Here is a 55,485-nt window from a genome sequence, read left to right on the forward strand (position 1 = left end):
ACCATCGTCAAATCGGTGAAGAAAACCGGTCGTTGCGTGGTGGTTCACGAGGCCACCCGCACCTGCGGTTTCGGTGCCGAACTGGTGTCGCTGGTGCAAGAGCATTGCTTCCATCACCTGGAAGCGCCAATCGAACGCGTCACCGGTTGGGACACCCCCTACCCGCACGCGCAAGAGTGGGCGTATTTCCCAGGGCCGTCCCGAGTGGGCGCGGCGTTGAAACGGGTTATGGAGGTCTGAATGGGCACGCACGTTATCAAGATGCCGGACATCGGCGAAGGCATCGCAGAAGTAGAATTGTCGCAGTGGCACGTCAAGGTCGGCGATCTGGTGGTTGAAGATCAGGTGCTGGCGGACGTGATGACCGACAAGGCGATGGTCGATATTCCATCGCCGGTACACGGCAAGGTCATTGCGTTAGGTGGTCAGCCGGGTGAAGTGATGGCGGTCGGCAGTGTGCTGATCAGCATTGAAGTCGAGGGGGCTGGCAACCTTAAAGAGTCCGCCGCTCCCGCTCCTGTAAAAGAAGCACCGGCGGCGCCGAAAGTTGAAACCGTAGTGGAAAGCCAACCTGCTCCAGCCGCCCCGCGTCCGGCTGCGGTTTGCCAAGGCCCGATGGTTGCTCGTGAAGCGGATGAACGCCCGCTCGCCTCCCCGGCCGTGCGCAAGCATGCGCTGGATCTGGGCATTCAATTGCGTCTGGTGCGCGGTTCCGGCCCGGCCGGTCGTGTGCTGCACGAAGACCTTGAAGCCTATCTGGTGCAAGGTCAGTCAAACGCTTCGGCGCCGGTTGCTGCCGCTTATGCCCAGCGTAACGACGAAGAACAGATTCAAGTCATTGGCATGCGCCGCAAGATCGCCCAGCGCATGCAGGACGCCACTCAGCGAGCCGCACACTTCAGTTATGTCGAAGAAATCGACGTCACCGCGATTGAAGAACTGCGCGCACATCTGAATGAAAAACACGGTGCCAGCCGTGGCAAGTTGACCTTGCTGCCGTTCCTCGTCCGCGCCCTGGTCGTCGCCCTGCGCGACTTCCCGCAGATGAACGCCCGCTACGACGACGAAGCCCAGGTCATTACCCGCCTCGGCGCGGTGCATGTCGGCGTCGCCACGCAAAGCGATGTCGGTCTGATGGTGCCGGTGGTGCGTCATGCCGAAGCTCGGAGCCTGTGGGACAGCGCGGCGGAGATCTCGCGTTTGGCCAACGCCGCACGTAATGGCAAGGCCAGCCGTGATGAGTTGTCCGGCTCGACCATCACCCTGACCAGCCTCGGTGCGCTGGGCGGCATCGTCAGCACGCCAGTGTTGAATCTGCCGGAAGTGGCAATCGTCGGCGTCAACAAAATCGTTGAACGACCGATGGTTGTGAAAGGCCAGGTGGTGATTCGCAAGATGATGAACCTCTCCAGCTCTTTCGATCACCGCGTGGTCGACGGCATGGACGCGGCGCTCTTCATCCAGGCCATTCGCGGCTTGATCGAACAACCCGCAACGCTGTTTGTGGAGTGATGCAATGCAGACTTTGAACACCACGCTGCTGATTATTGGCGGCGGCCCTGGCGGTTATGTCACTGCGATTCGCGCCGGGCAACTGGGCATTTCGACGATTCTGGTCGAAGGCCAATCGCTGGGCGGCACTTGCCTGAACATCGGCTGCATCCCTTCGAAAGCACTGATTCATGTGGCTGAGCAGTTTCACCAGACCCAGCATCACCATCAGCATTCGGCGCTGGGCATCAGCGTTTCGGCGCCGACGCTCGACATCACTAAAAGCGTCGAGTGGAAGGACGGCATCGTTGATCGCCTGACCACTGGCGTTGCGGCACTGCTGAAGAAAAACAAGGTTCAGGTCATCAATGGCTGGGCCAAAGTCATCGACGGCAAAACCGTAGACGTCGGCGACACCCGCATCCAGTGCGAGCATCTGGTGCTGGCCACCGGTTCGACCAGCGTCAATCTGCCGATCCTGCCGATTGGCGGGCCGATCATCTCCTCCACCGAAGCACTGACGCCAAAGTCAGTGCCGAAACGTTTGGTCGTGGTTGGCGGTGGTTATATAGGTCTGGAATTGGGCATCGCTTATCGCAAGCTCGGCGCCGAGGTCAGCGTGGTCGAGGCGCAGGATCGCATCCTGCCGGCCTACGACGCCGAACTGACGCAGCCGGTGCATGACGCGCTGAAGCAACTGGGCGTGAAGCTCTATTTGAAACACAGCGTGCTGGGTTTCGACGGCACGTTGCAGGTGCGCGACCCTGAAGGCGAAACGCTGAACCTGGAAACCGATCAGGTGCTGGTGGCCGTCGGTCGCAAACCGAATACCAAAGGCTGGAACCTTGAAGCGCTGAATCTGGACATGAACGGTTCAGCGATCAAGATCGACAGCCGCTGCCAGACCAGCATGCGCAACGTCTACGCCATTGGCGATTTGAGCGGCGAGCCGATGTTGGCCCACCGCGCCATGGCGCAGGGCGAAATGGTTGCCGAATTGATCAGTGGCAAGACCCGCGAATTCCACCCGACTGCCATCGCCGCGGTGTGCTTTACCGACCCGGAACTGGTGGTGGTTGGCAAAACGCCGGACGAGGCCAAGGCTGCGGGCCTGGACTGCATCGTGTCGAGCTTCCCGTTCGCCGCCAATGGCCGGGCGATGACGCTGGAGTCGAAAAGCGGCTTCGTACGCGTAGTCGCTCGTCGGGATAATCATGTGATTGTCGGCTGGCAGGCTGTGGGTGTCGGGGTGTCGGAGTTGTCGACAGCCTTTGCGCAAAGCCTGGAAATGGGCGCGCGGCTGGAAGACATCGGCGGCACCATTCACGCGCATCCAACCCTGGGTGAGGCGGTGCAGGAAGCGGCGCTGCGTGCTTTGGGGCATGCGTTGCACCTGTAGGCCCCTTCGCGGGCAGGCTCGCTCCCACATTTGGAATGCATTTCCCTGTGGAAGCGAGCCTGCTCGCGAATTGCTGAGGTCAACACGAACTATCTGTCTGTCATCCGATAGTCCGGGCTGCGAAACCGCTCAAGAATGAAGTATTGTTGTGCCCATCCAAAAAACGTCAGAAGCCTTGAACCGTTTCGACAGTTGTTCAGTGATAGAGGGTGTCATGGGTAACGAAAGCATCAATTGGGACAAGCTGGGTTTTGACTACATCAAGACCGACAAACGCTATCTGTCGTACTTTCGCGATGGCGAGTGGGACAAAGGCACCCTGACCGAAGACAACGTGCTGCACATCAGCGAAGGCTCGACTGCCCTTCACTATGGCCAGCAGTGCTTCGAAGGCATGAAGGCCTATCGTTGCAAGGACGGCTCGATCAACCTGTTCCGTCCGGATCAGAACGCCCTGCGTATGCAACGCAGCTGCGCGCGTCTGCTGATGCCAACGGTCGACACCGAGCAGTTCATCGAAGCCTGTAAAGAAGTGGTTCGTGCCAACGAGCGCTTCATTCCTCCGTACGGCACCGGCGGCGCGCTGTACCTGCGTCCGTTCGTGATCGGCGTAGGTGACAACATCGGCGTGCGCACCGCACCCGAGTTCATCTTCTCGATCTTCTGCATCCCGGTCGGCGCCTACTTCAAGGGCGGCCTGACCCCGCACAACTTCCAGATCTCCAGCTACGACCGCGCTGCCCCACAAGGCACCGGCGCAGCCAAGGTCGGTGGCAACTACGCAGCCAGCCTGATGCCGGGCTCGAAAGCCAAGAAAGCCAACTTCGCCGACGCGATCTACCTGGATCCGATGACCCACACCAAAATCGAAGAAGTCGGTTCGGCCAACTTCTTCGGGATCACCCACGACAACAAGTTCATCACCCCGAATTCGCCTTCCGTTCTGCCAGGCATCACCCGCCTGTCATTGATCGAACTGGCGAAATCGCGTCTGGGCCTGGAAGTGGTCGAAGGCGACGTGCTGATCGACAAACTGTCGGACTTCAAAGAAGCCGGCGCTTGCGGTACCGCTGCGGTGATCACCCCGATCGGCGGGATCAGCTACAACGATCACCTGCATGTGTTCCACAGTGAGACTGAAGTGGGTCCAGTGACTCAGAAGCTTTATAAAGAGCTGACGGGCGTACAGACCGGCGACATCGAAGCGCCAGCGGGCTGGATCGTCAAGGTTTGATTTGACGGCTGCTGATGCACGAAAGCCCCCCACCGAGTGATCGGTGGGGGGCTTTTTTGTTGTGAAGATGAAGATCAAAAGATCGCAGCCTTCGGCAGCTCCTACAGGAGATCGATGTAGGAGCTGCCGAAGGCTGCGATCTTTTGATCTTTTATTTCAACGCAATACGTTTACCCGAACGACTGGCAATCCCGCTCGCCTGGCCATCCTGCTGTTTGCCCATTCGTGCCTGGGTGATCAATCCGGGAATCAACTCACCCTCCGGCAGATTTTTCCAGAACCGCACCGGTAGATGCCCCTGCATGACCTTCTCGTTCAACCGCGCCGGGTTGAAGATGTGGCTGTAATAGGTCAGCCACAATTCGCCATGCGGATCGTCGACGTTCTGCGCCAGTTGTTGCCATTCCCGCGGACATTGACGCTGATGGATCAGTTGCTCGCCATCGTAATAAACCCCGTCACGCGGCGTGGCGATCAGCCAGCGGTGCTGGCCCATGCGCCCGACAAAATGCTCGCTGGCGCTGTGCAGAATGTCGTGGGCCGGTTCGTGCCACGCCACATATTGCGGGCCGACACTGGATTTGGGACGCTCGATGAATCGGACAAAGGCATGCAGGTGATGAGCTTCTCGGCGCACTTGCTTGATTCGCCGCTGCAACTCGCTACCGAGTTTGTCACCGGCCATCATTGCCGTGCGATCACCGTGGCTGACGCGCCACAGCACTTCGTACAACAGACTCCAGCGTTGATCACCCCGATATTGCGCGGCTTGTTCCAGGGTATCGAGCAGCACGCGCGGGATCTTCGCCATAAACGGCCCCTGCCCTTCAGGTACCGGATCATCATTATTGGCAAACAGATCTCCCACGCCTTCCGACGCCCAACTCACCAGACTCGGGTCGACTTCATGGCTGAGCAGCCAACGCGCCTGCTGTCGCCAGGTGTCGAACAAATCGTCGCAATCGAGATTGATCATCCCCACAACCCCATCTGTTGCGGCATCGGCCGGTCGCGCAGTTGCTGATAAAGCATATGGCTGGTGACCTCAGCCTGCTGCGGGTGGTAGTCGCTGGTGATGATGAAGGGTTTGGCCTTGGCCAATACGCAGCGCATGCGCGCGACATCTTCGTAGCGGATCCGTCGTTGCCGACGCAGCTCGACCAGACGTTCAGTGGTACGTAGCCCGATGCCGGGGATGCGCGCGATCAACGAGGCTTCGGCGCGGTTGAGATCCAGCGGAAACACTTCGCGATTCTGCAGCGCCCACGCCAGCTTCGGGTCGATATCCAACGCCAGATTGCCCGGCCCCTTGAGCAACTCGTCGGCGCTGTAACCGTAACTGCGCAAGAGGAAATCGGCTTGGTACAAACGGTGCTCGCGCATCAGCGGCGGCGCGGCCAGAGGCACGCTTTTCGGGCTGTCGGGGATCGGGCTGAACGCCGAATAGTAAACGCGCCGCAAGCGATAGTTGCCGTACAGCGACTGGGCACTGTGCAAAATCGTGCTGTCGTCGGTGTCATCGGCGCCGACGATCATTTGCGTACTCTGGCCGGCGGGCGCGAACTTCGCCGAACGGGGTTCGTTGAGTACTGTTTGTACGCCGGTGTAGATGGTGCTCATTGCTTGCTTGATCGAACCGATGTCCTTCTCCGGCGCCAGGGTTTGCAGGCTAGCATCGGTGGGCAGTTCGATGTTCACGCTCAGGCGATCGGCGTAACGCCCGGCCTCTTCGATCAGCGCCGGGTCGGCCTCGGGAATGGTCTTGAGATGGATGTAGCCGCGAAACTCGTGCTCTTCGCGCAGTAACCTGGCCACCCGCACCAGTTGTTCCATGGTGTAGTCCGCCGAACGGATGATGCCGGAACTGAGGAACAGCCCGCTGACGCAGTTGCGCCGGTAGAAATCCAGGGTCAGCGTGACGACCTCTTCGGGCGTGAAGCGTGCCCGCGGCACATCGCTGGAGCGGCGATTGACGCAGTATTGGCAATCGTAGAGGCAGAAGTTGGTCAGCAGGATTTTCAATAGCGAGACACAACGCCCGTCGGGCGTATAGCTGTGGCAAATGCCCATGCCATCGGTCGAGCCCAGACCGCTCTTGCCCTCGGAGCTGCGCTTGGGCGCACCGCTGCTCGCGCAGGAGGCGTCGTACTTGGCGGCGTCGGCGAGGATGCTGAGCTTGTCGATGATTTGCATGGCGCGGGCTCTTTACTGTTTGGATATACAGTATAGAGTCCTGAGCGTGGGCACAAGGTGAGGTATGACCCCTCGTCGGCTCGGAGCGAAGATCAAAAGATCGCAGCCTGCGGCAGCTCCTACATGGATTCTTTATCGGGTGTGCATACTTCCTGAGGGAGCCGTCGCAGGCTGCGATCTTTCGATCTGGCGGTTTTCAATTGGCAACGCCAGGCCAAACCGCACGTTGAGTTCCTTTCTGCCAAGCGCCGTCAACGCCAACGCCCGACTGTCCAGATCCTGCGTTACCCATTTGCGCTTCAACGCTGCCTGCAACAACGCCGCCCCCAGCGACCCACCGAGATGCGGCCGGCGCATGCTCCAGTCCAGGCATGGACAGGCAAATTTGCGCCGCAACGTACTCAATTCCTCTACCTCAATCCCCAGCGCCAAGAACAACGCGTCGCCACTGCCACTCAAGCGATACGCCTGCTCGTCGGTCTCCACCAGCCACCCCGCTTCGATCAAACGGTCATGCAGCAACACCGCCAGCGTCCCGGCCATGTGGTCGTAGCAGGTGCGAGCAAATTGCAGGCGATCCGGCGTGTGTGGCTTGAAGGTCGGTGCGGCGTTTTGACCAATCACCATCAACGCTTCCAGCGCCTGCGCCACGCGCTTGTCGGCGAGGCTGTAATAACGATGGCGGCCCTGCACATGCAGGCGCACCAGGCTCAGATCCTTGAGTTTGGCCAAGTGCGCGCTGGCGGTGGAGGCGCTGACTTCAGCGATGGTCGCCAACTCCGTGCTGGTGCGCGCGTGGCCGTCCATCAACGAGCAGAGGATTTTAGTGCGCGCCGGCTCCGCAATGGCAGCGGCCACCTGCGAGACGCCGATGTCTTGATGTTCTGCGTGCATATTTCGCTCCCGGACGAATCATCGCCGCTGTGGACTGAAGATACTCGCATCACTTTCCTCACGACAAGGCTGTGAACCATGGACCCGATCATCGCTGCGACACATGCCGATCCTTATCCTTATTACGCCGAATTGCGTGCACAGGGCGGGTTGACCTTTCATCATGGCTTGAAATTGTGGGTCGCCAGCAGTGCGCGCGCGGTGTGTGCGGTGTTGGCGCACGCCGATTGTCGGGTGCGTCCACTGCTGGAGCCAGTGCCCAAGGCGATTGCTTCGGGCACGGCCGGAGCAGTGTTCGCGCAGTTGATGAGGATGAACGATGGCGAGCCTCAGCGCTGCCCGCGTTCGGCGATTGAGCCCGAGCTGGCGCTGATCGATCTGACGGCAGTGAACACATTGGTGGCGGCGCGTCTGATCACGGTAGACGCCGATGGCTTATATAAAGCCATGTTTCGCGGGCCGGTGTGCGTGGTCGCGGCGCTGCTTGGCTTCAACCCGGCGCAGGCTCGGGTCGTCAGTGTATTGACCGCTGACTTCGTCGCATGCCTGTCGCCGTTGAGCAATGACCTGCAACGGCTGGCCGCGCATGCCGCCGCTGAGCAGTTGCGTGGATATTTCATTGAGTTGCTGGCGAAGACGGATAGCGCTTTGCTGGCGGCGATCAAGCAGCGATTTGAAGGCGATGCAGACACGATGATCGCTAACCTGATTGGCCTGTGTTCGCAGACCCACGAAGCTACCGCTGGTTTGATTGGCAACGCGTTGGTGGCGTTGCGGCGTCATCCTGAGTTGCTCGGTGCGTCGATGGATACGCTGATGGCCGAAGTGCAGCGCTTTGATCCGTCGGTGCAAAACACGCGGCGGTTTGTGGCTGCCGCTTGCGAGATCGACGGTGTGCGGGTCGAGGCCGGCGATGTGATTCTGGTACTGCTGGCCTCGGCCAATCGCGATCCGGCGCTTGATGAACAGCCAGACAGTTTTTTACTGGATCGGCCGAATCGGCGCAGTTTCAGTTTTGGCAGCGGGCGACATCAGTGTCCAGGTCAGGTGCTGGCGATGGAAATTGCCTGCGCGACTGTCAGGGAAATCCTCGATCACGGTGTGAATCTGGAGCGACTGGCCTGGCATTACCGGCCTTCGCTGAATGGGCGAATTCCACTGTTCAATATCGTCGGTGACTGATCGTCCGCCTTCGCGGGCAAGCCCGGCTCCTACAAAGGTTTCTTGCACACCCCGAGACACTGTAGGAGCAAAGCTTGCTCGCGAAAAGGCCCGGAAAAACAACGCATCATTTCGACATCATCCACCGGGCTACAGCGCCTTGCGCCTTTGCCTACAACTACGCCAGAATCCGCCGGCTTGTGCGGCTTGGGGGTCGCCGGTAACTTTGTTCGCATCACTGAATGTTAAGTGATCGGGTTTAGTCGCTCGGTGTACACAAGCTGCACGCAGTCCGTTATCTCAGGATTTTTTTGGCCTGTACTTAATGGTAACTGTGCGCAGGGCGCCTTCGGGCGCGCCGGTTTGCTTGTGGCCGGTCGACTAACCTGCGTACAGCTACCACCCTATCGTTTAGTCGCGATCAGGCCTCGGCCAGCATCATGCTCAGCGACTTCGCCGGCCTGCTCGAAACGCCCTACCGCAACACCCTGCTCGGCATTCAGCAAGTGGTGATGCTCGGCGAACTCGCCGTCAACCGCGCGCTCGACAACCTGGAGCCGCCGACCAGAAATTGAAGTGAGTTGATGAGGTGAGGGAGTGCGCTCAAAGATCTGCGTGCATTCCCGCTTGATGCCCGAAGGGCTGCGGGTTTTCAGTTGGATCTTTTGCAACAGGGTGAAGAACCTTTTGATTGGCGTCCCATGAAAACCATAGGCCGTGGCGTCAACGAAATCAGGATCACTGAGGATTCAGGAGCGTTTCGGGTGTTTTATGTGGTCAATCGGCCTGAAGCCATTTATGTGCTGCACGCCATGCACAAGACCACACGAAAAACTGAAACGCGAGATATCGAACTGGCTCGCGCCAGATACCAGGAAATAGGTTAGGCCATGAAGGATCATCAAGACCCATCCCTGCGTTTTACAAGCGTCTGGGATGCACTGGAAGACACGCCGCAGGACGCAGCCAATATGCGTCTGCGGGCCAAACTGATGCGTACGCTTTGCGAGACCATTCGCGCTTGGGAGCTTCCATAAAAGGAGGCAGCCAAGCGTCTGGGCATTACTCAGCCACGCCTCAATGATGTACTCAACGGGAAAATCGACAAGTTCTCGCTCGATGCCTTGGTCAATATTTCGGCAGCAGCAAAGTTGGAAGTAGACATCTGCTTTCCGTCCGGGCCACCGTTGCAGTGGGCCTGAGGACCACTCAGCCCGCCAAGGATTACTTCAACGCGTGCGTTGACGAAACTCCGAAAGGATAAAAGGTGTACCGGCTCCGGGTTAACCTTCGACATCCTCCAGCGCCACCAAAGGCTCACTGGAGGACTCGACAGCGCCTGCACTCAATCCTCCCGCGTCAAAACCTCCAGCAACTCAATCTCGAACAGCAGATTCGAATTCGGCGGAATCTTGCCCATCGTCCGCTCGCCATACCCCAAGTGCGCCGGCACCAGCAACTTACGCTTGCCGCCCACCTGCATGCCCATCAGCCCCTGATCCCAGCCCTTGATCACGCGGCCCGTGCCGATCACGCACTGAAAAGGTTTGCCACGGCTGTAGGACGAATCGAACTCGGTGCCGTCTTCCAGCCAGCCGGTATATTGCGTGGTGATCAGCGCGCCTTTGACTGCGGCCTTACCCTCGCCCACCTGAAGATCGATTACCTGCAGTTCATCATTCATGTCATTTCACTCTATTGTTCAGCAGGCCGCCGTTTTCCCAGAAATGGCGGTTATTGGCAACCAGTACACGAAGATCGCCCTGTATCCGAACCGAGTGACGAAGCATTAACATAGCCAACCGCCATTACTCCTCGGATAGATCCGCCATGCTGGCAGCACGCTAATGACTCAGCTCTGGATCGGTCTAGCCCTTGGGGTTGTCTTGCTGGCCGTGATTGGCGTGCTGAGCTGGCGCGAGCGCGATTTGCGCCGGCAACTCGCCGAATACCGTGACCTGCTGAGCCGCGCCGCTGAAGGCCGCAACATTCATCAGGACGGCGACGCCGAGCGCTTCAAGCGCAGCCAATACTTCGCGCGCATCGGCACCTGGGATTGGGAAGTCGACACCGATCGGCTGTATTGGTCGGACGCGATCTACGGCATGTTTGGGTTCAAGATCGGTGAAATCACCCCGTCCTACGCCCTCTTCTGCTCCTGCGTACACCCGGATGACCGCGTGCGGGTGCGCGACGGTGAACTGCGCTGCCTGAAAACCGGCGAAAACCACGACGAGGAATACCGCGTGGTCTGGCCTGACGGTACGATTCGCTGGCTGCGCGAGACCGGCAATGTGGTACGCAATGACCACGACACGGTCATCAAAATGATGGGCGTGGTGCGCGACATCACCGAAGAAAAAGCCTCGGCCAGTTACCTCCAGCACCTCGCCCACTTCGATCCATTGACCGGATTACCCAATCGTCTGGTATTGGAAGAACGCTTGTCCGAAGCACTGGATCAGGCCCGGCAGACCAACACGCGAGTGGCGCTGGTGTTCGTCGACCTGAACGGCTTCAAAAATATCAACGACCACTACGGCCATGCCGCCGGCGACCGCGCGCTGATCACCACCGCTACCCGCCTCAAACGCATCCTGCGCGCCACCGACACCGTCGCGCGGATTGGCGGTGACGAATTCGTGGTCATCCTGCAAGGCTTGGCACTGGGCATCGACTTGCAGGACGAAGCCCGCAGCATCTGTCAGAAGATTTTCATCGAGCTGTCGCCGCCGATCAGCATCGGCAACGACCAGCGCCATATCGGCAGCAGCCTTGGCGTCGCGGTGTTTCCCGACCACGCACCGACCATGGACCGCCTGCTGCACATTGCCGATCTGGCGATGTATGAGGCGAAACGCAGTGGCAACAATCAGTATCGGTTGGGCGGTGGGCAGGTTCTGAGTCACAGCCGAATGGAGTGAGGTCAGCCAGCTGTCTTGCCAAACACAACGCCGTTGAAGGTGTGAGTGCAGCACTGACAACTCGGCGTCATGTCCGCGGCTTTCAATTCGGGATTGACGATTTGCAGAAGGTTTTGCTCATCGACGTACAGGCCATTGAAGTAGCTCGACTCACCCAACCGGACGATGTCACTGCGCTCATCTTCCTGAATGGCAACCATCCAGAACAGCGGATCGGGACAATCGAGGCGCGACACCACTTCACTGAAAATCTGATCCCAACGACCACCCACCCGGGACAATAAGAAACGGAACAATGGCGTGTAATCCAGTCCGTATCGTTTGCCGGAATGCATCGAACCTCGCGATGCTTCGCGGCGGCTCTCGCTCTTGGTATTTCGTTGATCGCGGTAATGGGCGACCAACTCATTACGTCGCACACCCCAGGTGCGCGTGTTGACTTTGCGGTAAAGCGGCTTCTTGTCCAACCCATTGCTCCTGACATCCAGTCACTCGAGACGCCCACGGGTTTTACCCGAATGGCGCTCGATTGCAATCAACCGTCCATGGCTAATTATTGCCGGGGTTTAACGCGGGACTTGTTTCATCTCGACAATGGTGCCGTTGGTGATCATCACCATGACGTATTGGTCATTGATCTGCACCCACTGCGCCTGATCGACCGGTTTTTTCAGGCCTTTGGCTTTCCAGTCGAGGGCTTTTTCGCTGCGTTGATAAATATCCGGGGCGCGGTCATTGACCTTCAATTCGCGGTCGCTGACCGGGGATTGTACGGTTGGATCGCTTGAGGTTTGCGCCGCTTGAACAAGTGGGCTGATCCCGGCAATGCCGGCAACGAGGGCCAGGCTGGCGATTAGGGTTTTGCTGTTCATCGGTGAACCTCCATTGATGTGTGATACCTGAACTCCGACTGCGCGGCTCGGGAATCATTCCTTGTTTTTTTGTGCGGGTTGGCTGGGGGATTGTAGTCGTCTGCCGGGCCGCCATCGCTGGCAAGCCAGCTCCCACAAGATTTTCATGTGAGCGCAAATTTCACCCACACAACAAAACCTGTAGGAGCCGAGCTTGCTCGCGAAGGCGTCGACACATCCAACATATTGATCGTCTGAGACAACGCTTTCGCGAGCAAGCTCGGCGCCTACAAAAAGCAAGCGTCGGGCGGATTGATCCGCTTTGCGCATCAATCCATGCCAACAATGCAATTAACATATTGTTACACCTGCGCCACCATCCGCCCCAATAACATCCGTGCGCTGACTCTCCGTGGCGCACGTCATAAAAGCGGTGGAGTACTTTGCTATGACAGCCTCAATCCCAAACGGCGGCTCGCGGGCCGGCGCCATTTTCCGGGTGACCTCGGGCAACTTCCTCGAACAGTTCGACTTCTTTCTGTTCGGTTTCTACGCCACGCAGATCGCGTCGGTGTTCTTCCCGGCGAGCAGTGAATTCGCCTCCCTGATGATGACCTTCGCGGTGTTCGGCGCGGGCTTTCTGATGCGTCCTCTGGGGGCCATCGTGCTCGGCGCGTACATCGATGACGTCGGCCGCCGTAAAGGTTTGATCGTCACTCTGTCGATCATGGCCAGCGGCACGATATTGATCGTGCTGGTGCCCGGATACGAAAGCATCGGCCTGTTTGCGCCAGCCTTGGTATTGATCGGACGCCTGTTGCAAGGCTTCTCCGCCGGTGCCGAATTGGGCGGGGTTTCGGTGTACTTGTCCGAGATCGCCACCCCGGGCCGCAAAGGTTTCTTCACCGCTTGGCAGTCAGCCAGTCAGCAAGTGGCGATCATTGTCGCCGCCGCATTGGGCTTCGCGCTGAACGCGTGGATGGCGCCGGACGTGATTGCTGATTGGGGCTGGCGGATTCCGTTTTTCGTTGGCTGCATGATCGTGCCGTTCATCTTTCTGCTGCGCCGCAATCTGGCAGAAACCGAAGAGTTCGCCGCGCGCAAACACCGTCCGAGCATGGGCGAAGTGTTCCGCACCCTTGGCCAGAACTGGGTTGTGGTACTCGGCGGGATGTTGATGGTCGCCCTGACCACCACCGCGTTTTACCTGATCACCGTGTATGCGCCGACCTTCGGCAAAACCGTGTTGCACCTGAGCACCTCGGACGCGTTGCTGGTGACGTTGCTGGTGGGGGTATCGAACTTCTTCTGGCTGCCGATTGGCGGCATGTTGTCGGATCGCATCGGCCGTCGTCCGGTGCTGATTGCGATGTCGCTGTTAGCACTGGCCACCACTTATCCGGCGCTGTCGTACCTGGTGCAGGCGCCGAGCTTCAGCCACATGCTGATGTCGCTGCTGTGGTTGTCGTTCATCTACGGCATGTACAACGGCGCGATGATTCCGGCGCTCACCGAAATCATGCCAGTGGAAGTGCGCGTCGCCGGTTTCTCCCTCGCTTACAGCCTGGCGACGGCCATTTTCGGCGGCTTCACCCCGGCGATGTCGACCTTCCTGATTCAATACACCGGCGACAAAGCGGCGCCGGGTTACTGGATGAGCATCGGTGCGTTGTGTGCACTGTGCGCGACGCTGTACCTCTATCGCCGCGCGGGCGGCCGCCTGCAACCGGTCGCCGCATAAGGAACAATGACCATGAAAAAACTCTTCAACTTCACCGCCATCGCGCTCTTCGCTTTCAGCACCCTGGCGCACGCAGAACAACTGAACGTGATGACCTCCGGCGGCTTCACCGCCGCCTATAAAATCCTCGGCCCGAAGTTCGCCGCCGCCACCGGCAACACCCTCGACACCCAACTTGGCCCGTCGATGGGCAAGGCACCCGAGGCGATCCCCAATCGCCTCGCGCGCGGTGAGCACGCCGACGTGGTGATCATGGTCGGCTACGCCCTCGATGACTTGATCAAGCAAGGCAAGGTCGACCCGGCGTCCCGCGTGGAACTGGCGGATTCGCGGATCGGCATGGTGGTGCGCGAAGGCGCGCCAAAACCGGATATCAGCAGCGTCGACGGCCTGAAGAAAACCCTGCTTGATGCACAGTCGGTGGCCTATTCCGACAGCGCCAGCGGCGTGTACATCGAGCAGCAGTTATTCAAGAAGCTGGGCATCGAAGAGCAACTGAAACCGAAAGCCAAAATGATCGCAAAAATCCCGGTGGGCTCGGTGGTTGCCACTGGCGATTATCAACTGGGCTTTCAGCAGGTCAGCGAATTGCTGCCAGTGCCGGGCGTGAGTTTCGTGGCGAAGATTCCGGAATCGGTGCAGTCGGTCACGCGTTTTGCTGCCGGCGTCCCGGTGGGCGCGCAGCATCCACAGGAAGCCAAGGCGTTGCTCGCCTACCTCGCCGCGCCAGCCGCCCAGGCGGATGTCCAGGCCACCGGGTTGGACTCGGTCAAGCACTGAGGTTCGGCGGCTGCACTTTCATTTCCACCACCAAACGCTCCAACTCCAACGCTGCCGGGGTCAACGTACGATCCCGGCGCTTGATAATGCCCACGCTGCGCATTACCTGCGGATCGGTCAATGGCACCCGCGTCAGGATCGGATGATCCGGCCCGGGCATCGCCATCAACGGTACCGCCGCCACGCCCAAACCCGCCTCGACCAGACCGATCATGGTCGTCACATGCTTGGTTTCGCAGATGCTCTGGCGCTGCGGCACCACCGTGCTCAGGGCTTGATCGAGCAAAAAGCGATTGCCCGACGTCTTGTCCAGCGAGATGTAATCCTGCTGATAAAACTCGTCCCACGTCACGCTGCTGTGCCCGGCCAATGGGTGATCGCGGCGGCAAGCGACGACGTAGCACTCCTGCACAAGCGGTTCGAAGTCGACTTTGGCATCCTGCGTACCGAGGAAACTCAAACCGAAATCCGCCTCGCCGTTGACCACCGCGCTGAGCACGTCATGGGCGCTGGAGTCGAGAACTTTGACCTTGATGCGCGGGAATTGCTGGTGATAGCGGGCAACCACGCGCGGCATGAAGTAGTACGCCGCCGAGGGCACGCAGGCGACGGTGACATGGCCCAGACGGGTCGAAGCGACTTCGCTGATGCCGAGCAAGGCCACGTCGAGATCATCGAGCAAACGCTCGACACTGGGCATGAAGCCGCGCCCCGCCTGGGTCAGACTGACCTTGCGCGTGGTGCGCTCGAACAGTTTTACGCCGAGGGCGTCTTCGAGCTTCTCGATGCGCCGGCTCAGCGCCGGTTGTGACAGGCGCACGGTGTCGGCGGCCTTGCGGAAACTGCCCTGCTCGACCACAGCGCGAAAGGCTTGCAGGTCGTTGAGGTCGAAATTGATGGCCATGGTCGGTCTCGAAATGATTGATTCGCTGTCGCTATCAATGTAACCAATTGATGCGAAATTTTACAGAAACGATGAAAATCCCCTGTAGGAGCTGCCGCAGGCTGCGATCTTTTGATCGTGCTTCTTTGAAATCCAAAGCTAGATCAAAAGATCGCAGCCTCGTTGCACTCGTCAGTTCCTACAGGGATCTTCGGTGGATCTTGAAACGATTCAGCCTTTATCCTTGTCGACCCCCGCCGTACGCTGTCAGGAGTAAACCCATGCCCCATGAAGGCAATCTGTTGCAAGCCGCTGTCGTGTTTCTGTTCGCGGCGGTGCTCACCGTGCCTTTGGCCAAACGTCTGCAATTGGGCGCGGTGCTCGGTTATCTGTTTGCCGGGGTGATCATCGGCCCTTCCGTGCTGGGCCTGATCGGCAACCCGCAAAGCGTGGCGCATATTTCCGAATTGGGCGTGGTGCTGCTGCTGTTCATCATTGGCCTTGAGCTGTCGCCGCGACGGTTGTGGGTGATGCGCAAATCGGTGTTCGGCGTCGGCCTGGCGCAGGTGTTGCTGACGGCTTCGGTGATTGGTGTGCTGGCTCTGTCGGTGTTTGGCCAACCACTGAACAGTGCGATTGTGCTGGGCCTCGGTCTGGCACTCTCCTCCACGGCGTTCGGCCTGCAAAGTCTGGCCGAGCGCAAAGAGTTGACCAGCCCCCACGGGCGTCTGGCGTTCGCGATCCTGCTGTTTCAGGACATCGCCGCGATCCCGTTGATTGCACTGGTGCCGATGCTCGCTGGCGGCGCGCAAAACACCAGCAGTGCCGAGAGTCTGAATCACGCGTTGCAAGTGCTCGGCGGTATCGCTGTGGTGGTGGTTGGCGGGCGCTATCTGTTGCGTCCGGTATTCCGCGTGGTGGCGAAAACCGGCCTGCCGGAAGTCTCTACGGCCACGGCGTTGCTGGTAGTGATCGGCACAGCGTGGCTGATGGATCTGGTCGGTGTGTCGATGGCTCTGGGGGCGTTTCTCGCCGGGCTGCTGCTGGCGGATTCGGAGTATCGGCATGAGCTGGAAGCGCAGATCGAACCGTTCAAGGGCCTGTTGCTCGGGCTGTTTTTCATCAGCGTCGGCATGGGCGCCAACCTCAGTCTGCTGCTTAACGCGCCGATCACGGTGCTCGGGCTGACGCTGCTGCTGATTGGTCTGAAGCTGCCGCTGCTGTTTGTGGTCGGGCGCCTGGCCGGTGGGTTGAACAAGATCAGCGCCATTCGCCTCGGCATCGTCCTCGCCGCCGGTGGTGAATTCGCTTTTGTGGTGTTCAAGATAGGCCGCGATCAGGGTCTGTTCGAGCCGCGCCTGTATGACTTGCTGGTGCTGACCATCACCCTGTCGATGGCGCTGACGCCGTTGCTGCTGTTGCTCTGCGCGCGCTTGGTGAGCCCGAAGGTACAGCCGGTGGAAGTGCCGGAAAAATTCCGCGAGATCGATACCGACACGCCGCGCGTGGTGATTGCCGGCATGGGCCGGATGGGGCAGATCGTGGCGCGGATTCTGCGCGCGCAGAACATCAAATTCGTCGCACTGGACACCTCGGTCGAAACCATCGAACTGTCGCGCAGCTTTGGTGGCGTGCCGGTGTTCTACGGTGACCCGATGCGCCCGGAAATCCTCCATGCGGCCAAGGTCGGCGAAGCGGAATACTTCGTGATTGCCACGGACGATCCGGAGACCAACATCAAGACCGCCGAGGTGGTGCGCAAGCTCTACCCACACATGAAAATCATCGCCCGGGCGCGTAACCGTCAGCACGTTCACCGCTTGGTGGATGTCGGCGCGGAAGCGATTCGCGAGACGTATTACTCAAGCCTGGAAATGAGCCGGCGCACATTGGTGGGCTTGGGGCTGACGCAAGCCCAGGCCGATGCCCGCATCAAGCGCTTCAAACACCATGACGAACAGGTGCTGGAGGCGCAACACGCGATCTACGACGACGCGGCGAAAGTCCTGCAAACCGCCCAGGAAGCCCGGGCGGAGCTGGCGCGGTTGTTCGAGTCCGACCAGCTCGAAGAAGAATCCCGCAGAACCTGAGCCATACACAAAACTCCATGTGGGAGCGAGCCTGCTCGCGAAAGCGGTGTGTCAGTCAACACATTCAGGACTGACAAATTGCCTTCGCGAGCAGGCTCGCTCCCACAGGGGATCTGAGTCAAGCAGGCTCTAGCGTGCGCTCTGGTTTGACCGGGGCTACTTCGAAGCGGTCCGCCAGGAACGGGGTGATGTCCAGCGGCAGCGGCTCGTCGTTGACCAGCTTGTCCAGCAGTACGCCGGTGATCGCCGAGGTCAGGATGCCGGTGCGGAAGTGCCCGCAGGCATTCAGATAACCCTCCACGCCACGCATCGGCCCGAGAATTGGCAATTCATCCGGTGAGCCCGGACGCAGCCCCGCCCAGGTTCGCTTCAGATTGACGTCCTTGAGCTCCGGCAGACAACGCACGGCACCCTGCACCAGCCCGGCGATTTCCGGGTAAGTGGTGGTGACGTCGAAGCCTTTGTCCTCGGTGGTACTGCCGATCAGGATCTCACCGTTGTCCTTTTGCGCGACGTAGCAATCACTGGTGGTCAGGCAGCCATTGAGGATTTTCGGCATGCGCTCGGTCAGCAGAATCTGGCCTTTCACCGGTTTCACCGGGATACGAATGCCGGTCGCCCATTCGCTCAGATCCGCCGCCCAGGCGCCGCCCGCGTTGATCAGCGTTTTGCAGTGGAACACGCCCTCCTCGGCGGTCTGCACGCCAGTCACGCGCGTACCGTGATGCAACACGCCGGTGACGTTGGTGTTGACGTAGATATCGACACCGTTCTGTCGCGCGCCCTCCATGTAGGCATCGGCGAGACGGAACGGGCTGACCTGATGGTCGCAGAGGAATTCCAGTGCACCGCGCGCTTCATGGCTGACGCTCGGTTCGGCCACGCGCAGCTCAGCTTGATCGAGCCAGCGCACCTGATCGGCCAGATGCGGAATGCACCCGACGATGTGCTCGGCGTAGAGGCGGTCTTCATCGTCATAGATGACGAATTTCAGCCCGGTCTTTTCGAACTTGAAATCCATGCCGTGATTGTCTTTCAGCTCGCGGTGCAGCGCCGGATACCGCGCGTTGGACTGCAAGGCGAAATCGAAGAACGACTCTGGCAGGATGTGCGGTGTGCTGGAGTCCACCGCCACCGCCGCGCCCTGGGTTTCGCGCTTGCGGTTGGCCGACATCATGCGGAAGAAAATCACCCCGCAACCGAGGCCGACCGACTCGCCGATCGCCCACAAGCCACCGGCCGACGCACGGGTTGCGTTGCCCGGACGTTTCGCATCGATGACCGCGACCTTGAGGCCCTTGCGCTTGGACAGTTGATAGGCACAAGAAGCACCGATCACGCCGCCACCCGCGATGATCACATCGTAGAACTTACTCATGGGCAGCGGCCTCCGTGCCGGCATTGTGGAACGCGGAAAAAGGAATCGGATCGATCGGGAAGCGCGGACGCAGCCAGCCAACATCCTTGCGCCCAGTGGCCTGGCGTAAACGGTCGCTGCAGTAGCCGACGCACATCCGTCCCTGGCAATCGCCCATGCTCACGCGGGTACGCATTTTCAGGCTGGCGATGTCTTGCACACCCTGCTCCAGCGCCCGATCGATGTCGGCGCGGGTCGCGTGTTCGCAACGGCAGATCACCGTGTCGGCGGCGGGCAATGCTGTCTGGCCAACGCCGCGTTCGGTGTAGCGATCGACGGCGGCGCGGAAGCGCACGATGGCTTTGAGTTTGCTCAGGTAACGGTCGCGGCGCACGCGAGCCAATTCTTCTTCAAGCACACCGCGTTGCAGCAGGATCGACGTCGCAGCAATCTTGCCCGCGAGCATCGCCGCTTCACCGCCGCGAATCCCGCTCATGTCACCGGCCAGATGCACGTGAGGTTCGTTGCTTTGCTGCCAGATGTTCGAGTTGGCGCGCAGGTAACCGTCGTCACTGAAACCGTGATCCAGGCCCATCTGCTGACTGAGTTGAGTGCGCGGAATGAAGCCATAACCGACCGCCAGGGTCTTCGCTTCGAAGCGCTCGACGCGAGACAGGTCCGGCTCCCACGTCGCCGAGTACGGCGCGACGCTGACGCTTTTCAACTCGCCCTCGCCGTGCGCTTCGACCACGCCCCAACCGTAGTTCATCGGGATGCCGTGCAATTTCAGGTAGGCGAGCATGCTCAAGCCATCGAGAAACAGCTGCGGCTTGTTCAGCAGCGCCAGGCTCTCGCGGGCGATCTTGCCGAACGCACAGGCCTCATAGACGCCGGCCACGCTGACGCCAGAGGCGTGCAACTGCGTCGCCACCAGCGGCAGCAGCGGCCCGGTGCCGGCAATGATTACCGGCCCTTGCGGCTTGACCACGCCACTCTTGATTTGCAGTTGCAGGCCGCCAAGCATGATCACCCCCGGCAGCGTCCAGCCGGGAAACGGCACACTGCGCTCATGGCAACCGGCGGCTAACAGCAATTGCGGATAGTCAATCTCGTGCAATTGCTCATCACCATCGAGCACCACCAACGCACGGGTGCCTTCAGCACCGATCACACGGTGGTTGAGGCGGACATCGATCAGTCCGGATTGCTCCTGAAAATCACCGTGCAGTTTGCTCAATGCTTCGGAATAACGCGGGCCCAGATAATCCAGTTGCACGCCATCACGCAGCGGCCCGCGATAGACCACACCGCCAAGACGCGAAGCTTCTTCAAGCAAGGTGCAACGCACGCCATGGCGCGCCAGTTCGATAGCCGCGGCCATCCCCGCCGGGCCACCGCCGACGATTACCGGTTGCAGGTTCATACGACCTCCTGCGCGGTGATGCGGTTGACCCGGGTTTCAATCTGCATGCCATCGCGCACCACCGTCTGGCAGGCACGACGTTTGTGCCGACCATTGATTTTGACCAGGCAGCACTGGCACACGCCCATGCCGCAATAGGCGCCACTGATCTGGTCATGATCGTTGCGCGCGATCTGGCGCACGCCGAGGGATTGAATAACGCTGAGGACGGTTTCGCCGATGGCGGCAGTGACCGCCTGGCCGTTGATGTGGACAGTCATATCCGCCTGCGCCAAAGGCTGGATATCGAAGGATCTTTCTAGGCAGTGCATTGCAATTTCATCCGTGAAGGTTCGGTTGAGGTTGTGTCAGCTCCTTGCTGCACTACACCGTAGTCGACGCTTTTATTACTGTGTTTGGGACGTCGACGCGGGTACTCCGTCAGCGCAAACAAGGTGCGCGGGAAGCACTGTAGCTCATACCTCAGCAAAGGCCTGGTTCATTTACGTTAGGCGATATCGCCAATCGAAACATTGATCCAGGCCAGTGAAAACAGTCGGATTGTTCAACGATCAGTTGGAGAAGACGAACTGCCCTTTGAGCTTCTTCGCACCGATGAATCCCAGATCGGGGAACAACAACGATTTGACCCAGGCAGCGTAAAACACCACAGCGAAGGTGATGCCAACGGCGATCACGGTGGACAGCGGATCCTCTTCATAGCCCTTGAACATGCGCGAAACCTGACTGATGTTCAGGAGAATGAAGACGGTATAAGCCGCCGCGACGTTCTTGTAGAAATACCAGGCAAACAACAGCGGTACACCGCCAGCGATCAGCATCATGGTCAGTGCCAGGCCGGCGCTGACCTCGAAAAACAGAAAGAACCCGGACACTGCGCCGATAAATGCCTGAATACAGATCAGCACGATCAACAGCGTGACCTTGAGTGAATGCTTTTGTCTGAGCGCCGGATCCGGGCGACCTGCTATCCACGCCGCTAACACGCGATCCTTGACCTTGCCGCCCGACAGCGCTTTGAACGTCTCGGTTTTCGAACGCCCGGCCTCGAGCATTTCCACCAATTGTCGTTTGATTTCCTTCTTGTCCAACGCGTTCATCCTTAAAGAGAGGTAAAGCGGCCAATCCACTTCCGATGGCGATTCTCGCCGCTGTCCCCGCAGAAAGCAAAAAGCCGCTTTCACCCGAAGGTGAAAGCGGCTGAGGCAAACGCCTCAATAGAGCAATCAGTGCACGAACAGGGCGATCAGGATGATGATCGGGATCGGTACGCCGAGGAAAAACAATAGGAGTGAGCGCATGGTGAATCTCCTTATTTAACGGACCGGAGTGGTCGTGGTGTAGGTGTCGACTTCAACGTACTCGACCGCGTCCCGACGACGACCACCGAAGGTCGCGGCGAAGCTGGCAAAGAACGCGCCGGCCAGCAGCGCAACGAACATCCACAGCGAGGTCAAGGCAGCGACTTTGGCGGCGGTGTCGGCGGCTTGTTGAGCTTTCAACTTGGCGTCGGCGATGGCTTTCTGAGTGCGGGCGTAGATCTCGTCGACACGACGTTCAGCGTCGGCTTGAGTCAGGTTGGTACGCTGGGCGACCAGTTGGGCGAGATAGGTACGGTCTTCGGCGCTGAGCTGACCGTTAGCCAGACTCTGGGCGAAGATGCGGGTGACCGCGCCATGGGCAGCGTCATCGCTGACGGCAGCAGGACGGTCATCGCGGAACAGGCTATCGACGAAATAACCGTATTGGTTGCTGTCAGTGTTCGCTGCTGCAGTACCGGCCGCTTGGGTCATGGCGCTGGCAGCACCGCCAGCCACACTGGCACCGGCTTGCACACCACCACTGATCACGCTGCTGACCGAACCGACCACGAGGATCGCGGTCACCAACGTGGCTACGCACCAGGCGAGGAAGCCGTGTGCGGTATCACGGAAATACACTTCATCACCGTGCATGTTCGCCCACTTCACCCGCAGGCGACCGGCTATGTAGCCACCCATGCCGGAAGCGATGATTTGCGTCGCCGCCAGCCAGACTATCGTTGATATACCCAGGCCCTTGGCACTGATGCCCTCCCCGGCCCACGGTGAAACGGCAGAGAACCCCAAACCGAAACCGAGCAGCACCAAAATCATCGACAGGGCAGCGGCAGCCGCGGCACCTGCGAAAATTGCGCCCCAGGACACACCTGACACGCTGCTCGACTCTTCGAAGGCAGGATACAACCCATCAGAGGATCTATTCATTGTTGTTCTGCTCCAGGCATGAAAAATGGTGTTACAACTCGACATCAGAGGAATTGCAGCGACCGTGCCAGTTGCCAGAATTTAATAAACCTATGTTTATCAATAACTTAGAAAAGATGAACTTCCTAAGACCATGCAAATTGCAACAAAGGGTCGATTTCAGCGGGTTTTCTGCACTGGAAAATAAATCCGCCGATTTGCGTTTTTGACAGCTACAACATGAAAGTTAATTTAAAGCGTCACGGAAATTTCTTGGCAAAATGCTGCCATTCCGTTTGAACCGATCAAGGCCTGCCCTATGACTCGTATATTGACCATCGAAGACGACGCCGTAACCGCTCGGGAAATCGTCGCCGAACTCAGCAGCCACGGTCTGGACGTCGACTGGGTCGACAATGGCCGTGAAGGCCTCGACCGCGCCGTGAGCGGCAATTACGACTTGATTACCCTGGACCGCATGCTGCCGGAACTCGATGGCCTGGCCATCGTCACCACGCTGCGCACCATGGGCGTGGCCACGCCGATTCTGATGATCAGCGCCCTCTCCGATGTCGATGAGCGTGTGCGCGGCTTGCGCGCCGGTGGTGATGATTACCTGACCAAGCCGTTCGCTACCGATGAAATGGCGGCGCGGGTTGAAGTGTTGCTGCGCCGGCAGAACAGCGTCGCGACGCAAGCGACAACCTTGCAGGTGGCCGATCTGCAACTGGATTTGATCAGCCACGAAGCGCGCCGCGCCGAGCAGGTGCTGACGCTGTTGCCGACCGAATACAAATTGCTCGAATTTCTGATGCGCAACAGCGGCCAGATTCTTTCGCGGATGATGATTTTCGAAGAAGTCTGGGGTTATCACTTCGACCCGGGCACCAACCTCATCGACGTGCACATCGGCCGTCTGCGCAAGAAAATCGACGCGGTGGGCAACGTGCCGCTGATCCGCACCGTACGGGGCTCAGGTTATGTCATTGCCGAACCCGTCTGACGGTTGGCGCTCTTCCAGCAGCCGTTTGCTGGCGCTGTACAGTTCGTTGTTCGTGGCCTGGAGCGCGATCCTCATGGGGGTCATGTATTACGAGGTTTCCGGCTACCTCGACAATCTTGCCAAGCATTCGCTGATGCAACGTCAGCATCTGTTTTCACACTTTCGCGGTGAGCAACTGGAAGAGGCGCTCGCCGCGAGCATGACCTTCGACATTCGTGGCATCGACGCTTATGGCCTGTTCGATGCGCAAGGCACTTACCTCGGCGGCGCGCTACAGCAGATCCCCGAGGGCCTGCCACTGGACGGCAAGATCCACATGCTCGCCGACTGCGCCGACTCCGATGATCCGACCCTGCCCAATGACAGCTGCGATGCCGTCGCCACGCAAACCCGCGACGGTCGTTGGCTGGTATTGCTGCGCGACAACGGTTCGTTGTTCGCGGTAACGCGGATCATTTTGCACGCGTTGTTCTGGGGCGTGTCGCTGACGATTCTGCCGGGGATTGCCGGTTGGCATTTGTTGCGCCGGCGGCCGTTGCGGCGGATCCGGGCGATTCAGGCCAGTGCGCAGTCGATTGTGGCCGGCGACCTGACTCACCGTTTACCGCTGTCCAATCGCCGTGATGAACTGGACATGCTCGCGGCCATCGTCAACGCCATGCTTGAGCGCATCGAGCGTTTGATGAATGAAGTCAAAGGCGTGTGCGACAACATCGCCCATGATTTGCGCACACCGCTGACCCGCTTGCGCGCGCAGTTGTATCGCATGCAGCAACAGGCTGGTGAAGGTTCCCAGGAGGCGGCACAACTTGATCTGGTGCTGGCCGAAGCGGACACGCTGATGGCGCGGTTTCGCGGGCTGTTGCGGATTTCGGAGCTGGAAGATCGGCAGCGTCGCTCAGGGTTTGTCGAGCTGAATCCGGTGTCGTTGCTGGAAGAATTGCACGAGTTTTATTTGCCGCTGGCTGAGGAAGGTGAGCTGCGTTTCGAGCTGAACATGCCGGAGACGTTGCCGCCGTTGAACGGTGATCGGGCATTGCTGTTTGAGGCACTGGCGAACCTGTTGAGCAACTCGATCAAATTCACCCCTCCGGGCGGTACGGTGATGTTGCGTGGCGTGAATGCCGGTGGCCAGACGCGGATTGAAGTGCACGATTCAGGGCCGGGCATCCCGGAGGCTGAGCGTGAGGCGGTGTTCCAGCGTTTCTATCGCGCCGAGGGTGGGCAACCGCAGGGTGGTTTTGGTTTGGGCCTGTCGATTGTGGCCGCGATTGTCAGTTTGCATGGCTTCAGCCTCGAAGTCGGCAGCAGCGATTTGGGTGGGGCAAAACTGGTGCTCGATTGCCGACAGAGCCTGATCGAAAATTCCTGAATACAGAAAGCACAACCCCTGTAGACGCCGAGCTTGCTCGCGAACACGCCGTGTCAGCCTGCATCGTTACTGACTGCCCCAACGCCTTCACTGTAGGAGCCGAGCTTGCTCGCGAAGGCATTGGGTCAGGCTGCATCTTTGCTGAATGACACGCCGCTTTCGCGAGCAAGCTCGGCTCCTACAAAAAGCTGTGGTGGCGGTTTGTCTGATACACCGCTTTCAACGTAGGAGCTGAGCTTGCTCGCGAAGGCATTGGGTCAGCCTGCATCTTTGCTGACTGATACGCCGCTTTCGCGAGCAAGCTCGGCTCCTACAAAAAGCTGTGGTGGCGGTCAGGTTGGGTAGTTGGCGCGCAGCGCTTCCAGGCCGCCCTGGTAGATGCCGTTGAACAGCGCCACGACTTCTTCATCGCTGACGCCTTTGGCGTTGAAACGGCCTGACCACGTCACCCGTGCGCCCTGCCCTTGGGCCTCAACTTTGATCGTCGCCAGATAATCGGTGGCCGGGAACGGCGCCTGTTCGATCGAATAGCTGTAGGTCTTCGCCGTGTTGTCGAACGCTTGCAGGCGCTCGATCACCACGCCGCCATCGGCGGTTTGCAGGGTGCGCACGCGCCCGCCTTCGCTCAGTTCACTCTTGGGAATGAACGGCAGCCAGTCCGGCAGCGTGTTGAAACCGCCGATCAATTGCCAGACCTGATCGGCCGAAGCCGGGATGTCGATGGTTGCAGATGCTGTTGGCATAAATATACGTCTCTCTTGAAGAATTCGAATTCAGATCGTCAGGCTGTCGACCACACCACCATCGACGCGCAACGCCGCGCCAGTGGTCGCCGAAGACAGCGGTGACGCAATGTAAGTCACCAGGTGCGCAACCTCTTCAACGTCGGCCACGCGCTGGATGATGGAAGTAGGACGGGCCTTGCGCACAAAGGCGTCGGCCTCATCGCGCAGCGTGCGGCCCGATTCGGCGGCGGCATCCTTGAGCATCTCTTCCAGGCCATCGGTAAACGTCGGACCCGGCAGGATCGCATTGACTGTCACACCGGTGCCAGCCAGACGCTTGGCCAGACCGTGAGACACCGCCAGATTGGCGCTTTTGGTCACGCCATAATTGATCATGTCTGCTGGTGTGGCCACCCCGGATTCCGAAGACAGGAAGATCACCCGTCCCCAGCCCTGCTCGACCATCGCCGGCACGTAGTGCCGCGCAAGGCGCACGCCGGAAATCACATTGACCTCATAGAAGCGCGTCCACTCGCTGTCCGGCGCCTCAAAGAAATCGACGTCATTGAAGATGCCCAGGTTGTTCACCAGAATGTCGGCACGCGGCTCGGCGGCGAACAACTTGGCCGCACCTTCGGCGGTGCCCAGATCCGCAGTCAAACCACGCAACTGCGCTCCCGGCACCTTCTGCCGAATGCTCGCCAGTGCTTGTTCGACCTTGCCGGTATCGCGGCCGATGACCACCACCGTGGCCCCGGCCTCGGCCAGCGACTGGCTGATGCCCAAACCAATACCCGCCGTGCTGCCACTGACTATCGCCAGCTTGCCACCCAAATCAATCTTCATCACACACCTCCCATGTAGGAGCTGCCGTAGGCTGCGATCTTTTGATCCGGCAACGGCGCCCGTTCAGAAACCAGTTTCGCTTCACGCAATGCCTGCCAGAACCCGGCTGGAATCACTGCCGACAAAGCCGCCACATCCTCAGCAATCCGCCCCGGCTTGCTCGCGCCAGGAATCACTGCCGCGACCGCCGGATGGGCCAGCGAAAATTGCAGCGCAGCGGCTTTCACATCAACGCCAAAAGCAGCAGCGATGCGTTTGATCTGTTCAACCCTGGCAACGACTTCAGGGCTGGCCTGCTGGTATTCAAAGTGCGCGCCACCGGCAAGAATCCCCGAGCTGTAGGGTCCACCGACAACAATTTCAACGTTCTGCGCCAATGCCGCATCCATCAGGCGCTGCAACGGCCGTTCGTGATCGAGCAGCGTGTAGCGCCCGGCCAAGAGGAAACCGTCAGGCTGCGCTTCCGTCAGATCCAGCGTCAGTTCGCACGGCTCGACTTTGTTCACGCCCAGGCCCCAGCCCTTGATCACGCCTTCTTCGCGCAAACGCGTCAGCACCTTGAACGCACCGGTGCGCGCCTGATTGAAGTATTCCAGCCATTGATCGCCGTAAAAGTCCTGGGCGATGTCGTGCACCCAAACGATGTCGAGGCGATCGGTCTGCAGGCGCTTGAGGCTGTCTTCGATGGAGCGCAGGGTCGCGTCGGCGCTGTAGTCGTTAACGATCTTGTTCGGGCGACCGTGCTCGAACACGCCGCTTTTTTCGCCGAGATCGCGGGCAGCGGCGTCTTCGACTTCATCGAGAATCACTCGGCCGACTTTGCTGCTGAGTACATAGTCATCGCGGTTGTATTGCTTCAAAGCTTCGCCGAGGCGGATTTCCGACAAGCCCGAGCCATAAAACGGCGCGGTGTCGAAGTAACGCACGCCGGCAGCCCACGCGGCATGCACGGTGGCTTGCGCTTCTTCCTCGGGAATCGCGCGGAACATGTTGCCCAGTGGGGCAGTACCGAAACCGAGTTGGCCGGGCAATTTGTCTTTCAAGCTCATTGGATGTTCCTCATAGGTTCAGGGTCTCCGTGACCGTTGAGCAGATCCTAGATTGCGACACCGAGACCGTCCAAGACATAATGTGCAGTACTTGAGTCCCTACAGGTCTGACATGATCGACATTCGCCAATTGCGCTACTTCGTTGTAGTCGCCGAGGAAGAGCACGTCGGCCGCGCCGCCGAACGGCTGCATATTTCCCAAAGCCCACTCAGCCGGCAGATTGCCCAGCTAGAGGAACGCCTGGGCCTGACGCTGTTCGAGCGCAGCCAACAGCGCATTCGGCTGACCCGTGATGGTCAGACATTTCTCGCCGAAACCCGTGCCCTGCTGACCCACGCCAATCGCCTCGAATCCCTCGGCAAACGCTTGGGCCGGGGTGAGGAAGGCGGTTTGTGCATCGGCTATATCGAAAACGCCATGCACGCCGGCGTCCTGCCCAATGCCTTGCGGGTACTGCGCATCGATCGACCGAATGTGCATGTCGCGCTGTACAACCTGAGTTCGGCCGAGCAACTGGAGGGCCTGCGTCAGCGTAGTCTCGATATCGCCCTGGTGAGCGAGCCGCCGACCGATGACGACCCGGACTTGCTGGGTTTTCAGGTGCTCGATGACCCGATGCTGCTGGCCCTGCCGGAGCACCATCCGCTGGCGCACCAGGCAACGTTGAGCCCGCAGGATCTGGCCGGGCAGGAATGGATCGGCGTGCAACCACGTCAGGATGCGAGTGATGAGTTCGTCAGCGCGTGCATCCGCGCCGGTTTCACCCCGGATGTGCGCATGCAGGCAACCGAGCCGTTTACGGCGCTGGGGCTGGTGGCGTCGGGGCTTGGGATTGCGATGATTCAGAAAGGCTTGAGCCATAACGCGCCGCCGGGTGTGGTGTTGCGCGAAGTGCCTTGGCTGACGCTCACCACACCGTTATGGGCGGCGTGGCACCGGATCAACTTGCGGCCGTTGGTAGAAACCTTCCGCAAAGTCCTCACCGCCGCCCCCTTGTAGGAGCCGAGCTTGCTCGCGAAGGCGGCGAGTCGATTAACGCAGATATCGACTGATGCACCGCTTTCGCGAGCAAGCTCGGCCCCTACAGGTTTGTGGCGGATCTACACTCATCGCATCAGCATTTCGTTGCGAGATTGCCATGAGAATGTCAGCGCAAATGACCGTTGCCGCGGTACTCGCCAGCCTCGCCTACCTGGGTCTGGCGGTGTGGGGGATCGGTGGTGTGGCGATATTTTTCTCCCACGGTTCGCTGGTGGTAGTGGCGCTGGCGACGGTGGCAATGGTGATCGCATCGCTGTTCACCGAGGTCAACCTGAGTGCCGGCGAACGCGAGGACCGGGCCAATCGCTGGGTGCTTCCGGCGTTTGGCGTGATTGGGCTGGTCAGCGGTTTTCTGCCGGCCTATTGCGACCGCGTGAGTTTTTGGACATTCGGTGGCGAAGGCGTGCGCTGGTTGGGAGCGTTGCTGTTCATTGTCGGCGGTGCGCTGCGGCTGTGGCCGGTGTTCGTGCTGGGGCGACGGTTTAGTGGTTTGGTCGCGATTCAGCCGGGCCATCGGCTGGTGACAGATGGCATCTATCAGTACTTGCGCAATCCGAGTTATCTGGGCCTTGTGGTGAATGCCGTGGGTTGGGCGCTGGCGTTTCGTTCCAGTGTCGGGTTGTTGCTCGCGGCGCTGACATTGATCCCGCTGATCGCCCGCATTCATTCCGAAGAAGCCCTGCTACGCGCACAGTTTGGCGGCGAATATGACGCTTACTGCGCACGCAGCTGGCGCCTCATCCCAGGCCTCTATTGAATCCACACAGCTCCTACAGGTCGGGGTCAGTTGGGTTGGAGGTGGAGCTTGCCGTCGTTGTCGATTTTGACGCTGATGTCGGCGTAACTGGCCAATGTCGCGTGGCTCGTTTGCAGCGGATGTTGATGCGTCGTGGTGATGATCATCAACGCAGCGCCAGCCGCTTCGGCAGCCTGAATGCCGACGGTAGCGTCTTCAAAAATCAGGCAATCGCGCGGTTCAAGACCCAAGCGTCTGGCGGCCAGTATGTAGCCGGCCGGGTCGGGTTTGCCGGCCTTGACGTCCTCAGCGGTAATCATCACCGCCGGTTCGGGAATCCCTGCGGCAGCCATCCGCCGCAGCGCCAGATCGCGCGGCGCTGAAGTCACCATGGCCCAACGATCGGCAGGCAAGCTATTGAGAAACGCCGCCGCACCGGGAATCTCGACAATGCCTTCGACGTCTTCAATTTCCGCTTCGGTGATAAACGCCGCTTGCGCCTCGGCGTCCACCCCCGGCAGGTTCAGGCGATTGACCGTGTCGATAGCCCGGGCACCGTGAATGGTCGGCAAAAACGTGTCGACGTCCACGCCATGACGCACGGCCCAGGCGGACCAGATCCGCTCGGCGGCGGCGATGGAGTTGAGGACGGTGCCGTCCATGTCAAACAGGAACGCGCCGAACGCGCGTTCAAAAACACAAGTGTGAGCAGGCAAAGGGTCGCTTCCTCTGGCAAGGGCCGGGCAATTTTGCCCGGCAATGTAGCACTTGTCAGTGCAGGCGCGGTGCCTTGGATTTGAAGGCGCTGTCGACACAATCGAGCAACTGACCGATCGCCCAGGGCTTCTTGATGAACGCCACCGAATGCTTGACCCCGGAGGTCTCGGGGGTTTCGTAGCCAGACATGACCATCACCGGTTTGTCCGGCCAGCGATCGCCGACCAGATTCGCCAGGTCGGCGCCGTTGAGGGTGCCGGGCATGGTGATATCGGTGAGTAACAACGCCACTTCCGGCGCGTGTTCCTCAAGGTATTGCGATGCGGCGTCGGCGCTGGTCTGCGGCTCGACCTTGAAACCTTCCTCCTGAAGAATTTCGCAGAGAAACTCCAGAATCAACGGATCATCCTCAACTACCAGAATCAACCCGCCAGGAAGGTGCGTGCTCGCCGTTGGTGTTGGGCACATGAACTGGCACTCCCGGAACTGCATTAACGATTTAGCGGTTTGAATCCGCTGCTTATCTGGTATGAGCGGCGCGTTCTGCAGAAATTCATTTTTGATACAGCTCTTTTCTGAAAGGTGAAACTGGCCGGTCCGCGACAAGCGTTCGCGACGGTGCAATTGTGGTTAAAATGCTGGCCCTTTTGCTTGCCGGCCCTGACCGATGAACCCTGAAGCCCTCGCCACCCTCCACGCCCATCTGCTGCCTGCACTCGCGGCGGCGCCGAGCGAAACCCGCCGTTTGTTTCACGGGCGCGGACGTTGCTGGCCGGGGCTGGAACAACTGACCGTGGACTGGTTGCAGGGTGTGGTGCTGGTGTCGCTGTTCAAGGAGCCGGAACCTGAGCAGTTGGAAAACCTCAAGCGCTTGCTGCTCGACATCACCGTTTCTGAGCAATGGCAGCAGTGCGGCGCAAAGACCCTGTTGATCCAGCATCGTTACCTGCCGCAAAGCACTGCCGAGTGGCTGCTGGGCGATGAAATCGATGAAATGACCATCGTCGAGGGCGGATTGCAGTACCGCGTCGATCTGGGCCGCAAGCAGAATACCGGGCTGTTTCTCGATATGCGTTATGGGCGCGACTGGGTGCGCGAACAGGCCAGCGGCAAGCGAATCCTCAACCTGTTCGCCTACACCTGCGGTTTTTCCGTGGCGGCCATCGAGGGCGGCGCCAGCCATGTGGTCAATCTGGACATGTCGCGCGCAGCCTTGAGTCGCGGGCGCGATAATCATCGCTTGAACGGCCATGATCTAAGCAAAGTCAGTTTTCTTGGCCACGACTTGTTCAAATCCTGGGGCAAGGTGATCAACAGCGGCCCTTATGACTTGGTCATCATCGATCCGCCGTCGTTTCAGAAAGGCAGTTTTCTGCTGACCAAGGATTATCAGCGGGTACTGCGCCGTCTGCCGGAGCTGCTGACGGCGAACGGCACGGTGCTGGCGTGCATGAATGATCCGGCGTTCGGCCCGGACTTCTTGATTGACGGGGTGACCGAGCAAGCGCCCGGTCTGCGCTTCGAACAGCGCCTGGAAAACCCGCCGGAATTCCCCGACATCGACCCGCAAAGCGGCCTGAAAGCCCTGGTCTTCCAACGCATCAGCTGACCCCGTGCAGGAGCTGCCGCAGGCTGCGATCTTTTGATGTCGTTGAAAAATTCAAAAGATCGCAGCCGCGTTTCACTCGACAGCGCCTACCAGTGATCATCCATCGCGGTTTTGGCGCAGCACCAGGGCGAACAATTCGCCGTGTCCGCTGACATTGAGCTTGTGATAAAGATTGCGCCGATGGACTTTGACCGTCTCCGGCGAAATACCCATTTGCTGGGCAATCGCTTTGCTGGAGAAGCCCTGCAGAATCAACCGTGCGGTGTCGACTTCGCGCGCGGTCAACCGCGCATCGAAACGATCCAGCAAGGTCGCCAGATCCCCGATGCCCACCTCGGCAATCGTCCCCTGCGGCGGCATAAGCTGCACGTGCCGGCGCATCGCCGCCAGCACCCAGTCGCGCACGCACAGCAGCCTGCCCTGCTCGACCATTTCGAACGCCGTCGAGCGCCCCAATGACAAACCCAGCACGCCGCCATCGACATTGATGATGAACTGCAACTCGTCCTCGCCCACCACCGAGCGAAAGTAACTCTGGTAGTACTCGCTGTGCAGGAACTGATCCGGCGCCACCGAGGCCAGGCTGTGCAAGCCATCGGCAAGGCCGGTGGTCGCGGTTTGATAGAACGGATCGAGCAGGTACATGCCGTCGGTGTAACCCGCCAATTCTTCCTGCTCGTCGGCGCGGCCCTTACTGTCGACATCGATCAACAATTGCGGCGCCTGCCCCGCTTTCATCACCGCGACCAGTGCGTTATCCAACGGCACCAGCAACCGCAGGGTGTCGACCAATGCACGCCAGAACGCATCCTGCCCGACACTGGCAAATACCCGCGCCAGGCTTTGATGCACCGGCAATTCCTGCAACAACGCGTCCACGCACTACCCCTTTTGTATAACCCATGAAGGGAATGGGTCAGGCGTGGTCGGCCCGGTAGGCTGACCACAGTTGTTCATCACCGGCCACACGCCAGCAGAGCCGCATCATGCGCAAGCGTTGTGGGGATATCAACAGGGGGATGGCACACCAAAACAACCCGGTACATCCCCTGTAGGAGCAAGGCTTGCCCGCGATGGCGGTATTCAGCCGGCAGATGCATCGATTGGGCGGACGTCTTCGCGGGCAAGCCTTGCTCCTACAGATTTGGTGACAACGCTGACATTAATCCAAGAGACAGATATCGATGAAACCTCGTGCACGTGACCTCAATATTCTCATCGGCCAGATGCAGCCCGGTCCGCTCAACGCCATCACCGATGTACCCGGCATCCGCGTCGGCCACAGCAATGTGCGCGGTCGCAGCAGCGCGGGTCGCGACATCTGCACCGGCGTCACCCTGATCGAGCCGCGGCAGGGCTCGACCAGCCAGCAACCGTGCTTCGCCGGGGTGCATGTGCTCAACGGCAACGGTGATGCCACGGGGCTTGAGTGGATTCGCGAAGCCGGATTGCTGACCAGCCCTATCGCGTTTACCAACACCCATAGCCTCGGCGTGGTGCGTGACGCGCTGATTGTGCTGGATCGCGAACAGCAACCGGATGATGGTCGCCTCTACTGGAACATGCCGGTGGTGCTGGAGACTTACGACGGGCTGATCAATGACATCAACGGCTTTCACGTCAAGCCCGAGCACGTCGCCGAAGCCATGCAAAACGCGGCCGCCGGTCCGGTACAGGAAGGCGCCGTGGGCGGAGGCAGCGGCATGATCTGCCATGAATTCAAGGGTGGCATTGGCACGGCATCACGCCGTTTGAGCGATGTTCAGGGCGGTTGGACGGTGGGTGCGATTGTGCAAGCCAACCACGGCATTCGCAGTGAATTGCGGGTCGACGGTTACCCGGTCGGCCGCTACATGGAACAGGTGGACTCGCCCTTCTTGCGCGCATCGTTGCCGCATCCCGGCATGGGTTCCATCGTGGTCTGCCTGGCCACCGATGCACCGCTGCTGCCCCATCAATGCACGCGTCTGGCGCAGCGCGCCAGCCTCGGCCTCGCGCGTACCGGCGGTGGTAACGAGGATCACAGCGGCGACATTTTCATCGCGTTCGCCACCGGCAACGATCACGTTCCGCCCGCGGCGTATGAAGGCAAAGGCGCGTCGACCTGCGATGGCTTGCGCATGGTCAACAACGACCACATCAGCGAACTGTTCCTCGCCGCCACCGAAGCGGTTGAAGAGGCGATCATCAACGCCCTGCTTGCCAGCGAAAGCACTGAAGGCAATGGCCACGCTGTACCGGGACTGGACGAAAAAACCCTGCTCGCCGCCCTCGAAAAGGCCGGCTGGCCCGGCGCCCGCTAACCCCAAAATCCCCCCGCAGGAGCTGACGAGTGAAACGAGGCCGCGATCTTTTGATCTTCAAAAAACTCAAAAGATCGCAGCCTGCGGCAGCTCCTGCAGGGGTTATTTGAACATCTGAGCGCCGAGTTCACGCGCCGCTTTCAGTGGCAACTGCGGACCTCGTACTTGCGATTCCGGCAGCCGCGTCGAACTGACGTCAAAGAGCCTTGAGGCAGATTTTTTGTCGGCGTTTTTTGCTTGCTCCCTTCAATGCAGGGTCAGGCGCTGGCGGACAAATTCCTCGGTGTGACGGGTGGTCTGATCGAGATGGCGGTCGCGCTGCTTCTCGGCGTCGAGCATCGCCCGTTTGCCATTCTTCTGTAGCAGATACGTGTGAATCTGCTGCACTTCCAGCGATCGGTAAATCGGCGTGGTGTCGATAAAGCCGCGCAGGCCATTGCTGCGGTAATGCCGAGTACTCATGAGTACTTGCGTCTCGCGCGCAGCGATCACCTCAAAGCCCAACGCTTCGAAATAAGGGACTTTGCCGACGGTGCAGGCCAGTTCGGCGTGCGGATAACGCCCGACCATTTCGCCAATCAACGCCCGCGCCACACCCTGACGTCGATGCCCTTCACGCACGGCCATGTAAGCCACGCTGCACGCCTCCCAATCGCCCTGCACCGGCAGGTACAAGAGGAAACCGATCACTTGCTCCGGATCCTCGTCATCGCTCGCGACCAGCAATTCCACCTCGGTACCCTTCTCGCCATTCAACGCTTCCAGATACAGATGCACCTCATAGCCGACTGCGTACTGATAGACGTTGTACAGCAGGTTGCTCGGGCCGAGACCGATCGCGCTGATGTCGGTCAGGTAGTCGACCACCATTTGCAGAATCTGGCTGTTGACGCCTTCGGGGCATGGGGTTTTGTAGTGGGTGATGCGTGGCATGACAAACGAACTCCGACAGAAAACCGCAACATCATACCCTCTCCCGACACCAACCCCCTGTAGGACCTGCCTCAGGCGACGATCTTTTGAGCTTGATCGAGCAAACCAGGCGCCAAAAACCGCAGCCTGCGACAGCGCCTACCTTGAAGAAAATTTCATCTGCGGCCAATGGGATGTTTGCCTTTTGAAGCGTCCAATTCTTCAGCTGCGTTAACTTTTCAACGCAGGCCTTGAGGAGTTGTCATGAGCGTTTTGCGTTCCCTGTCCAAATGGCGAAAAACATTGCTGCTGGTGCCTTTGACCCTGGCGGCGCTGGCCAGCACGCCGGTGTTTGCGCAGCAGGTGGTGATTGTCCAGCAAGCGCCTCCGCCGATGCGCATGGAAGTGATGCCCGGCCCGCGCCCCGGTTATGTCTGGGATCAGGGCCATTGGCGCTGGCAAGGCCGAGGTTATGTGTGGATGCCCGGCCACTGGCAGCCGGTGCGATACAACGCGCACTGGAAGCCGGGGCATTGGCAGGCGCGCGGGCCGAACTGGTTCTGGGTTGAGGGGCATTGGGTGCGTTGATTGCCCGGCCTGCCATCGTCATCTATCGAGAACATCACCATGTCGAAAACCGTTAAAACGTTGCTCGCCGCCACGCTAGTGGCCATCACCCTGTCCGGCTGCGTCGTCGCCCCCGCCCGCCCGCACCGGCCACCGCCGCCCGTGGAAGTCGTGCCGGTGATGCCGGCGCCGGGTTATCACTGGGTCGCCGGTCACTACCGCTGGGGCGGCAATGAATGGCGCTGGGTGCCGGGCCACTGGCGCGCCTATTGAGAATGGCGGGCGGATGTCATCTAGCTAACACCAGGACAACGCCCGCCCCACTCACTTGATCCGGTAATGAAAGGTGTTGCGCACGGCCGGTACCGACACCGCGACACCTTCAATCACTCGCGGCTGATAACGAAAGGTTTGCGCCGCGGCCAGAGACGGACGGATGAACAACGGATGACAGCCGTCCAGCACTGTCGGGTTCTCCACCCGGCCTTGCGGGTTGACCGTGTACTCCACGGAGCAATCGCCCTCGATGTTCTTATCCAGCGCCCGCTCCGGATATTCCGGTGCCTCTTTGCTCAACGGCAGGTATTGGCGGCTGTCGGCCAGTGCTTGCTGACGCGCGCGCTCGACGCTTTGTGCCTGTGCTTGCGCCTGACTGGCTTGTTGTTGCGCAGCCTGCTGTTGTGCCACACGTTGCTGCGCAGCGTCCTCTGCATGCTTGCGCTGCTCGGTTTGCTGGCGCTGTTGCTCGGCCAGTTGCTCGCGTTTGCGTTCCTCGACCCGCTTGCGGGCCAGAGCTGACTGCTCGACTTTTTGCGCCTGCGGTTTCGGCTCGGCCTGCGGTTTTACCGGCTCGACCGGTGCTGCAACCACCGGCTCGGCGATCGCTACCGGAGCCGGAGCCGGAGCCAAAGCCGGTTCAGGCTGTGGAGGCTGAGCCGCCGGGGCGACCATCACCAGTTGCGTGGTCAACACCCGTGGCGGCTTGAGCGGCGGAGCCGACGGCGCCCAGGCATTGATCAACAACAGCAGCACCCCGGCGTGCAACGCCACTGCCAGCGTCGCCGCAAAACTGTGCTGCCAGAAGTCGTTGCGCGATAGCGGCGCTGAAAGCGTTGCTGGACTGTGCATGATCATCGCCGTCATTGCGGGGCCTCGGTCACCAACCCCAGATTGCTTACCCCGCCCTGCTGCAACGCCGACATCGCGGCGACCACGCTGCCATAACCGGCGTCCTTGTCGGCGCGGATATACACCTGCATATCCGGGTGCTGCGCAACAATCTGCTCGACCTTGGCACGCATCTCGTCAAGTGCCACGGCACTGTCGGTCTGGTGTTGGGTATCGAGTTCGCCGCCCAGATTCCAGAAGTAACCGCCCTCAGCCTTCACCGACAGCGTCAGAATCTGTTGGCGCGTGTCAGTGGCCAGGGCTTCGCTGGCGATCTTCGGCAGTTCGACTTTCACCCCCTGCGTGAGCATTGGCGCGGTCACCATGAAAATCACCAACAGCACCAACATCACGTCGATGTAAGGCACCACGTTCATTTCAGCCTTGGGTCCGTGCTTGCGTTGCGGCCTGACTAGCATGGTCGTTCTCCTTCTCAGGCCGCAGCGGCTAGGTTCATCGGCGTGCCGTGCAACTGGCGGTGCAGACGCACTTGCAGTTCGTTGCCGAAGGCGTAATAACGCGTCAACAAGGTCTGGCTACGCGCGGCAAAACGGTTGTAGGCGATGACCGCCGGGATCGCCGCGAACAGGCCGATGGCGGTGGCAATCAGCGCTTCGGCGATACCTGGGGCGACGGTCGACAGCGTCGCCTGCTGCACCTGAGACAAACCGAGGAACGAATTCATGATCCCCCACACGGTGCCAAACAAACCGATGTAAGGACTGACCGAACCGACCGTGGCGAGAAACTGCAAACCCTTTTCCAGTTGCAGTTCCTGTTCGCTGATAGCGACATGCAACGCTCGCTCGACACCTTCCTGCACCGCATCGGCGTTGCTGCCCGTGTGCTGATTGAGATGACGAAATTCGGCGAACCCGGCGTTGAAGATCGGCTCGACACCAGCCTCGGCGTCTTGTACTTGCGCGGTTTCGCGGTACAGCGGCAGTAACTCGGGCGCCTGGCGAAAACGCTGGATGAAACCGTGCAACTGCCGGTCGCGGCGTTGCAGCACGCGACTGCGCTGGAGGATCAGGTACCAACTGACGATCGATGCCAGCAACAGTGTCAGCATCACCGCTTTGACCAACAGACTGGCGTCGCTGATCAGCCCCCAGATAGTCATGTGTTCGAGCGTGGCCTGCATGGTGAAACTCCTTGTGGGCAATGGCCGGTACTGCCGAAGCAAGCACCGCGCCGCTATTCGATGAAAAAGTCATGACCGATTGATGACGACTCAGGGCAATTTCAGTGCTTGGGTCACCTCGGCCCATGGTACGAACTTGAAGTTCTGGCTTTGCTCGGGCATGCGTTTGCGGCCGTCCTGCACCACCAACAGGCCTTGGCTCCAAGGCCCGCCGAGGTTGACCGAGGTCACTTCCAGGCCGTCGGTTTCCGAGGCACCGTCAATACCGGCAGCGGCGTTGAGCCCGACCCGAAAAGCGCCGTGAACGGCAAACGGCGGTTCGGCGTCCAGCACCAGATAACTGTCATTACCCTGGCTGGACACCACCAGATAGTCGCGCGCCGGGCTCTGATACAGCGCCAGCCCTTCGACATCCGCGTGCAGCGGCCCACCGACCTTGATCACATGGGTGAGGGTCGCTGGCTGATCGGCGCGGGCATCCACCGCCCAGACGCCAACGTCCTCCTCGCCAATAAACAGCCGCTGCCGCTGGTCGTCGGCGACGCAGCCTTCCGGCTGGCTGTCGACCTTGAAGCGGCGGACCAACTCGCCGGTAACCTTGCCGCTCGCAGCGCCGAGGCGGTATTGCAGAAAGGTGCCGTCCTTGTCGTTGGCAATCGCGTAGATCTCACCGCTGGCCGGTTGAAACAGGCACAGGCCGTAGATGTCTTTCAGCGGTGTCGGCACTTCGCCGATGTCGCGCAACTCGCCGCTGCTACGGTCGATGGCGAACAGGCTGAGGCTGTTGTGATCGCGATGACTGGCCACCGCCAGATCCACCGTCTGTGCGCCAAATTGGAAGTTGGGCCGCACATCGACGTTGTTCAGGCGTCCGACCGGCAATTCCTGCACTTGCTTGCCTTGCAGGTCATACACCAGCAGACCCTGCTTTTTATTGGTGCCCAGTACGCGGCTTAAGGAGGGCTGCTGCGGATGCACCCAGATCGCCGGGTCGTCTGCTGCATCGCCTTGGCGCGCGACCGGATCGCTCTGCACGTGGGCGGCGACATTCGGCAGCTTCGGCGGCAATGCCAGCGGCGTCGCTTGCCAGTCGAGGCGGCCCTGATAGGCGCGGCCATCGTCATCGTCGCGGATCAGCACTTGCAGGCCTTGCGCGGTTTTGCGCACGGCGAGGTTTTCCGGCTCTTTCAAGCCGGCCAGCGGCAACGTCGCTTGCGCCGTCCAGCCCTCGTCCCGTTGTTGGTAGAGGTGCAACTGCGCCGCTTTCGGGTCGAGCCCGATCAGCCCGCCCGGCACCAATGCGATGGCACCGGCCTCGCCTTTGATCTGGCCGAACGGCTCGCGCAGGGCCACCGGCGAGCGCTGCACATCGGCTTCGGCGTGCGCGGGATAAGTCCACCAGCCGACGTTCTCTTCGTTGACCAGCAATTGCTCGGCGGCATCATCGACCTGGCAAAACTGCGCCGACGGCGGCAGTGGCAAACCGCGCACCCGTTGCGCTTGAGCATTGAGCGTGGCGCCGTTACCTACCAGCCATTGTTCGCCCTTGCCCTCCTCGCCGACCAGAAACACGAACAGGTTGTCGGCACTGTCGCGGTACAGGCACACGCCGTTTACCGCGAAATCCCGCGTCGGCAGATACAGCGGCGCACCCCATTGGCGCTGGGCCAGATCCAGCCCGACCACCAGCGCGCGCTGACTGGCATTGTCAACGCTGGCGACCCATGCGTGACGTTCGTCAGCGCGGTTGTCGAGGCCGCTGAAAGAACCGGGCAGGCGCGCCAGTTCCGTGCCCTGGCCGTCAAGCAACAGCAAACCGTTGGCAGCACTGACGCCAAGACGTCCATCCCCGGGCAAGAAACCCAGCGCTTCGAATTTCAGCTTCGGCGCCCACGGCGTCAATACCAGGCTCGGCGTGGCGGCCAGCGTCTGGCTGGCGCCAAGGGCGATCAGGGCGCCCAGCAGCCAGCGTTTGTGTCGCAAAGAAATACTCATGAACCGGCAGAATCCTTGTCGTGTGTGGATCGACGGCGGCACCCGGCCGCCCTCCGAGGCTTAGAAATGGGTGAAGGTCAGGCCAAGCTTGTAGGTCGGGCCGTATTCTTCGTATTGGCCGTTGTAAGAGCGATGGCCGGTGTAGACGAAGTACGGCTCGTCGGTGAGGTTTTGCGCCTCGAAGCTCAGTTGCAGGCTTTTCGTCAGCGAATAACGCGCGCTGAAGTCGACGAAGGTTTGCGCATCGACGTGCAGGTCGTGGGCCTTGTCGTTGATTGAGGCCAACTCGTAGAGATAGTCGGATTTGTAGTTGGCCGAGACGCGCAGGCTGAGCTTGTCGTTCTCCCAGCCGAGCATCAGGTTGCCGACTGTGTCGGACTGGCTCGGTAGATCGATGCTGCGTTTGCGATTGCGACCACTGGCGGCATCGAAACCTTCGATGTCGGCGTCGGAGCGGCTGAACGTGGTGTTGGCGCCCAGCAACAAACCGTTCCACGGCGCCGGCAACCAGTCGAATTTCTGCGAGTACGCCAACTCCAGGCCATAGAGTTTGGCGCTGTCGCCGTTGGCAAAGGTGTGGGCTTCGGAGAAATTCGTCCAGGCACCCGTGCCAGCGAGGTCGGTGTTGTAGACGAAGTTTTTGATGTCCTTGTAGAACACGAAAGCCGACACCGTGCCCGCCCGGCCCATGTAGTGCTCGATACCGAGGTCGAGGTTGCTCGATTCCAGCGGTTTCAGCTCAGGGTTGCCGAACGTTGCCTCATCGCCGTCGATGACAAAACCCGGCGCCAGTTGGCCGAAGGTCGGGCGCACCACGGACTTGGTCCACGCCGCACGAACCTGAGTGTTTTTGTCCAGTTGGTAGCGTGCATGCAGGCCCGGCAGCCAGTGGTGATATTTGCGTTGGGTCTCGGTGGGTTCGAAGTCGCCGTCGGTGGCGCCGGTGCCTTTGGCTTCGAACTCGGTGCCCTCGTAACGCAGGCCGGCGATGAAGCGCCAATCATCAATATCGACGGTGTTCATCAGGTAACCGGCGTTGATGTCCTCGCGCATCGTGAAATCGTTGACGGCTGACTCGGTCGGGTCATAGAAGTCATCGCGGTTCAGCCCGCCGATCAGGTTCTTGATCGCACTGCCGCTGATCCCTGGTCCGAACTGGCCGAGACGATAATCCACCGAACCCTTGGCGAAGCGGTTGAGGTTGAGTTGCTCGTCGCTGAAGCCGAGGTCATCGAAGTCCTCGTAGACCCAGGCGTCGAGGTTGTTGTCCTTGTTGCGGCGGCTGACCTTGCCGCCGAATTTGACCTGCGACGCGTAGCCACTCAAGTCATAGTCTCGGGCCAGATCCAGACGCAGGTTTTTCTCGGTGTCGGTGGTGTTCTGCTTTTCCCAGTCGACCTTGTCGAGGGTGAAATTGTTGGCGTTGTAGAAGCCCTGGCCGATGATCGGGCGCGGCTTGTCGTTGCTGTAAAAACCACTGTCGGCGAAATCGTCATTACCATCGAACGCGGCGTTGGCAATGTGGCCTGGGCTGTCTTCGCTGGAGCGGCTGTAGCCGGCCTGACCGCTGAGTGTCCACAGGCCGAACATGCGCTCGCCACCGAACACGTAGGACTGGATTTCCTGGGTCTCTTCGCGCTGTTTGAGTTTGCGTTTGCCTTCAGCGTCGCCCAGCACACTGGCGGCTTGCGGGTCGGCGAACTCGAAGCTAATGGAGTTGCGCGTTTCGCTGTCCTTGTAGCGGCTGTACAGCGTGCGCAGGTAATAGCTGCTGAGGTCGTCGGGCTTGTAATCGAAGTTCAGACCGCCGCCGGTGCGTTCGCGGCTGATGTCGTAGTCACGCTGTTCGAACTCTTCCAGTTGGGCACCGCGGGCGAAATCCCAGGCGCCGCCGGTTTCGACATTGTCCGAACCGAAATCACGTTTCTGCCAGCTCAACGCAGCGGCAACCCCAAAATTGTCGATGCCATCGCCGAGGCTGAAACGGTCGCTGACCGCGCCGGAGAATTTCGGGCTGGTCTGATGGCTGTTCTTGTCGTAGCTGGCTTCAGTGCCGCCGGTGTAGAACAAACCTTTGTGATCGAACGCCGACAGGCTTTTCACATCGACGGTGCCACCCAGCGAGTTGGCGTCCATGTCCGGGGTCAGGGTCTTGATCACCGACAACGATTGCACCAGTTCCGACGGCAATACGTCGAGGGCGACGGCGCGGCGTTCGCTTTCCGGCGACGGCACCAGCGTGCCATTGATGGTCACGCTGTTCAGATCCGGTCCCAGACCGCGCACGCTGACAAAGCGCCCTTCGCCCTGATCACGTTCGACGCTGATGCCCGGCAAACGCTGGGCCGCTTCGGCGACGTTTTCGTCCGGCAACTGCGCCATGCCATCGGCGTGCACCACGCTTTCGATATTGTCGGAACGACGCTGCTGCTTGAGCGCCGAATCGATGCTTGCGGCTTGGCCGACCACCTCAACGTGCTCGACATGGGCGGCGCCATCGGCCGCCTGCAGCCGCTCGCTGGCCATCGCCATGGCCAAAGCGGTCAGGGTGAAACTGAAGAGCCCGACGGTGCCGCTGCGCGGATAACTGCTGCGCTGGTACATGTGTGTCCTCCCCCAAAGAGTCCGGTCAGGCCAGGCAAGTGGCCCGGCAACTGGAGGGGCAAGCTAGGGGTGACGCATGACGCTTCTGTGACAAGGTCGGCGGTCGAGCCCTGTAGACCGGGCATTTGCCGAGAGGCGCAGCGATAAATGAGCTGAAATGACCCCTTGCACCCACTACGGCCCCCTGTAGGAGTGAGCCTGCTCGCGATAACGGTTTGCCTGTCACCCTTAATATTCGCTCATCCAGCGCTATAGCGAGCAGGCTCGCGCCTGCAAGGGACGGGGTTTTCTTGAAGAAATAGAGCGCTGGGCGATGAGCTGATTCGACCTCCCCCCTCCGTCACCTGCCTGTCACAAACATCTGCTGTGCTGGCGCGCATTGCTTCTTCGCCAAAGGATCGCGGCCATGTTCTCAGTGCTCAAACCCCACCGTTGGAAACTCGCCGCATTGTTGCTGGCGGCGAACCTTGGCTTGTTGCTGTGCCTGGCGTGTGGGGATCTGAAATCGGTCAGCGAATGGGTCTGGCTGGACATCATCGGCGAAGGTGGCTCGGCGTTGCTGGCGTTGGTCTGGCTGGGGCTGGTGCTGAAAAGCCGTCCTGCCGGGCGGGTTACCAATTATCTGGCGCTGGGGCTCAGTTGCATTTTCTTTTCCTGGTGGATCGACAGCCTCGACGAGTTTATTCGCCTGCCCGACAGCATCACCTGGGATCACTGGCTGGAATCCGGGCCGATGCCGGTGGGCATGGTGCTGCTGACCATTGGCATCTATCACTGGCACCGTGAGCAACTGGCAATCAGTGCGCAGATGGAGAAACGCGAACGGCTGTTCCGCGAGCATCGGCTGTTCGACAAACTCACCCCGCTGGGCGGCGCCGATTATCTGAAACGGCAGCTGGCCGACAGCCTCGCCGAAAGCCTTGCGCAGCAACAACCGCTGTCGTTGCTGGTGCTCGATCTGGACAACTTCGCCGCCATCAATCAGGCCTACGGGCATACCGAGGGCGACGCTGTGTTGCAGGCCCTCAGCCATGTGCTGCTGCTCAACCTGCGCCGTCAGGATCTGCTCTGTCGACTGGCCGGCGACCGCTTTGTGGTGCTGCTGCCCAATACCGGCGAACGGCAGGCGCAACTGCTGGCGCAAGAACTGCGGATCGCCGTGCAAGCGCTCGCACACAAGACCCGCCAGCATGGCGAACGCTTGCAACTGGCGGCCAGCACGGCGGCCGTCATGGCCCTCGATGAGACGCCCGAAGCGCTGCTCAAACGCCTGAACCTGGCACTGGCGCGCGCCAAGTCGCCGTTGGCCAAAAGCGCCTGAGGCCGACCATGACCGTCAAAACCACTTGGTACGAAAACGACAGCCGTTTCATTCCCGGGCATTACCAACCGGCGACGCTGATCGACCTGGCGCTGTCGCGTGACATCGACAGCCATCGCCTGTTGCGCGGCACCGGGCTGTTTCATGAAGACATTCTGGCGGGCCAGACGCGGCTCAGTCCGCAGCAGTTTCTCGGGCTGATCGGCAACAGCCGCCGCTTGCTCGACGCTGACGACAGCAGTTTCCTCTTCGGCCAACGCTTGCTGCCGGGGCACTATGGCGCCGCGAGTCATGCGTTGCGGCATGCACAAAATCTGCATCAGGCACTCGATACGTTGGTGCAACAACAAGCCTTGCTCAGCCCCCTGATGACCCCGCGTCTGTTACTCGATGACAGCTTTGCCTACGTTTACTGGCTGGACAGCTGTGGCGCCGGCGAGCAATGGCGGTTTCTGCTGGAAGCCGGAATGACCTCGCTGGTGGCCATGAGTCAGTGGCTCAGTGGCCAGCGCCTGCCGTGGGAATGCAGTTTCAGCCATGCGGAACCGCGTTATGTCGAACAGTACTGGGTGCATCTCGGCGAGCACACGCAGTTCAAGCGACCGCTGGACCTGATGCGCATCCCGCGCGAGTGCCTCGCCCGGCCATGGCCTGGTGCATCGGCCACGGCGGGTCAGGTCGCGCGTCAGGAAGCCTTGCTACAAATTGAACAACTGGGGTTTACCGCCAGTTTCACCGATTGCCTCTACCGTTACTTGCAGGATCATGTGCGCCAGCCACCGAGCCTGGAACAGGCGGCGCAGGCATTCGCCATGAGCCCGGCGACCCTCAAGCGCAAGCTGCAAAAGCACGACAGCGGGTTTCAGCAACAGGTGGATCTGGTGCGCAAACACGTGGCGCTGTACCTGTATCAGGTCAAGGGCATGAGCAATGAGGCCGTGGCCGAGTATTTGAGTTTCACCGATGCGGCAAACTTCCGGCGCTCGTTCAAACGCTGGACCGGCAGCACACCGAACCTGATCCGCCAGTTGTTCGGCAGTCACTGAGGCACCGGGTTGGCGTCACTGCTGTGGCGCCACCACTTTGAATTTGATGGCGATGTCTTTGGAAACCACGCTGTCCGCCCACTCCCCCGCGCCGAGGCCGAACTCATCGCGTTTGAGCACCAGTTCACCGTCGAAAATGCCGATGTCACTGTCGGGTTTCAGTTCCACTGGCACTTGCACCTCGCGGGTGATGCCTTTGAGGGTCAGTTGGCCAGCGATCAGATAGCGATGCTCGGCGACCTGAGTGAACCGACTCGATTCGAACACCGCCACGGGGAATTTTTCCGTATCGAACCAGGCCGGTTTGACCAGTTCGGTGTTGGCGTCTTCGCTGCCGGCATCAATGCTGTTGAGGTCGATGTGCAAAGTCGTGTGGGCGCTGGCGAGGTTGTCGGTATCGAAGTCCAGCGTCGCCTCGAACTTGCCGAAGGTGCCGTACATCCGCGAGCCCATCTGGTTGTAGGTGAAGCTGATCTGACTGGCGGTGGTATTGACTCGGCTGTACTCGACAGCGTGCGCGCCAGGAATGACACACAGCGAACACGCGGCAGCCAGCAGCAATCGGATCGACATGGGATTCTCCGGGCGAGGCTAGCCGTCGAGGGTCTCGATTGACTTAAGCAAACATCCACCGGTTACGCCAGCACCGACATCCATGCCCCCTTGTAGGCGCTGCCGCAGGCTGCGATCTTTTGATGCTGGTTTTTTAAGATCCAGATCAAAAGATTGCAGCCTGTGGCAGCTCCTACAGGGATCAGACGAGGCGTTCGATTTTCTGGTGTTGCCAGACCAGTTTGTAATACAGCGTCTGCAGCACCAGCATCGCCAGATACGCAACGGGAAACGCCATCCACACTCCCTGCAAGCCATACTGACTGTCCAGCCAATACGCCGCCGGCAACTGCACACCCACCACGCAGATAATGGCGATCACCACCGGCACCAGCACCGTGCCACTGGCGCGCATGATCCCGCCGATGATCGCCTGGAAACCGAACACCAACAGACTCCACAACATGATGTGCAGCAGATGTTCCGCCATCGCCCGGGTCGAATCCTCGGTCAGGAACAGCCCCAGCAACCAGTGCGACAACAGGTAACCGAGCACGATCAAACCGCCGGTCAGACAGACGTTGATCCACAGCCCGGTGCGCAGAATCGGCCCCATGCGCTCCAGCCGCCCCGCCCCGATGGCCTGCGCGCCAAGGATCGACGCGGTGATCGCAATCGACAGCGCCGGAAACTGCACATAATTGACGATTTGCGTCACGGCACCGTAAGCCGCTGTCGCTTGTGAACCGTGCTGATTGACCAATGCCAGAATCACCAGCTCCGACAACGACAGCACAATCATCTGCACCCCGGTCGGCAGACCGATGCGCAGCACTTTGCCTAGAATCGCCCCGTCCAGTTTCAGGGCCGCGAAGAACTCGCGATCCGGCGCCAACGGATGGCCCTTGCGAATCAAACGCCACGCCAGCCACGCCATCGCCGACAGGGTGCCCGCCAGTCCGGCATACGCCGCGCTCTGAATGCCCATCTGCGGCAAACCGAACCAGCCGCGAATCAACGCTGGCGTCAGCGCCAACCCCACACACGTCGATACCACCAATGCCAGCAACGGTGACAACGTATCGCTGACCCCGCGCAACAACTGGGTGAACAGCACAAACACCAACATCGCCGGCAAGATCCACATCATCACATGCGCATACGCCACCGCATCGTCGAGCACGTCCGCTGGTGTGCCCAACCCGGTCAATGCCTGCCGCGCAAACACACTGCCAAACACCGCCGCCACCAAACCGATCAACACCCCCAACAACAACGTCGCCCCGGCAATGGCTTTGACCATATGCGGCTCACGCGCGCCCCAGGCCTGACCGATCAACACCCCGGCACCCGCACCGAGGCCGATCACCAGCGCGATAAAGAAAAACACGATGGGAAACATCCCCGACACCGCCGCCAACGCCTGAGTGCCGAGCATCTGACCGATGTAAATGCTGTTGACCGTGCCTGACATTGACTGCAAAAAGTTGGACAGCACCATGGGCGCCAGGAACAGCAGGTAGGTTTGCCAGAGGGGTTTGGTGGGGCTGGGGGTTTGCATTGACTGGAGGTCCATCTCGACGGCGGGAGGGCTGATAGAGGATAGCTTCGATGAGTTGCGAGCGGGGTGCAATTAACATTTCGGGATCAGCTCGGAAGCACCTATTGTAGGAGCCGCCGCAGGCTGCGATCTTTTGATCCGCAACCCTGAACGCCCAACCTCGGATACGCAGGGGGCGTGCATTCAATTTCCGCCCAGGCAATCGCAATGGATGGGTAGGTGCAAGTTCGCCGCTGTGGTAAACAACAGCCCTGCCCATTTTCATTGAACGAGGCTCGGTTCATGCCCCACCTTCCAAACCTGCTGACCTGCACCCTCCTCACTCTGGTTGCCACCCTCGCGAACGCTGGCACACCCGCTGCGCCGCCGCAATCCCTGAAGCCCCTGCTGGAAACCCTGAACGAACGCCTGAACATCGGCGATCTCGTCGCCCTGACCAAATGGGACAGTGGCAAGCCGATTCAGGACAGCCCTCGGGAAGCGCAAGTCATCGCCAATGCCCGCGCGTTGGCTGTCGAGCGCAAGCTCGACGCGGAGGATGTGGCGCAATTGATCGCCGCGCAGATGGAGGCTAACAAGTTGGTGCAATACGGTTTGCTTGCGCAGTGGCAAGCGGCCGGTGCAGCGCCGGACACGCCACGGCCGGATCTGGGCAAGCAGATCCGGCCGCGACTGGACGAACTGCAAACCCGTCTGTTGCAGCAATACGCTGAGTTCGCACCGTATCGGCATGCTCCCGATTGCTCGGTGTGGCTAGCCAAAGCGCGCAGTGGTTTAGCCCTTGATGCGCTGCATGAGTTGGCGCTGACTCGGGCTACCGGGGAGTTGTGTGTTCGGTCGGGGAAGGCGGTTCAGGATCAGGTTTAGAGGATCGCAGCCTTCGGCAGCCCTTACAGAGGGCAATGATTGGCGGCGTGACGGGCGTCAGTGAGCCAAACGCAGTTCCATAAAAAACCCGGCCTTGTCAGCCGGGCTTTTTTGTATTCGACCGTCGCTTATTGCGCGGTTTTCAGCTTGACCACGTCACCGGAAATCTTGGTGGTGTAGCCGGTCAGGACCCAGGCCCAGAACCAGTTTTCCTGGACTTGGGTGTTGATCATCGCGTCGCCGCCCTTGGCTTTGATCGCGGCGGTCTGAGCGCGGACGAAGCGGCTGTTCTGCTGGATCGGGATGACGCCGAACAGCAGCAGGCCGGTGGCGGTGGCTTCGCTGTGGCCAATCACGGTGTATTGGCTGCTGTCGTATTGCTGGGTCTTCATCGGGGTGCCTGTGCAACCTGCCAGAACCACACCAAACAGGGCGGCGGCGACTACTTTGCTGAGGTATTTCACTGTAAAACTCCATAGGAAAACGCCCGGGATCCATCTCTCGGGCGGCGCACACCTTACCGAAACACGTGGCGGGTTGGTATCAATCCCGACAAGTTTCATCTAGCGCTTTGCTGGCAACCCATCGACGATGTCGCCTACCATGGCGCCAAGCCAATAAGGACAGCCATCGCCCATGCTCAAAGCCAGTCTGCGTAGCCATCTCACTCTGTGGTTTACCGGTTTGTCATTGCTGACGCTGCTCAGCGTGGGTTTCTATGTCGGCCATATCGCCACCGAACAGATGAAGCAGGCCAGCGGCAATGCCCTGTTGAACACTGCGCGTTCGGCGGCAACCTTGCTGGGTGAGCAGTTGCGCGAGCGCCAATTGGAGGTGTATCTGCTCAGCCGCGCACCGCATCTGGAGCGCGGCGATCTGGACAACCCGGCAATTCTGAAGTCGATGCAACTGCGCACTGAAGCCCGAGCCGAGTACGCGTGGATGGGCGTGACCGATGCGCAAGGCAACGTCCACCAGGCGGTGAACAGATTGTTGGTCGGTCAATCGGTGCAACAGCGGCCGTGGTTTCAAGCCGGGCTGCGTGGGCAGTACACCGGCGACCCGCATGAGGCCGTGCTGCTGGCCAAATTGCTGCCGGGCACACCAAACGGCGAACCGCTGCGCTTCATCGATTTCGCCGCACCGATCCACAATGCCGAAGGTCAGGTGATTGGCGTGCTCGGTGCCCATGCTCACTGGAACTGGGTGACGCGCATTGTCGAATCGGCGACGTTTTCCCATAAAAATGCTGCGCCGGATGTCGAAGCGCTGATCGTCGATCACGACGGCAAAGTGTTGTACCCCGAGGCCCTGATGGGCCAGCAACTGGCGATGGACGAAGCAAAAGCGCCGGGCTGGTCGGTGGGTAACGGTTACCTGACCAGCATGGTCACCGTGCCGACGCCACCCAGCACGGCGCTGTCGTGGTCGATTGCCGTACGCCAGCCACTGGAGACGGCGCTGCAACCGGCGCGCCTGTTGCTTTACAAGCTGTTGATGCTGGGCGTGTTCGCGGCAATGGTGTTCGGCTTGGTGGCGTATTACCTGGCGCTGTACCTGAGCCGTCCGATCGAGCAGCTTGCGAATTCGGCCAAGCAAGTCCAGAACAACCAGCCCGGCGCTCACTTCCCGCTGCAACATCCGGTGCGCGAAATTGCTCAGCTCGGCCAATCGATTGATGCGATGACGCAATCGTTGCTCGCCAAAGAGCGCGAGCTGCAAGAAGCCAATGCCTCACTGGAGGCCACTGTGGCGCAACGCACCGCCGACCTCATGCAGGCCAACGCCGAGCTGCTGAACCTGGCCACGCACGATGCGCTGACCGGCGTGTTCAACCGCCGTCGTTTCGACGAAAAACTCACCGAATACAGCTTGCTGTCGCGGCGCACGGGGCGCCCGTTCGCACTGTTGTTGATCGACGCCGATCACTTCAAACGCATCAATGACACGCACGGCCACGCGGTGGGTGACGAAGTGCTCAAGCAGTTGGCCCAACTGATTCAGAGCAGCCTGCGCACTACCGACTTCGTGGCGCGTTACGGCGGTGAAGAGTTCGCCGTACTGCTGCCGGAAATCGCCCAACCCGACACCCCGGAAGTGGTCGCGGAGAAGATCCGCGCAGCCATTGCCGATGCCCACTTCCCAGCCGTCGGCCAGGTGACGGTGAGCCTCGGCATCGGTCTGGCAGACCCAGCGGACAACAACCCTACAGCGCTGATCAAACGGGCCGACCAGCAGTTGTATCAGGCGAAAGCGGCAGGCCGTAATCAGGTGGCCTGATCAGGCCTTTTTCACTTCACAGATGCCGTGGGCCTTGTTCTTGCCGGTATACGACAGCGCTGGCGAACCATCGGGATTGATGCTCAGGGAAATGGTCACGCCAGCGCCTTTGGCTTCGAAGTAGTTTTCGTTGAATTTTTTCAGTTTGCCTTCCTTGCCATTGATGTAGATCGGTCCGCCTTCATCGGCATGTACTTCGATCTTTCCCGGGCAGGTGGCGTTGAGCATCGGAATGGCGGCGTGGGCCAATCCTGTGACGAGCAACAGCGGTGCGGCCAACAGCAAAACTCTCATGATGTACTCCCTGGTTTCGACGGTGTGCCGAGCACTTCGCCGGCCACCCCATTGTAGGAGCTGCCGAAGGCCGCGATCTGTTGATCTTGTCTTTTAATAGCAAGATCACAGATCGCCGCCTCGTTTCACTCGACAGCGCCTACATGCTTTTGGGGGATGGTCAGGTGTTGGTTTTCAGCTTGGTCCACAAGCGTGTGGACAGACGCGCAATGGCTGCTGGCAACTCTTCCACGGTGAACAGTTTTTCCATCACGCTCTTCGGTGGGTAGATCGCCGAATCCTCTTTCACGTCGGGGTTGAGAAACTCGGCAGCCGCTGCGTTGGGGTTGGCGTAATGAATGCTGTTGCTGATGTTGGCAATCACCTTGGGGTCGAGCAGGTAATTCATATAGGCGTAGGCGTTTTTCTCGTGAGGCGCGCTTTTGGGCATGACCATCATGTCGAACCACAGGGTCGTGCCCTCGTCCGGGATCGAGTAGGCGATGTCGATGCCATTCTTCGCTTCCCTGGCGCTGGCGGCAGCCTGGACGATGTCGCCGTTGAAACCGATCACCACGCAGACATTACCGTTGGCCAGGTCGCTGATGTATTTCGAGGCGTGGAAATACTGGATGTAGGGGCGGATCTTCAACAACGCCTGTTCGGCCTTTTTGTAATCCGCCGGCTCGTGGCTGTGCGGTGGCAGGCCCAAATAGTTGAGGGTGATCGGCAACACCTGCGTCGGGTTATCGATGAACGCCACGCCGCACTGGCTCAACTTCTTGATGTTTTCTTCATCAAACAACATCTTCCACGAGCGCGTGACATCGGTGTTGCCGAAGATCGCCTTGATCTTCTGGACATTGTAACCGATGCCGGCAGTGCCCCACATGTACGGGAAGCCGTACTGGTTGCCGGGGTCGTTGACCTCAAGCTTCTGCATCAACACCGGGTCGAGGTTTTTCCAGTTCGGCAATTGCGACTTGTCGAGCTTCTGGATCGCCCCGGCCTTGATCAGCCGCGACAGAAAATGGTTCGACGGGCTGACCACGTCATACCCGGTGTTGCCGGTCATCAACTTCGACTCCAGCACTTCGTTGCTGTCGTGAATGTCGTAGGTGGTCTTGATGCCGGTGGCCTGGGTGAAGTTGGCCAGGGTGTCCGGAGCGATGTAGCTGTTCCAGTTGGAGATGTTGACGGTTTCGTCGGCGAGCGCCGCAGTGGAAGCGGCTGCGAGCACAACGGTCAGAGAAAGTGGATGAATGCGCATGTTCTGTCACCTGAGTTGAGTGGCTTTTATTCTTGTGCGATAGGCGAAATTTCAGATTTCTGTTCTGGCTCTGACTGCCTCCACGCGCATGCGCAGCATGGCACCGATATCGAAGAAGGGACGCGGCGGCAGCCAGCCGGGTTCGGCGCGCTGCATGACCGATTGCAAGAGTGGCGAGTCAACGCCCGACGCCAGCTCCGCCAGCAAGCGCCCCCACAACGTCCCCCGGGCAACGCCGGAACCATTGCAGCCGGCGACGGCGAAGACGCCCTCTTCAACCCGATCAAAAAAAGCCTGGCCGCTGCGCGTCGCACTCAAGTGGCCAGTCCAGGTGTACTGAATGTCCTGCTCGCCGAGGAACGGAAAGCGCCGCTGCAAGCCTCGCACGTGATGTTGCCGACGCAAGGCGAGTTGGCTGTTGGAAAGGTCGCGCGTGCGGTATTCGGCAGTGTTGCGGATCATCACCCGGCGATCAGGCGTCAGCCGTACCGTGGCGCCAAGCGGACGAGTCGACAGCACGCCCCAAGGCTCGACCGCGCCGATGGCTGCAAACTCCTGATCGGTCAGCGGTCGCGTGAGGCTGGCGCTCAGCTCCATCGGGAAGGTGGCGCTGTCGGTGATGCCGACGCGCGGAATGAAGGCGTTCAGGCACACCAGCACCCGTTTGGCTTCGACGCTGCCATCGACCGCATTGGCGCGCAGCCGTCCCTGGCTCAGGCGCTCGATACCGGTGATGTCAGTGTTTTCGTAAAGGGTGATAGTGCCCGGCAGTGCGTTGAGCAACCCTTTCACGTACTTGGCCGGTTGCAGCAACGCGTTGCCGTGGCCGCAATAGATCGCCGCTTCGTAGTGGCGAGTGCCAAGCGTCTGCGCCAGTGCAGCGCCATGCATAAACTCCGCGCGGGCACCGAGGGCGCGCAGCGTCGCCAGTTTGGCGTCAACCTGGTCGAGTTTCGCCCGGTCGCTGACGGCAAAGTAATAACCGCTGTCGCGAAACTCGCAGTCGATACCATGGCGAGCGATGCGTTGACGCACTTCTTCACTGGCAGCGCGGGAAATCATCGTATCGGTTTCAAACCCGGCAAAACCTGAAGCGCCGAGCAACTCGCTCGACGCCGGATGTTCATGGGCCACGACGAACCCCGAGTTACGCGCCGAAGCGCCTTGCGCCGCCCGCTGCCGATCGACCACGACAATACGTGCCTGCGGGTGCATTTCGGCGAGCGTATGCGCAGCGCTGAGCCCGGTAATCCCGCCACCGATCACCAGCCAGTCGGCTTTTTGCGCACCACTCAGGCGACCGCGTTCCGGCGAACTGCCGGCCTGCGCGATCCAGCCACATACATTTTCCATGCATCACCTCATCGACTCTCGTTCTGCGGCTTGCTTCTGCCCGTCGAGCATGCGTGAATCGCATGCGCAACTTGAGAAGATCGTCGCCAGAGCTAGAATCTATTAGGTCTTCGCCTCACCGACCAACGCTATAAAATCATCGAGCCATTCTGAAACCGCATGGATAAAATTCGTCACCTTCCTTCCCTGCAAGCTCTGCAAACGCTGGTCGAAGTTGCCCGCTGCGGCAGCTTCACCACGGCTGCGCAAAAACTGTGTCTGACCCAAAGCGCGGTAAGCCGACAGATCCAGCAACTGGAGAGCCACTTCAATGTGGCGCTGTTCATCCGCACCAGCCGCAGCTTGCGACTGACTCCGGAGGGAGAGCAGGTTTTGGCCAGCGCGCGCAGCATCCTCGAACAACTGCAAACCCTCGAAGAACGCCTCGCCCCACAGAAGCGCCCCTTCCGCATCCGCATGCACGTGTCGCTGGCGGTGCGCTGGCTGCTGCCCAAACTCAGCGATTTTTATCTGCGCCATCCTGAGGTGTCCCTGGCCATTGAAACCGTCGCCACTGAAGTGGTTGAGCCGGCGAGTGACAGTGATGCCTACATTCTTTATCTGCCGCAACCGAGCAGCGATGCAGACTGCCTGACGCTATTTGAAGAAGCGCTGGTGCCGGTGTGTTCACCCACCCTCGCGCACGCACCGCGCTCGATCGACGAGTTGCAGCGTTTTGCCTTGCTGCACCGCTCGGCCGATCGCCAGGCGTGGATCGAATGGCTGGCGGCAAACGATGGAAAACCGCTGGAAGATTACCGGCACATCCCGTTCAACCTTGATGAGCTGGCTCTGGATGCGGCCGCACGAGGATTAGGCGTGGCGGTGACGGACATGACACTGGCGGCGGAGTCGATCGAGCGAGGGGTGTTGGTGGTGCCGTTCGGCGAACCATTGCGCACGGGAGGGATTTATTCACTGAGCCTGCAACCGGCGGCAGCATCGCACCCCGCCTGCGCCGTGGTCATGGCATGGTTTGCCGACCAGACAACAAACCCGAGGCACCTGCACCAAAACACGCCATGAACACTCCCATGTAGGAGCTGCCGCAGGCTGCGATCTTTTGCTCTTGCTTTCTACAAGCAAGAGCAAAAGATCGCAGCCCGCAGCAGCTCCTGCACGGATTACTTGAAGGCCTGCAGATAGGCCAGCAGGTTGTCGAGTTTTTCTTCGTCACTCAGCCCCCCGAAAATCATCCGCGTGCCCGGTACGACGCCTTTGGGATCTTTGAGATACGCCGTCAGTGTGTCGCGATCCCAGGTCACGCCGGAGTTTTTCATCGCATCGGAATACACGTAGTTGGCCGAGGTCCCGGCGGGTCGGCCGAAGATGCCGTTGAGTTGCGGGCCGAACCCCGGGCGAGCTGATTCGCCGACCTGATGGCAGCCGCCACACAAGCGCGGAAAGATTTTCGCGCCGGCCTCCGGGTCGCCTGCTGCGTGGACGCCTGCGCTGAAAAAAGCAGCGGTGAAGATCAGGGCAAAAGACAGTGACGCGGTGTTTTTCATCGGACGATCCAGGACGGTGTAATGCAATTGAGGCAAGGCTAACATTTTGTGGCGAGGGAGCCCGCTCCCGCTGGATTGCGAGGCGATCCCGAATGTTGGGCCAGTTGCGCAGTCCAGCTTAAGCGAGCTGCCTCGCCACAGGGTTTTTACCGAGATGGTTTTACAGATAGGCAGCGATGATCTTCCTGACGGTGATCAATGCCTGGCGCAACAGCGCCATGTCCACCGAGCCCAGCGCCAGACGAATCGCGTGGGGCACGTGCGTCGACACCGAAAACGGCTCAGCCGTGGTGACCGAAATCTGTTCATGCATCAACTCGACGACGATCTGATCGGCGCGCACGTCTTCCGGCAGCGGCAGCCACACAAAGTACGAGGATGGATGACCGATGCAGGTCAGCCCCTGGAGCAACTCGACTGCCAATGCCTGACGCGCCTTGGCATCGTTGCGTTTTTGCTCTTCAAGCTCGATGACCGTGCCGTCATCGAGCCACGCGCACACTATCGCGGTCATCACACCGGGCGTGTTCCAGGTAGTGGCGCGAATGATCCGCTCCAGCGCCGGCACCGTTGGTAGCGGCGCGGCAATGAAGCCCACGCGCAGGCCGGTGGCAATATTCTTGGAAAGTCCCGAGACGTAAACAGTACGCTCCGGCGCCAGTTCGACCAGCGCAGGCGGCGGGTTTTCTACCAGAAACGCGTAGGCCGCGTCTTCGATGATCGTCAGTTCATGCCGCCGGGCAATCGCCACCAATTGCTCGCGCTGCTCGATCGGCATGACCCAGCCCAGCGGATTGTGCAGCGTCGGCATGCTGTACACGGCGCGTACCGAGCGATGCCGACACAGTTTGTCCAACGCCAGCAGATCCGGCCCCTGAGCGCTGACCGGGATCGGCACGATCTCCACATGCAGCGCCTCGGCCAGCACCTTGAACCCGGAATAGGTCAGCGCGTCCGCCGCAATCACATCACCGGGCT

At 60.1% G+C, this 55,485-nt stretch carries 56 protein-coding genes and 1 pseudogene (2 of these 57 running past the window's edge); 25 read left to right on the top strand and 32 right to left on the bottom strand.

Annotation, left to right across the window (positions count from 1 at the left end):
- The 4 genes from JFT81_RS04595 to JFT81_RS04610 all read left to right on the top strand — a co-directional run.
- Positions 1-240, top strand: partial view of an alpha-ketoacid dehydrogenase subunit beta gene (locus tag JFT81_RS04595; protein ID WP_201226296.1) — the end only. The gene continues 819 nt to the left of window position 1, outside the view; 240 of the gene's 1,059 nt are visible here — the last part of the coding sequence; its start codon lies off the left edge, out of view; its stop codon occupies positions 238-240.
- Positions 241-1,512 (top strand): dihydrolipoamide acetyltransferase family protein, encoded by a 1,272-nt coding sequence (locus JFT81_RS04600; protein ID WP_201226297.1) that lies wholly within the window; start codon positions 241-243, stop codon positions 1,510-1,512.
- Positions 1,513-1,516: 4 nt separating this feature from the next.
- The gene (gene lpdA, locus JFT81_RS04605) at positions 1,517-2,890 is read left to right on the top strand and encodes a dihydrolipoyl dehydrogenase (RefSeq protein WP_201226298.1); all 1,374 of its coding nucleotides are present in this window, start codon (positions 1,517-1,519) and stop codon (positions 2,888-2,890) included.
- Positions 2,891-3,104: 214 nt separating this feature from the next.
- Positions 3,105-4,124, top strand: a complete 1,020-nt coding sequence (locus JFT81_RS04610) for a branched-chain amino acid aminotransferase (RefSeq protein ID WP_053121443.1) — start codon at positions 3,105-3,107, stop codon at positions 4,122-4,124.
- 151 nt (positions 4,125-4,275) lie between these two features.
- On the opposite strand, the gene JFT81_RS04615 is transcribed toward JFT81_RS04610, so the two are convergent.
- The 3 genes from JFT81_RS04615 to JFT81_RS04625 all read right to left on the bottom strand — a co-directional run bounded on the left by JFT81_RS04615 (position 4,276) and on the right by JFT81_RS04625 (position 7,211).
- A complete protein-coding gene (locus tag JFT81_RS04615; protein ID WP_201204453.1) occupies positions 4,276-5,100 on the bottom strand; it encodes a TIGR03915 family putative DNA repair protein in 825 nt (274 codons plus the stop codon).
- Positions 5,097-6,317: a putative DNA modification/repair radical SAM protein gene (locus tag JFT81_RS04620; RefSeq protein ID WP_201204455.1), complete on the bottom strand. Its 1,221-nt coding sequence runs from the start codon at positions 6,315-6,317 to the stop codon at positions 5,097-5,099. Before JFT81_RS04620 ends, JFT81_RS04615 begins: the two co-directional genes overlap by 4 nt.
- Positions 6,318-6,449: 132 nt before the next feature.
- Positions 6,450-7,211 carry a metalloregulator ArsR/SmtB family transcription factor gene (locus tag JFT81_RS04625; protein ID WP_201226299.1) on the bottom strand — a complete coding sequence of 254 codons (762 nt, stop codon included), beginning with the start codon at positions 7,209-7,211 and terminating at the stop codon, positions 6,450-6,452.
- Positions 7,212-7,289: 78 nt separating this feature from the next.
- Between JFT81_RS04625 and JFT81_RS04630 the strand changes: the two genes are divergently transcribed.
- From JFT81_RS04630 to JFT81_RS04640, 4 genes and pseudogenes are all read left to right on the top strand, one after another.
- Complete coding sequence (locus JFT81_RS04630) at positions 7,290-8,393, top strand: cytochrome P450 (protein WP_201226300.1); 1,104 nt, start codon at positions 7,290-7,292, stop codon at positions 8,391-8,393.
- Positions 8,394-8,812: 419 nt separating this feature from the next.
- Complete coding sequence (locus tag JFT81_RS29520; protein WP_277952757.1) at positions 8,813-8,947, top strand: hypothetical protein; 135 nt, start codon at positions 8,813-8,815, stop codon at positions 8,945-8,947.
- A 36-nt stretch (positions 8,948-8,983) separates the two neighbouring features.
- A complete protein-coding gene (locus JFT81_RS04635; protein WP_201226669.1) occupies positions 8,984-9,259 on the top strand; it encodes a type II toxin-antitoxin system RelE/ParE family toxin in 276 nt (91 codons plus the stop codon).
- A 3-nt stretch (positions 9,260-9,262) separates the two neighbouring features.
- A pseudogene (locus JFT81_RS04640) lies at positions 9,263-9,574 on the top strand (XRE family transcriptional regulator).
- Between the two features lie 143 nt (positions 9,575-9,717).
- On the opposite strand, the gene JFT81_RS04645 reads toward JFT81_RS04640, so the two are convergent.
- Positions 9,718-10,056 carry an FKBP-type peptidyl-prolyl cis-trans isomerase gene (locus JFT81_RS04645; RefSeq protein ID WP_201226301.1) on the bottom strand — a complete coding sequence of 113 codons (339 nt, stop codon included), beginning with the start codon at positions 10,054-10,056 and terminating at the stop codon, positions 9,718-9,720.
- Between the two features lie 163 nt (positions 10,057-10,219).
- Between JFT81_RS04645 and JFT81_RS04650 the strand changes: the two genes are divergently transcribed.
- The gene (locus tag JFT81_RS04650; RefSeq protein WP_201226302.1) at positions 10,220-11,296 is read left to right on the top strand and encodes a sensor domain-containing diguanylate cyclase; all 1,077 of its coding nucleotides are present in this window, start codon (positions 10,220-10,222) and stop codon (positions 11,294-11,296) included.
- A 2-nt stretch (positions 11,297-11,298) separates the two neighbouring features.
- Here JFT81_RS04650 and JFT81_RS04655 read toward each other — a convergent pair whose 3' ends face one another.
- Both JFT81_RS04655 and JFT81_RS04660 read right to left on the bottom strand, forming a co-directional pair.
- Positions 11,299-11,763, bottom strand: a complete 465-nt coding sequence (locus JFT81_RS04655) for a hypothetical protein (protein ID WP_201226303.1) — start codon at positions 11,761-11,763, stop codon at positions 11,299-11,301.
- A 99-nt stretch (positions 11,764-11,862) separates the two neighbouring features.
- Complete coding sequence (locus JFT81_RS04660; RefSeq protein ID WP_201226304.1) at positions 11,863-12,168, bottom strand: RcnB family protein; 306 nt, start codon at positions 12,166-12,168, stop codon at positions 11,863-11,865.
- A gap of 427 nt (positions 12,169-12,595) precedes the next feature.
- On the opposite strand from JFT81_RS04660, the gene JFT81_RS04665 reads away from it, so the two are divergent.
- Positions 12,596-13,888, top strand: a complete 1,293-nt coding sequence (locus JFT81_RS04665; protein ID WP_201226305.1) for an MFS transporter — start codon at positions 12,596-12,598, stop codon at positions 13,886-13,888.
- A 12-nt stretch (positions 13,889-13,900) separates the two neighbouring features.
- Entirely contained in the window at positions 13,901-14,668 is a 768-nt protein-coding gene (locus tag JFT81_RS04670) for a substrate-binding domain-containing protein (protein WP_201226306.1), read from the top strand.
- On the opposite strand, the gene JFT81_RS04675 is transcribed toward JFT81_RS04670, so the two are convergent.
- Positions 14,658-15,572: a LysR family transcriptional regulator gene (locus JFT81_RS04675; RefSeq protein ID WP_201226307.1), complete on the bottom strand. Its 915-nt coding sequence runs from the start codon at positions 15,570-15,572 to the stop codon at positions 14,658-14,660. The two genes, JFT81_RS04670 and JFT81_RS04675, sit on opposite strands and share 11 nt — an antisense overlap.
- A 260-nt stretch (positions 15,573-15,832) precedes the next feature.
- Here JFT81_RS04675 and JFT81_RS04680 point away from each other — a divergent pair, with 260 nt between their 5' ends.
- Positions 15,833-17,641 (top strand): monovalent cation:proton antiporter-2 (CPA2) family protein, encoded by a 1,809-nt coding sequence (locus tag JFT81_RS04680; protein WP_201226308.1) that lies wholly within the window; start codon positions 15,833-15,835, stop codon positions 17,639-17,641.
- A gap of 118 nt (positions 17,642-17,759) precedes the next feature.
- Here the strand turns inward: JFT81_RS04680 and hcnC are convergent, their stop codons facing one another.
- The 5 genes from hcnC to JFT81_RS04705 all read right to left on the bottom strand — a co-directional run bounded on the left by hcnC (position 17,760) and on the right by JFT81_RS04705 (position 22,667).
- The gene (gene hcnC / locus JFT81_RS04685; protein ID WP_201226309.1) at positions 17,760-19,019 is read right to left on the bottom strand and encodes a cyanide-forming glycine dehydrogenase subunit HcnC; all 1,260 of its coding nucleotides are present in this window, start codon (positions 19,017-19,019) and stop codon (positions 17,760-17,762) included.
- Positions 19,012-20,421, bottom strand: coding sequence for a cyanide-forming glycine dehydrogenase subunit HcnB (gene hcnB, locus JFT81_RS04690; protein ID WP_201226310.1), 1,410 nt, complete (start codon positions 20,419-20,421; stop codon positions 19,012-19,014). The genes hcnC and hcnB overlap by 8 nt, the downstream gene beginning before the upstream one ends.
- Positions 20,418-20,732 carry a (2Fe-2S)-binding protein gene (locus JFT81_RS04695; protein WP_201226311.1) on the bottom strand — a complete coding sequence of 105 codons (315 nt, stop codon included), beginning with the start codon at positions 20,730-20,732 and terminating at the stop codon, positions 20,418-20,420. The genes hcnB and JFT81_RS04695 overlap by 4 nt, the downstream gene beginning before the upstream one ends.
- 240 nt (positions 20,733-20,972) lie before the next feature.
- Positions 20,973-21,512, bottom strand: coding sequence for a hypothetical protein (locus JFT81_RS04700; RefSeq protein ID WP_201204481.1), 540 nt, complete (start codon positions 21,510-21,512; stop codon positions 20,973-20,975).
- 225 nt (positions 21,513-21,737) lie between these two features.
- Positions 21,738-22,667, bottom strand: coding sequence for a hypothetical protein (locus JFT81_RS04705; protein ID WP_201226312.1), 930 nt, complete (start codon positions 22,665-22,667; stop codon positions 21,738-21,740).
- A 298-nt stretch (positions 22,668-22,965) separates the two neighbouring features.
- Between JFT81_RS04705 and JFT81_RS04710 the strand changes: the two genes are divergently transcribed.
- Both JFT81_RS04710 and JFT81_RS04715 read left to right on the top strand, forming a co-directional pair.
- The gene (locus JFT81_RS04710) at positions 22,966-23,649 is read left to right on the top strand and encodes a response regulator transcription factor (protein WP_201148561.1); all 684 of its coding nucleotides are present in this window, start codon (positions 22,966-22,968) and stop codon (positions 23,647-23,649) included.
- Positions 23,627-25,021 carry a HAMP domain-containing sensor histidine kinase gene (locus tag JFT81_RS04715; protein ID WP_201226313.1) on the top strand — a complete coding sequence of 465 codons (1,395 nt, stop codon included), beginning with the start codon at positions 23,627-23,629 and terminating at the stop codon, positions 25,019-25,021. Before JFT81_RS04710 ends, JFT81_RS04715 begins: the two co-directional genes overlap by 23 nt.
- 332 nt (positions 25,022-25,353) lie before the next feature.
- On the opposite strand, the gene JFT81_RS04720 is transcribed toward JFT81_RS04715, so the two are convergent.
- The 3 genes from JFT81_RS04720 to JFT81_RS04730 are packed head-to-tail and all read right to left on the bottom strand — an operon-like array spanning position 25,354 to position 27,641.
- Positions 25,354-25,764: an SRPBCC family protein gene (locus JFT81_RS04720; protein WP_201226314.1), complete on the bottom strand. Its 411-nt coding sequence runs from the start codon at positions 25,762-25,764 to the stop codon at positions 25,354-25,356.
- 30 nt (positions 25,765-25,794) lie between these two features.
- A complete protein-coding gene (locus tag JFT81_RS04725) occupies positions 25,795-26,592 on the bottom strand; it encodes an SDR family oxidoreductase (protein WP_201204488.1) in 798 nt (265 codons plus the stop codon).
- Positions 26,592-27,641: an aldo/keto reductase gene (locus tag JFT81_RS04730; protein ID WP_201226315.1), complete on the bottom strand. Its 1,050-nt coding sequence runs from the start codon at positions 27,639-27,641 to the stop codon at positions 26,592-26,594. The genes JFT81_RS04725 and JFT81_RS04730 overlap by 1 nt, the downstream gene beginning before the upstream one ends.
- A 112-nt stretch (positions 27,642-27,753) precedes the next feature.
- Between JFT81_RS04730 and JFT81_RS04735 the strand changes: the two genes are divergently transcribed.
- The gene (locus JFT81_RS04735; protein WP_201204489.1) at positions 27,754-28,641 is read left to right on the top strand and encodes a LysR substrate-binding domain-containing protein; all 888 of its coding nucleotides are present in this window, start codon (positions 27,754-27,756) and stop codon (positions 28,639-28,641) included.
- Positions 28,642-28,780: 139 nt separating this feature from the next.
- Entirely contained in the window at positions 28,781-29,440 is a 660-nt protein-coding gene (locus JFT81_RS04740) for an isoprenylcysteine carboxylmethyltransferase family protein (protein WP_201226316.1), read from the top strand.
- Positions 29,441-29,466: 26 nt separating this feature from the next.
- Here the strand turns inward: JFT81_RS04740 and JFT81_RS04745 are convergent, their stop codons facing one another.
- Complete coding sequence (locus JFT81_RS04745) at positions 29,467-30,135, bottom strand: HAD-IA family hydrolase (protein ID WP_201226317.1); 669 nt, start codon at positions 30,133-30,135, stop codon at positions 29,467-29,469.
- Positions 30,136-30,190: 55 nt separating this feature from the next.
- Complete coding sequence (locus JFT81_RS04750; protein ID WP_201226318.1) at positions 30,191-30,604, bottom strand: response regulator; 414 nt, start codon at positions 30,602-30,604, stop codon at positions 30,191-30,193.
- A gap of 199 nt (positions 30,605-30,803) precedes the next feature.
- Here JFT81_RS04750 and JFT81_RS04755 point away from each other — a divergent pair, with 199 nt between their 5' ends.
- Positions 30,804-31,745: a class I SAM-dependent methyltransferase gene (locus JFT81_RS04755; protein ID WP_201226319.1), complete on the top strand. Its 942-nt coding sequence runs from the start codon at positions 30,804-30,806 to the stop codon at positions 31,743-31,745.
- A 96-nt stretch (positions 31,746-31,841) separates the two neighbouring features.
- Here JFT81_RS04755 and JFT81_RS04760 read toward each other — a convergent pair whose 3' ends face one another.
- Positions 31,842-32,624, bottom strand: a complete 783-nt coding sequence (locus JFT81_RS04760; RefSeq protein WP_201226320.1) for a helix-turn-helix transcriptional regulator — start codon at positions 32,622-32,624, stop codon at positions 31,842-31,844.
- A 305-nt stretch (positions 32,625-32,929) separates the two neighbouring features.
- Here JFT81_RS04760 and JFT81_RS04765 point away from each other — a divergent pair, with 305 nt between their 5' ends.
- A complete protein-coding gene (locus tag JFT81_RS04765; protein ID WP_201226321.1) occupies positions 32,930-34,048 on the top strand; it encodes a P1 family peptidase in 1,119 nt (372 codons plus the stop codon).
- 246 nt (positions 34,049-34,294) lie between these two features.
- On the opposite strand, the gene JFT81_RS04770 is transcribed toward JFT81_RS04765, so the two are convergent.
- On the bottom strand, positions 34,295-34,981 hold the full coding sequence (locus tag JFT81_RS04770; RefSeq protein WP_201226322.1) for a GNAT family N-acetyltransferase: 687 nt from the start codon (positions 34,979-34,981) through the stop codon (positions 34,295-34,297).
- 243 nt (positions 34,982-35,224) lie between these two features.
- On the opposite strand from JFT81_RS04770, the gene JFT81_RS04775 reads away from it, so the two are divergent.
- The gene (locus JFT81_RS04775; protein WP_201204502.1) at positions 35,225-35,548 is read left to right on the top strand and encodes a YXWGXW repeat-containing protein; all 324 of its coding nucleotides are present in this window, start codon (positions 35,225-35,227) and stop codon (positions 35,546-35,548) included.
- 39 nt (positions 35,549-35,587) lie between these two features.
- On the top strand, positions 35,588-35,800 hold the full coding sequence (locus JFT81_RS04780; RefSeq protein WP_201204504.1) for a YXWGXW repeat-containing protein: 213 nt from the start codon (positions 35,588-35,590) through the stop codon (positions 35,798-35,800).
- A gap of 51 nt (positions 35,801-35,851) precedes the next feature.
- Here JFT81_RS04780 and JFT81_RS04785 read toward each other — a convergent pair whose 3' ends face one another.
- The 5 genes from JFT81_RS04785 to JFT81_RS04805 all read right to left on the bottom strand — a co-directional run bounded on the left by JFT81_RS04785 (position 35,852) and on the right by JFT81_RS04805 (position 42,437).
- Positions 35,852-36,670, bottom strand: coding sequence for an energy transducer TonB (locus tag JFT81_RS04785; RefSeq protein ID WP_201226323.1), 819 nt, complete (start codon positions 36,668-36,670; stop codon positions 35,852-35,854).
- Positions 36,667-37,113: a protein TolR gene (tolR, locus tag JFT81_RS04790; RefSeq protein WP_201226324.1), complete on the bottom strand. Its 447-nt coding sequence runs from the start codon at positions 37,111-37,113 to the stop codon at positions 36,667-36,669. The genes JFT81_RS04785 and tolR overlap by 4 nt, the downstream gene beginning before the upstream one ends.
- Positions 37,114-37,127: 14 nt before the next feature.
- Positions 37,128-37,838 (bottom strand): protein TolQ, encoded by a 711-nt coding sequence (gene tolQ / locus JFT81_RS04795; protein WP_201226325.1) that lies wholly within the window; start codon positions 37,836-37,838, stop codon positions 37,128-37,130.
- A gap of 90 nt (positions 37,839-37,928) precedes the next feature.
- Complete coding sequence (locus JFT81_RS04800) at positions 37,929-39,833, bottom strand: phytase (RefSeq protein ID WP_201204512.1); 1,905 nt, start codon at positions 39,831-39,833, stop codon at positions 37,929-37,931.
- A 60-nt stretch (positions 39,834-39,893) separates the two neighbouring features.
- The gene (locus JFT81_RS04805) at positions 39,894-42,437 is read right to left on the bottom strand and encodes a TonB-dependent receptor (RefSeq protein WP_201226326.1); all 2,544 of its coding nucleotides are present in this window, start codon (positions 42,435-42,437) and stop codon (positions 39,894-39,896) included.
- Positions 42,438-42,843: 406 nt separating this feature from the next.
- Between JFT81_RS04805 and JFT81_RS04810 the strand changes: the two genes are divergently transcribed.
- Both JFT81_RS04810 and JFT81_RS04815 read left to right on the top strand, forming a co-directional pair.
- Positions 42,844-43,758 (top strand): GGDEF domain-containing protein, encoded by a 915-nt coding sequence (locus tag JFT81_RS04810; protein WP_201226327.1) that lies wholly within the window; start codon positions 42,844-42,846, stop codon positions 43,756-43,758.
- 8 nt (positions 43,759-43,766) lie between these two features.
- The gene (locus JFT81_RS04815) at positions 43,767-44,804 is read left to right on the top strand and encodes an AraC family transcriptional regulator (RefSeq protein WP_201204516.1); all 1,038 of its coding nucleotides are present in this window, start codon (positions 43,767-43,769) and stop codon (positions 44,802-44,804) included.
- A gap of 15 nt (positions 44,805-44,819) precedes the next feature.
- Here JFT81_RS04815 and JFT81_RS04820 read toward each other — a convergent pair whose 3' ends face one another.
- Positions 44,820-45,377, bottom strand: a complete 558-nt coding sequence (locus JFT81_RS04820) for a YceI family protein (protein ID WP_201226328.1) — start codon at positions 45,375-45,377, stop codon at positions 44,820-44,822.
- A 181-nt stretch (positions 45,378-45,558) separates the two neighbouring features.
- The gene (locus JFT81_RS04825) at positions 45,559-46,917 is read right to left on the bottom strand and encodes an MATE family efflux transporter (RefSeq protein WP_201226329.1); all 1,359 of its coding nucleotides are present in this window, start codon (positions 46,915-46,917) and stop codon (positions 45,559-45,561) included.
- Between the two features lie 282 nt (positions 46,918-47,199).
- Between JFT81_RS04825 and JFT81_RS04830 the strand changes: the two genes are divergently transcribed.
- Positions 47,200-47,784, top strand: coding sequence for a chorismate mutase (locus JFT81_RS04830; protein ID WP_201226330.1), 585 nt, complete (start codon positions 47,200-47,202; stop codon positions 47,782-47,784).
- A gap of 128 nt (positions 47,785-47,912) precedes the next feature.
- Here JFT81_RS04830 and JFT81_RS04835 read toward each other — a convergent pair whose 3' ends face one another.
- The gene (locus tag JFT81_RS04835) at positions 47,913-48,248 is read right to left on the bottom strand and encodes a hypothetical protein (protein ID WP_201226331.1); all 336 of its coding nucleotides are present in this window, start codon (positions 48,246-48,248) and stop codon (positions 47,913-47,915) included.
- Positions 48,249-48,420: 172 nt separating this feature from the next.
- Here JFT81_RS04835 and JFT81_RS04840 point away from each other — a divergent pair, with 172 nt between their 5' ends.
- The gene (locus JFT81_RS04840) at positions 48,421-50,064 is read left to right on the top strand and encodes a diguanylate cyclase (protein WP_201204522.1); all 1,644 of its coding nucleotides are present in this window, start codon (positions 48,421-48,423) and stop codon (positions 50,062-50,064) included.
- On the opposite strand, the gene JFT81_RS04845 is transcribed toward JFT81_RS04840, so the two are convergent.
- The 3 genes from JFT81_RS04845 to JFT81_RS04855 all read right to left on the bottom strand — a co-directional run bounded on the left by JFT81_RS04845 (position 50,065) and on the right by JFT81_RS04855 (position 52,960).
- The gene (locus JFT81_RS04845; protein WP_201226332.1) at positions 50,065-50,358 is read right to left on the bottom strand and encodes a hypothetical protein; all 294 of its coding nucleotides are present in this window, start codon (positions 50,356-50,358) and stop codon (positions 50,065-50,067) included.
- A gap of 160 nt (positions 50,359-50,518) precedes the next feature.
- On the bottom strand, positions 50,519-51,607 hold the full coding sequence (locus tag JFT81_RS04850) for a polyamine ABC transporter substrate-binding protein (RefSeq protein ID WP_201226333.1): 1,089 nt from the start codon (positions 51,605-51,607) through the stop codon (positions 50,519-50,521).
- Between the two features lie 51 nt (positions 51,608-51,658).
- A complete protein-coding gene (locus tag JFT81_RS04855) occupies positions 51,659-52,960 on the bottom strand; it encodes an FAD-binding oxidoreductase (protein WP_201226334.1) in 1,302 nt (433 codons plus the stop codon).
- 159 nt (positions 52,961-53,119) lie between these two features.
- On the opposite strand from JFT81_RS04855, the gene JFT81_RS04860 reads away from it, so the two are divergent.
- Positions 53,120-54,025, top strand: coding sequence for a LysR substrate-binding domain-containing protein (locus JFT81_RS04860; RefSeq protein WP_201226335.1), 906 nt, complete (start codon positions 53,120-53,122; stop codon positions 54,023-54,025).
- Between the two features lie 98 nt (positions 54,026-54,123).
- On the opposite strand, the gene JFT81_RS04865 is transcribed toward JFT81_RS04860, so the two are convergent.
- Both JFT81_RS04865 and JFT81_RS04870 read right to left on the bottom strand, forming a co-directional pair.
- Positions 54,124-54,507 carry a cytochrome c family protein gene (locus tag JFT81_RS04865; protein ID WP_201226336.1) on the bottom strand — a complete coding sequence of 128 codons (384 nt, stop codon included), beginning with the start codon at positions 54,505-54,507 and terminating at the stop codon, positions 54,124-54,126.
- A gap of 160 nt (positions 54,508-54,667) precedes the next feature.
- A protein-coding gene (locus tag JFT81_RS04870; RefSeq protein ID WP_201226337.1) for a PLP-dependent aminotransferase family protein crosses the window boundary here: on the bottom strand, positions 54,668-55,485 show its 3' portion. 514 nt of this gene lie beyond the right edge of the window; the window shows 818 of its 1,332 coding nt (coding positions 515-1,332); its start codon lies off the right edge, out of view; the stop codon is at positions 54,668-54,670.

It is taken from the genome of Pseudomonas sp. TH43, from assembly GCF_016650635.1.
Classification (GTDB): Bacteria; Pseudomonadota; Gammaproteobacteria; order Pseudomonadales; family Pseudomonadaceae; genus Aquipseudomonas.

What these genes read in the sequence shown, in the direction of transcription:
- JFT81_RS04600 (WP_201226297.1), top strand. Translation starts at nt 241, where the DNA reads ATGGGCACGCACGTTATCAAGATGCCGGACATCGGCGAAGGCATCGCA.
- lpdA (WP_201226298.1), top strand. Translation starts at nt 1,517, where the DNA reads ATGCAGACTTTGAACACCACGCTGCTGATTATTGGCGGCGGCCCTGGC.
- JFT81_RS04610 (WP_053121443.1), top strand. Translation starts at nt 3,105, where the DNA reads ATGGGTAACGAAAGCATCAATTGGGACAAGCTGGGTTTTGACTACATC.
- JFT81_RS04615 (WP_201204453.1), bottom strand. Translation starts at nt 5,100, where the DNA reads ATGATCAATCTCGATTGCGACGATTTGTTCGACACCTGGCGACAGCAG.
- JFT81_RS04620 (WP_201204455.1), bottom strand. Translation starts at nt 6,317, where the DNA reads ATGCAAATCATCGACAAGCTCAGCATCCTCGCCGACGCCGCCAAGTAC.
- JFT81_RS04625 (WP_201226299.1), bottom strand. Translation starts at nt 7,211, where the DNA reads ATGCACGCAGAACATCAAGACATCGGCGTCTCGCAGGTGGCCGCTGCC.
- JFT81_RS04630 (WP_201226300.1), top strand. Translation starts at nt 7,290, where the DNA reads ATGGACCCGATCATCGCTGCGACACATGCCGATCCTTATCCTTATTAC.
- JFT81_RS29520 (WP_277952757.1), top strand. Translation starts at nt 8,813, where the DNA reads ATGCTCAGCGACTTCGCCGGCCTGCTCGAAACGCCCTACCGCAACACC.
- JFT81_RS04645 (WP_201226301.1), bottom strand. Translation starts at nt 10,056, where the DNA reads ATGAATGATGAACTGCAGGTAATCGATCTTCAGGTGGGCGAGGGTAAG.
- JFT81_RS04650 (WP_201226302.1), top strand. Translation starts at nt 10,220, where the DNA reads ATGACTCAGCTCTGGATCGGTCTAGCCCTTGGGGTTGTCTTGCTGGCC.
- JFT81_RS04660 (WP_201226304.1), bottom strand. Translation starts at nt 12,168, where the DNA reads ATGAACAGCAAAACCCTAATCGCCAGCCTGGCCCTCGTTGCCGGCATT.
- JFT81_RS04665 (WP_201226305.1), top strand. Translation starts at nt 12,596, where the DNA reads ATGACAGCCTCAATCCCAAACGGCGGCTCGCGGGCCGGCGCCATTTTC.
- JFT81_RS04670 (WP_201226306.1), top strand. Translation starts at nt 13,901, where the DNA reads ATGAAAAAACTCTTCAACTTCACCGCCATCGCGCTCTTCGCTTTCAGC.
- JFT81_RS04675 (WP_201226307.1), bottom strand. Translation starts at nt 15,572, where the DNA reads ATGGCCATCAATTTCGACCTCAACGACCTGCAAGCCTTTCGCGCTGTG.
- JFT81_RS04680 (WP_201226308.1), top strand. Translation starts at nt 15,833, where the DNA reads ATGCCCCATGAAGGCAATCTGTTGCAAGCCGCTGTCGTGTTTCTGTTC.
- hcnC (WP_201226309.1), bottom strand. Translation starts at nt 19,019, where the DNA reads ATGAGTAAGTTCTACGATGTGATCATCGCGGGTGGCGGCGTGATCGGT.
- hcnB (WP_201226310.1), bottom strand. Translation starts at nt 20,421, where the DNA reads ATGAACCTGCAACCGGTAATCGTCGGCGGTGGCCCGGCGGGGATGGCC.
- JFT81_RS04695 (WP_201226311.1), bottom strand. Translation starts at nt 20,732, where the DNA reads ATGCACTGCCTAGAAAGATCCTTCGATATCCAGCCTTTGGCGCAGGCG.
- JFT81_RS04705 (WP_201226312.1), bottom strand. Translation starts at nt 22,667, where the DNA reads ATGAATAGATCCTCTGATGGGTTGTATCCTGCCTTCGAAGAGTCGAGC.
- JFT81_RS04710 (WP_201148561.1), top strand. Translation starts at nt 22,966, where the DNA reads ATGACTCGTATATTGACCATCGAAGACGACGCCGTAACCGCTCGGGAA.
- JFT81_RS04715 (WP_201226313.1), top strand. Translation starts at nt 23,627, where the DNA reads ATGTCATTGCCGAACCCGTCTGACGGTTGGCGCTCTTCCAGCAGCCGT.
- JFT81_RS04720 (WP_201226314.1), bottom strand. Translation starts at nt 25,764, where the DNA reads ATGCCAACAGCATCTGCAACCATCGACATCCCGGCTTCGGCCGATCAG.
- JFT81_RS04725 (WP_201204488.1), bottom strand. Translation starts at nt 26,592, where the DNA reads ATGAAGATTGATTTGGGTGGCAAGCTGGCGATAGTCAGTGGCAGCACG.
- JFT81_RS04730 (WP_201226315.1), bottom strand. Translation starts at nt 27,641, where the DNA reads ATGAGCTTGAAAGACAAATTGCCCGGCCAACTCGGTTTCGGTACTGCC.
- JFT81_RS04735 (WP_201204489.1), top strand. Translation starts at nt 27,754, where the DNA reads ATGATCGACATTCGCCAATTGCGCTACTTCGTTGTAGTCGCCGAGGAA.
- JFT81_RS04740 (WP_201226316.1), top strand. Translation starts at nt 28,781, where the DNA reads ATGAGAATGTCAGCGCAAATGACCGTTGCCGCGGTACTCGCCAGCCTC.
- JFT81_RS04750 (WP_201226318.1), bottom strand. Translation starts at nt 30,604, where the DNA reads ATGTGCCCAACACCAACGGCGAGCACGCACCTTCCTGGCGGGTTGATT.
- JFT81_RS04755 (WP_201226319.1), top strand. Translation starts at nt 30,804, where the DNA reads ATGAACCCTGAAGCCCTCGCCACCCTCCACGCCCATCTGCTGCCTGCA.
- JFT81_RS04765 (WP_201226321.1), top strand. Translation starts at nt 32,930, where the DNA reads ATGAAACCTCGTGCACGTGACCTCAATATTCTCATCGGCCAGATGCAG.
- JFT81_RS04770 (WP_201226322.1), bottom strand. Translation starts at nt 34,981, where the DNA reads ATGCCACGCATCACCCACTACAAAACCCCATGCCCCGAAGGCGTCAAC.
- JFT81_RS04775 (WP_201204502.1), top strand. Translation starts at nt 35,225, where the DNA reads ATGAGCGTTTTGCGTTCCCTGTCCAAATGGCGAAAAACATTGCTGCTG.
- JFT81_RS04780 (WP_201204504.1), top strand. Translation starts at nt 35,588, where the DNA reads ATGTCGAAAACCGTTAAAACGTTGCTCGCCGCCACGCTAGTGGCCATC.
- JFT81_RS04785 (WP_201226323.1), bottom strand. Translation starts at nt 36,670, where the DNA reads ATGACGGCGATGATCATGCACAGTCCAGCAACGCTTTCAGCGCCGCTA.
- tolR (WP_201226324.1), bottom strand. Translation starts at nt 37,113, where the DNA reads ATGCTAGTCAGGCCGCAACGCAAGCACGGACCCAAGGCTGAAATGAAC.
- tolQ (WP_201226325.1), bottom strand. Translation starts at nt 37,838, where the DNA reads ATGCAGGCCACGCTCGAACACATGACTATCTGGGGGCTGATCAGCGAC.
- JFT81_RS04800 (WP_201204512.1), bottom strand. Translation starts at nt 39,833, where the DNA reads ATGAGTATTTCTTTGCGACACAAACGCTGGCTGCTGGGCGCCCTGATC.
- JFT81_RS04805 (WP_201226326.1), bottom strand. Translation starts at nt 42,437, where the DNA reads ATGTACCAGCGCAGCAGTTATCCGCGCAGCGGCACCGTCGGGCTCTTC.
- JFT81_RS04810 (WP_201226327.1), top strand. Translation starts at nt 42,844, where the DNA reads ATGTTCTCAGTGCTCAAACCCCACCGTTGGAAACTCGCCGCATTGTTG.
- JFT81_RS04815 (WP_201204516.1), top strand. Translation starts at nt 43,767, where the DNA reads ATGACCGTCAAAACCACTTGGTACGAAAACGACAGCCGTTTCATTCCC.
- JFT81_RS04820 (WP_201226328.1), bottom strand. Translation starts at nt 45,377, where the DNA reads ATGTCGATCCGATTGCTGCTGGCTGCCGCGTGTTCGCTGTGTGTCATT.
- JFT81_RS04825 (WP_201226329.1), bottom strand. Translation starts at nt 46,917, where the DNA reads ATGCAAACCCCCAGCCCCACCAAACCCCTCTGGCAAACCTACCTGCTG.
- JFT81_RS04830 (WP_201226330.1), top strand. Translation starts at nt 47,200, where the DNA reads ATGCCCCACCTTCCAAACCTGCTGACCTGCACCCTCCTCACTCTGGTT.
- JFT81_RS04840 (WP_201204522.1), top strand. Translation starts at nt 48,421, where the DNA reads ATGCTCAAAGCCAGTCTGCGTAGCCATCTCACTCTGTGGTTTACCGGT.
- JFT81_RS04845 (WP_201226332.1), bottom strand. Translation starts at nt 50,358, where the DNA reads ATGAGAGTTTTGCTGTTGGCCGCACCGCTGTTGCTCGTCACAGGATTG.
- JFT81_RS04850 (WP_201226333.1), bottom strand. Translation starts at nt 51,607, where the DNA reads ATGCGCATTCATCCACTTTCTCTGACCGTTGTGCTCGCAGCCGCTTCC.
- JFT81_RS04855 (WP_201226334.1), bottom strand. Translation starts at nt 52,960, where the DNA reads ATGGAAAATGTATGTGGCTGGATCGCGCAGGCCGGCAGTTCGCCGGAA.
- JFT81_RS04860 (WP_201226335.1), top strand. Translation starts at nt 53,120, where the DNA reads ATGGATAAAATTCGTCACCTTCCTTCCCTGCAAGCTCTGCAAACGCTG.
- JFT81_RS04865 (WP_201226336.1), bottom strand. Translation starts at nt 54,507, where the DNA reads ATGAAAAACACCGCGTCACTGTCTTTTGCCCTGATCTTCACCGCTGCT.